Below are 57,671 nucleotides of genomic sequence, written 5' to 3'. Positions count from 1 at the left end.
CCGCAGTGCCGCCGTGATATTCCCACGACCTCCTCGATCCGGTCGTCCTCGAGGAGGCGTGGAATGACAACCGCGCCGAAGTCGCTCGTTGCCCCAGTCACCGCGATTCTCATCGCGACACCCCCATTTCGGTTATGCGATCGCAGGTGATCCTGTGCCGGCCAGTTCTACGGCGAAGATGGCGAAAGCCTCTATGACGGACTTGATCTGGTCGTCGGTGTGCGTCGCGATGAAGGAAGTACGCAACCGCGGCGACGCGGCCGGGGGGAGTATCGGGTTGGTGTAGACGCCCAACTCCAACAGTCTGTTGTAAGCCGAGAACACGGTGATCTGGTTCGCGAGTTCGGAGTCCTCTGGGCGACCGAGCAGCACTGGGACGACCGGTGTCTCACTCATCCCTACGTCGAAGCCGAGCGCGCTCAGTTCGATACGTACTCGGCGCGCGATGTCGATAGCCCGGGCGCAACGCCAGGGCTCCTCCCGCAGCACCCGAAGCGCGGCCAGGGCGGCCGCCGTGGCCGCGGGAGTGCTCGCGGCGGAGAACATGATCGGCCGCGAGTGATGCCGCAGATAGTTGATGACTCGTTCCGGGCCGAGCACCGCACCGCCGATGGAGGCGAGTGCTTTGCTGAAGGTCAGTGTGCGCAGCGGTACGTTGGCGCTGCCCCCGAAATGCGCTACGGTGCCTCGCCCGTCGGCCAGCACGCCTGCGCCGTGCGCGTCGTCGAGCAGCAAGGTCGCACCGTATTCGTCGCATACCGCGGCGATCTTCGGCAGCTCGGCGAGATCGCCCTCCATCGAATAGACGCCGTCGATCACTACCAGACACGGTGTGCTCGAATCGATTTCGCCGAGTTGTCCGGCGAGATCGTCCGCGTCATTGTGGGTGAACAGATGGACGGTGCCGCGCGACATCCGTGCCGCGTCGATCAATGACGCATGGACGGCAGCGTCGAGGAACACGTGATCCCCCTCGCGTACCAGCCCGTAGATCGCGCCGAGATTCGCTTGATATCCGGTCGGAAACACCAGCGCGGCTTCGGCTTCGAAGAAGTCTGCCAATTCGCGCTCCAGCGTTTCATGGAGCCGAAGGTTGCCATTGAGCACCCGTGATCCTGTGCAACTCGTGCCGTGGGTGCGAATCGCGGCCGCAGCGGCATCACGAACTCGGGGATCGTTGGCGAGTCCCAGGTAGTTGTTGCTGCCCGCCATCACGAGCCGGCGACCGTGAACGATCGCAACCCCGTCGTCGTTGCCGTCCATCGGCAGGTAATACGGGTACAGCCCAACAGCTTTCGCTTCGTCGACCCGGGTGTACCGACGGCATCGTTCCAGCAGATCCATTCGCCCACCACTCCTTTGTCGCTCGCCGCTGTCACCGTATTTCGCAAGTGTGGGCACGGAACCAACCCGTCCCAGGAGTGGGAAACGAGAAGGGGGCTCGGCCGCGATGCAGAGCCCGTTCGTCAGTTATGGGAACAGTCGGTGAGCGCGGTCGGTAGCGGGCGAACAATCGGCATTCACCGAGATTTCCGACGGGGGAAGAACGATCGGTCCGGTAGCAGGCCTGGAACCCAGACCGATTCGATCCCTAGGAGGTTGGTGGCGATGGGAACCAAGGTCGCGGCGCTCTTCGCGGCCCATGGTGCGCATCTCGAGTCGGTTATCGCCGAGCTCGCCGATAACGGACACCTGCGTGCGGTATTCAGCGAGATCGACGAAGCCGTAACGGATTTGGGCTTGCGGGGCACTGCGGCCCTGTTCGACCCATCGGCCGCGCCGGCGGAGATTCTGGCTGACGATCCGGACACCAGGCAGCTTGCGCTGTTCGGAGCAGCCGTTGCGACGTATCGCATTCTGGGTGACTACGGATTCGACCCCTCGGTGCTGGTTGGGCACAGTCTCGGTGAGGTTGCCGCGCTGGTGACGGCCGGTGCGTTGAGTGTCGCCGACGGAGCGGCGGTCGTGGCCCGCCGCAGTGGCGCGCTGCATGCCGCCGGTCCCACGGTGCCTGGCGGGATGCTTGTTCTCGGTGCTGGATTGCCTCGTGTCTCGGCGCTGGTGGATTTGGCGGACGTGCCCGGCCTTGCGGTCGCCGTCATCAACAGTGCCCGGCAGGTGGTTGTCTCCGGTCCGATTGAAGCCATCGACCGTGCCGCTGAGCTCGCGCGAACGGCAGGAATTGCCCGCTACCGGATCCCGTCGAGGTTTCCCCTGCACAGCCCGTTGCTGGCGGATGCCGCCGAACTGCTGGCCTACAGCCTTCGACAAGTCCGGCAGCGCCCGCTGCGGCGACGTGTGTATTCGCCCATTCTCGGGCGCTACTACACCGATGCCGACAATCTCGCCGCGGTGTTGGCGAGTCATCTCACCCGGCCGGTCGACTTCGCGACCGCGCTGCGGTATCTGCACAGCATCGGCATCGACCGGTTCATCGAATGCGGTACACGCCAGGCTTTGAGCGGAATGGTCGGTAACACCATCCCCAACGTGCAGGCCGTATCGGCAATGCCGGGCAGCATCTGGCCGACCGATTCGCTCGCGGCCATGGAAAGTCGGCTCGCTACCGCACGAACCCCGACGGTTCCGAACGGCAGGCCGACGTACGACACTGCGGTCACTGGTGTTGTGAAAACCAACGGCCAGTCGATGCGGAAAGCGAAGGCATCGGTGCGGGTCGCTGTACATGAACCGGCATCAACCGCGATGTCGGATTCGGCTGCCGCCGACCGCGAGTCGGCCCTGGCAGAATTGGGGCCGATCTTTGCCGCGGCAGTGGACTACCCGGTCGAATTCATCGGGTCCGATGTGGATCTGGACGCCGAACTCGGCATCGACTCGATCACGCGGATCGAATTGATGGAGCGTGTCGCGATGCAATACGAGCTGCCGCCGTTCGCAGAGAGCTTTCCCTTCGACGACTACCGGACGATCGGCCGGATCGCGGACCTGATCGTCGCCCGGGGCGCGAAACCCGGACGGGCATCGCGCAATCGGTGACCGATCAGCCGATCGCCCGCTGCATCAACTCGCTGATGTTTGCCTCGTCGTGGTCGGTCACGGTCGTCAGTGCGAAGCCGGTCGGCCAGAAGGTGCCGTCGTCGAGGTTCGCACAGTCGTTGAAGCCTAATGTCGCGTACCGCATCTTGAATCTCTCAGCGGATTGGAAGAAGCAGACAACTGTGTCGTCCTTCGCGTAGGCGGGCATGCCGTACCAGAGTTTCGGCGACAGCGTCGCTGCGACGACGGCGTGAATCCGTTCGGCTATGGCACGATCCGATTCCGCCATCGCGGCGATCTTCTCGAGCACGTCGGCTTCCCCCGGTGCCTGTGCCTGGGGGAAGCCGCGACGCGCGGCCATCTTCAACCCTTCGACGTGCTCCGCGATCGCGGTTCGTTCGGCCGCCGTGAATTCCGCGCATGCCCGCTTCACCAGCGCGCCGATCCTCTCCTCATCGGCAGCCGTCAGCTCCGTCAGGGCGAAGGTGACCGGCCACATGGCGCCGTCGTCGAGGTTCGCCGCATCGGTGAAACCGAATGTCGCGTACCTGGTCTCGGATTCCGCTTCCTGAAAGAAGCAGACGACCTTGCCGTTGATCGCGTACCCAGGTATCCCGTACCAAAGTCTCGGAGCCAGGGCTGGCACGCTGGCCTTGACAATGGCATGGATGCGGGCGGCGATCGCACGATCCGGGCCGGCCATCCTGGCGATCGTAGCGAGTACCGCGGCCTCCTTGTCACTGGTCTCATTGTCCACGCCGCTGGTAGCGGTGGCGCCTCTGGCGGACTTGTCCGTCTCCGTCATCGCGTGCGGAGTTTCCTTCCTTGGGATCGTCGCATTCAGATACAGCGCTCGCCGACCAGCGCGGTCGTTGTATCAGCACCGACCTACTGCGGGCGCGGGATGCGGCGGAGGCCGGTGACTACCGCGTTCACGAAGGGGGCCAAGCCTTCTGGGCCGGAGGACGAATCCTTCATGTGCACGGTCGTGGCGGTGCTCGTTTCGAACACTTCGCGCACGATGGCCAATCGGATGTCGAGAGCCAGCCCCGCCCCCATGATGACGTGGTCGATCTTTTCTTGTGCCAGAGCGGATCGCAGATCATCTATCCCGGTGCCGCTGAGTACCCGCACACCCGGCAAATCCAGCCGGGTGCGGGTGTCGTCGATGACGGTGGCTGTGCGGCCCAGAACCATGATCGTGGTGTTGGTTCGCGGCGGTTGTTGTCCAGTCGACGGGGGTCGCAAAGGACCGGGCAGACTGGTCAGGAGGCCGGTGAGCGCGGCAAGGCCGATGTTGAACAGCAATGGATACCTCACATCATTCAGCATGCGGCCGGCACCGGTCGATGCGCATCGGGAACCGCATCGGTATCGACGATGGCGATACCTAGGTGCCGGTGCCGCTCGATCCCCGACGAGGTTCGACGGCCGGCTTCGACGATGTTCGGGTGGCGTCGTCCTCGAGCAGATGGTCCTTGATGTGCGCACGGGAGCTGATGGACAGTTTCTGCAGGATCGCGGCCAGCTGTGCATCCACGGTCTTGCGGGACGTGCCGCGCCGCACTGCGATGTCGATGTTGGTCAATCCGCCGGCCGCCAGCGTGGCCACATCGCGTTCGGCCTGGGTCAGGAGGTGCCACAGTGCGGATTCGCCACGGAACTGAGCTTGGCGGCGGGGCGCCAGTGACAGCATGCCAGCGGCGAACAGTTCCACCTCGTGGTGCTCCGGGCGCAGTTGGGCGCCTTGGGATTCGGCCTCTGTATAGCGGTTGTCGCCCAGAATCTCACGGGCGAGTGTGATTGCCCGCTCGGTTTCGTCGTAGAACGGACCCATGGTCGTCGCCGTGTAGACCAGGTGCAGTGTCGCACGCCATTTCGCGGTCGCGCCGAGAAGTTGTGCGTTCTCGACCGCCAATGCCGTGATTCGGTTCCGATCGGGATGCTCGGCGCCCTGCAGGACGGTGATCAGCTCCGCGAGCGACCAGGTCATGGAATGCGTCGCGAATATCGCGGCCGCCACATCCGGTAGTTTCAGCAGTGTGACCAGGGCCGTGCGCTGCACCTCGAGCGCGGCTTCGGGCTCGCCCCCCTTGCTCAAGGCCACCGCTCCTTTCAATTGCCCCCACACGGTGACCCACGACGACTGGTGTGGCGCTGTCCTCGTCCACTGCGCGGCTCGCTCGCGCGAGGGGTGTTGTGGCCACAGGAGCGCGGCCCACAGGCCCGCGCTGAGATCCCAGTACTGTGCGCCGAGCTGGTCGCCGAGCAGCGCGCATTTTGCCGCACCTCGTTCGAGGACGGTCACCGCCCTGGGGTCCCGTTGGATGACAAGCTCATGCCCCCAGGCGATCTCCACGACCGCGGGTAGACCGATATCGGAATCTGTTGTGTCCCGCCAGTTCTGCGGCCGAGCCGATTCGGGGAGTCCCGCGAGGTAATGGTCGACACATTGCTCGAGCAGCCGGGTCAGCCCTTCGCGGTCCCCTTGAATCTGGGCAACGATAGCGAGTACGGCCATGGTCGTGATCCGGAGCTCGGTAAGCGCCGGTGTCGATGTGACAGCGGCGTGCAGCGCTCGCTCGGTCAGCCGGCGCGCTTCTCGGAACGAGCCGAGGGTGAAGGGCAGTCTCAGGGCGAGGATGGCGGCGCATATCTGCAGGCCAGCGGTCGCCTCGTCGGGGGTCGAGATGCCGAGTTCCGTGGCGGCGCGCAGGTTGTCCCACGAGTCGACGGCCCAGTAGGGGATGTCGGCTGATCTGTCGCGATTCCAGGTCTCTGCCATTTCGGTGATCTTGTCGCGGTAATAGTAGAGGTACTTGCGGGCCACCCGCGCCGGTTCGTCAACCGCAGCGGTCGAACGTTCCTGTAGGCGTCTTTCCGCGAAGACCCGGACGGACTCCACCAACGAATAGCGAACCGTCGGGCGGTCGAAATGTACGACAACCATCGACTGATCGACGAGGTCGTCGAGGGCGCCCCGAATCCGATCCGGTGTGAGGTGTACGGCGGCGGTAGTTTCATCATCCGAACAGACAGCTTCGATCGCTTCGACGTCGACTCCGATATCGGCACCGAACCGATCGCCTCCGCTGTCTGAATCGACTGTGTATCCGGCCGCAAAGATAGAAAGCCGCTCTAGGAGCAGTCGCTCCTCGGGTGTGCAGAGGTCGTAGGACCACGCGACGACATCGGCCAGGGCGCGATGGCGGGGCTCAACCCCGTACCGCGGACCGTCGGTCCAATCCAACCGCTGGTCGACGCCGCCCGCCGCGCCGAGTTCGGACAGGATCATCGCCGGTGTGCTGCGAGTCAGTCGAGCCGCTGCCAGCCGGACGAACAGTGGATGGTCGTCCATACGTCGGCAGATCGCACTGATAATCGCGTCGTCGTCGCGAGCAAGGCGACGGCCTGTCAGCTCGGCGCGCTGCTCGAACAACGCGATGGCGTCCGCGTGTGTGAGCGGCGGGACCGAGATCCGTTGTTCGTCAACCCAGCCGATGGCCTTGCGGCTGGTCGCCACGACGGTCAGGTCGGCCACGGCGTCCAGCAGGTGGTCGACGAGAGAGCCGACGCCGTACTGGACGTGCTCGCAGTTGTCGAGTACAAGCACTCCTGAATTCGTGGACAGGGTCTGCACCACCGCGTCCCACGCCGAGCGGTTCGAGAAGTCGTTCCCGACTACCTGCTGTGCAACCTCGTCCACCACGGCGGTAGCGCCTGCCCCTGCTGTCATTCGCGCCAGTCGCACCCAGTGCACGGGACGTTTCGTGGCGTTGCGGTATCCGCGCGCGGCTTCCGCGGCCAATCGTGTCTTGCCGATTCCACCGGGCCCTACCAGGGTCAATAGTCGCGCGGGCCGCTGCAGGAGTTCGCCGATTCGCCTGAGCTCCCGCTCTCGACCCACGAATCGGTCGGGATCGGGCGCGCCGCTGTGCTTCTGGTGACTCAAGACCTACCTCGTTGCCAGCCGTGTGCTGGCAATCATGGCACAAAGAAGCCAAGGCCGCATTGTAACACAGCGATTCCATCCGGAAGCGTTTTCTCGCGAGCGAAGGTATTCCCAGCTGTGGGAGGTCTGCGGTTGCGGCTACTGGGCGTGGCTACGTTGAGCACGATCCGGCCGTACACGGCTGCAGTTTGGAGGCGCCATGCCCAAGTCCGTCATCGTTATCGGAGGAGGCCCCGCAGGGTCCACGTGTGCGGCGCTGCTGGCACGAGCAGGCTTGTCGGTCACAGTGCTGGAACGCGAACGGTTTCCGCGCTATCACATCGGAGAATCGCTGCTGCTCGCACTGGTTCCGATCATCGACGCCGCGGGCGCGGGAGATGCGATCCGCCACGCGGGGTTTCAGGTGAAGACCGGCGCTGTCTTCCAGTGGGGCTCGGACGAGTGGATCATCGACTGGCCCGCGATGGTCCGTCCGGATGCGCACTCGTGGCAGGTCGAGCGCAGTGTCTTCGACACCCTCATGCTCGACAACGCAGCGACACAGGGCGCCGACGTGCACCAGGAAGCCAAAGTGCTCCGGGTGATCTTCGACGACGACCGAGCATGCGCCGTCGAATGGCTCGAGAACGGTGAAATCCACACCAGGGGAGCCGATTTCATCGTGGATGCCTCCGGACGTACCGGAGTGCTCGCGCACACGCTCCGGCTGCGGCAGCAGCACGAGATATTTCGCAACGTAGCGACCTGGTCGTACTGGCGTGGCGCGCGGCTGCTTCCGCAGGCGCCCGAAGGCGCCGTCCATTCGATCTCGACGCCGGACGGCTGGATCTGGGCCATTCCGCTGGCAGGCGACAAGCTGAGTGTCGGGTTCGTGACCCACAAGCAGTCCTACGGCCGGTTGCGATCGACCTTTGCGAGCACCAAGGAGTTCTACCTCGACCGCGTCCTCAGTTCGAAGTCGCTGCTGTGGATGCTGGAGGGGGCCGAATGCGTCGAGGAAGTGCGCACGGACCAGGACTATTCGTATGTGGCAAGCCGATTCTGCGGACCGGGCCATCTCATCATCGGCGATGCCGCCTGCTTTCTCGATCCGCTCCTGTCCACCGGGGTGCATCTCGGTATGTACAGCTCGCTCGTCGCCGCGGCAGCCATCGCCTCCATCGCCAACGAAGGCATGCCGGAACAGACCGCGCTCGACTTCTTCGAATACAGCTATCGGCGCGCGTACAGTCGGCTGATCGTGCTGGTCTCGCACCTGTATCAGCGGTACGAGGACAAGGATTCGTACTTCTGGCAAGCGCAGCAGCTGCGGATGGGGCAAGCCGACGACGTGGCCTCGCCGCTGCATTCGTTCATGGATATCACCGCTGGTACCACCGACATTCGCGAAGCAGGTGCCGCCGCCAGCCGCGTCAGCACCGATGCGCTGATCAAACAAGCGCACGACGCACGCGAGATCGCGAACAAGTCCATCGACACCACAGTCCCCAATGTGGCCCGCGGCATCCCCGATCTCGATATGAGTGCGTTGCGAGATCTGTGGGACGGGCACGACGCCGGCGACTACGACGGCGCGCACCGTATGGTCGTCGAGACCTCGCCCCGGCTTCGGCTCCGCGATGCTCGAACCTGACGGCTTCACGGGGCGTTCACTATTGGCGATCGGACTCATCGTCCTGGTGGCTGCCGGGGCTGGCGCGCTGGCGCGGAAACTTGGTCAGCCCAGGGTAGTTGGCCAGCTCGCTGCCGGATTCGCCCTCGGACCAACGCTATTGGAGCGCATGGTCACACCTGCATGGCACTGGTTGTTCGACGTGGATGTGGTGGCGTTCGTCGATGAGTTCGCACAACTGGCCGTGGCACTGTTCGCCTTCGGGGTCGGACTCGCCCTATCTGTCGAACACACGAGGGCCGCGCGTGGCGGCGTCGTCGCGCTGGGCTGTGCCGCGTTTCTCGTTCCCGGCGCGCTCGGTGTGGGCGTAGCCCTGATCTGGAGCGATGCCCGGCCGCCGGGCACCGCGGTGGGTGCGTACGCGGGTTTCGTCGGAGTCGCATTGGGAGTAACGGCGTTTCCCGTCCTCGCCCATATCCTCCGTGAACACGGAGTGGCGACGGACCAGCTCGGTGTTCTCGGCCTGGCGACCGCCGGGGTGGTCGATGTGCTGGCGTGGCTCGCGCTCGGAGGCGTCGTCGCGGCCGCACGGGATGGCGGTCTCGGCCCGTTCGGTCTGCGGGTCGGGCTCGCCACCGCCTTCGGCCTCCTCATGGGCTTCGGCGTGCGTCCCATCGTGCACCGGGTGTTTGCCAAGGGTATGCCGGTCGCGCCGATGCTGGCTATTGCGCTGGTATGTGGCGCCGCGACCGATCTGCTAGGGCTACATGCGATATTCGGTGCCTTGGCGGCCGGGTTGATCATGCCTCGCGGCGTCGGACTGCAAAGCGTCGACGGGTTCACCACTCATGTCGGACTGCCCGCATTCTTCGCCGCGCTCGGGCTGCACACGGACCTGCGCCCGCTGCTCGGTGCTAGTGGTGTAGCGCTCACTCTGGCGGTGATCGGCTGCGCCGTGACCGGCAAGTTCGCCGGCACCACTGTCACCGCGCTCGCTTTGGGCTTCGGCCGCTTCGATGCCGTCGCGCTCGGCACGATGATGAATTGCCGCGGGCTGACCGAACTCGTTGTGCTCTCGGTGGGTCATTCCCTGGGGTTGATCGGCGCCGACATGTTCGGCGCCCTGGTGGTGATGGCTCTGGTCACCACGGCTGTGACTGGTCCGTTGCTGAGTCGGCTCGGCGTGGTCGGCGTTGACAACAAGCCTGATCGTGGGCATGGGGTGAAGGAAAGCGTGTCATGAAAACAGTAGTGCGATTGATGGGGAGTGTGCTGGTGCTGGCGGCCGCGGTCCTGCCCGCAGGGCAACCGGCAGCCGTCGCGGCGCCGGGCGGTGCTGAATCCACGTACCACCCGCTGATATTGGTGATCGACGCGTCAGGATCGATGTCCGAACCCGATGCCGGTGATGGACAGACTCGGATGGCCGCGGCGCAGCAAGCCGCGACGAACTTTGTCGACATGTTGCCGACCGAGGCGGAGGTCGGGCTGGCGACATACGGCACCGGCACCGGGCCCTCGTCCGCCGACAGAGCCGCCGGGTGCCGGGACTACCATCAGCTCACCCCAGTCGGGACTCCCGATCGGGCGGCGATGAAAGCCGCCATCGAGGGGTTGAGGCCGCGAGGCTACACACCGATCGGTGTGGCATTGCGCAACGCCGCTGCTGCGTTACCACGCGAAGGCGGACGGTCGATCGTGCTCGTATCCGACGGCGAGGACACCTGTGCGCCTCCGCCGCCGTGTGAAATCGCCGCAGAGTTGGCTCGGGACGGTGTCGACTTGCGGATTCACACCGTCGGGTTCAAGACGGGGGGTGATGCGCGCGACCAGCTCGCCTGCATCGCGCGGTCCACCGGTGGAACCTACAGCGATGCGGACGACGGCGCGGCATTGAAGAGTGTTCTACCGCGGGTTGCTTCGAAAGCGCTGCGCAGTTATCGGCCGAGCGGCGTGCCGGTGGCGGGTGCCGCGAACCCTGCCGCCGCGCCGCAACTCGGCGCGGGTAGTTACCTCGACAGCCTCGGCGAGGAGGCGAAATACTATGCGGTCGACGTGCCCGCCAGTGGCCGAATCTATGTGTCCGGGACGGTGATCTATCCGCGGGGACACAAGTCGTCGGTCGAAGTTGTCCATGTGCAATCCTTCGGTCCCGACAACACGGAATGTTTGGCCGCGCGCACCAGCGAGGTCGTGACCGGTGCCAACGAGGGTGCGATCGGCACGGTGCTGGCGGTGCTTCCGGTGGGCGGTTGCACAAAGGCGGGGAGGCATGTGGTCGCGGTGTCCCGGCCGCCGGCTCAGAGCCAGACCCATGCCGACATCGTCACGCTGCCGGTGGAACTGCAGGTCTTCGTCGAACCGCCTTTGGTCGGCGACAAGGGGCCCGCGGACGCGACCAGCACTGTGCCATTCACTGCCCAGACCGGTGATGCGGTGGCGGTGATCGGTGGTGGCTCGTTCGCCGATGCGACCGAACTGCCCGGCACCGGCCGGTACACCGATACCCTGCAGGCGCGCGAACGAGTCTTCTTCAAGGTGAAATTGGAGTTCGGACAAGGACTGTCGTATCGCCTGACCGGCGGTCCCAGTTCCGGCGTGAGCAGCCTCGAAGCCGCCGTCTACAGTGCCACCCGATTGCGCTGGAGCCGTGAGCATGCTGTCGTCACCGACGGCGAAACGAAATCAACCGACCCGATAGGCACACCACCGATTCGGTACAACAACCGCAACGGATATGGCCAACAACACCAAGTGATGTCGGTGCCCGGCTGGTACTACGTTTCGGCGGCCCTATCTCCCGGATACGGTCACAAATCCGGAACTCAGACTCCAGTGACACTGGAAGTAAACGTCGTCGGCAACCCCATAGACGAACCTTCCTATTCTGGGGAAGTCGGTGCTGCGCATGCCGTCCCATCCGGCCAGTCGGTTATCCGGACGGAGTCCGGCAGCGACAGATCGACCTGGATCATCGGCGGTGTGGTCGCAGTTCTCGCATTCACCGTCACTACCATCACCGTTCTCGTATTGCTCCTTGTGCGGCACCGCCGACGGTAAATCACATGTATCGCCCACGATTGGAACCGCCCTATGGACCACGGTAGCTCTCACACGAAACTCGATCCATTCGACCCGGACTTCTATGCGGACATGCACACGCGCCTGCGGCAACTGCGCGCGTCCGATCCGGTGCATTTCATCGAGCCGCTGCGAATATGGTGCACGACTACGTATTCCGATAGCGCGACGGTCTTTCGTGACCCTCGCTTCGTGAAGCGCGGCTGGGTCGAGATGGTGGACAAGTCCTTTGGCGGCAACACGATACTCGGTGACTTCCTGTTCTTCAAAGATCCGCCCGAACACACCCGGTTACGTCGGCTGGTACAGAAGAACATGCGACATTCGACCGCTGCGGCGTTGATCGAGCGATCCGACGCTGTCGTAACCGCTCTCGTGGGCGAACTGCGCCGCGCCGGCGGGTGGCGATCTCGTACGGGACTTCGCATGGCGAATCCCAATACCGGTGATCGGTGCACTCTTCGACGTGCCCGACACCGATGCCGACATGATCGCCGGATGGGGCCGCGACCTGTTCCTGGCGACCGATATGACCCGGCCCGATTGTCTGCCCGCAGGGCGACGCGCCCTGAACGAGATGTACGCCTACTTCGCTCTGCACATTCAGAAATCGCGGACCAGCGGCGACGGGTTCATCTGGTGATCGGCGGCTATGACACGACCGCGCACCAGATCGCCAGTGGCGCCTACTTGCTGCTGACGAATCCGGCGGCACTGGCACAGCTGCGCGCGGACTGGTCGCTACTCGACAACACCGTGGAAGAGATCCTGCGTTGCGAACCGTCCGCGCCATTGCTCGGCCGCGAGGCTGCGGTTGATCTGACGATCCACGGAAAGGAGATCAAGGCAGGAGATTTCATCGGCCCGCTCGTCGCAGCGGCCAACCGGGATCCGGAGCGCTTCGACGACCCCGACAGCTTCCAGATCGCGCCGTCGAGGCCTGCGCATCTGAGCTTCGGTATCGGTAGTCGACGTTGCCTCGGCGAGCACTTGGCGCGCGTCAACATCAAAACTGCTATGCGCCAACTCTTTTCGGATGACGTCGGGCTGACGTTGGACGACCACACGCCGACCTGGCGGTCCAGTCTGCTGTTTCGCGGTTTGGCGGGCTTGCCGGTGACCGTCGGCTGATTCATCGCTTGAAGCGGAGTGTGACGTGCGCCGCGGGCGCACCGTGTTGCACAACCCGACAGGTCACCTCACCCCCCGTGCGGCTGGAATCGGTGGTTACCGCAACACATTCGGCGGGTATGTCGAGCTCCACGAAGCGTTCGAAACTGCTCGACACCGAGCGCAAACACAGATCCGGGACGCCGAGCCCGACCAGCGCGGTCTGTCGGCAGGCCTCGATCAGCAGTGTCCCCGGCACGTGATCGAGTTGGTAGTCGAACAGTGTCGGATGGGTGGTGTCGACGACCAATGCGGCCCGTGCTGTCTCGGCGTCGACAACCGGCGGCCCGATCACCACGTTGCGCGGATCCTTGCGACGGACCAACGCCGCGTGCGCGCGCGGTCCGGGAGCTGGCGAGCCGTCGAATTCACCGAGCCCCAATTGCTTTCGGACATCGGTCCGCAGTGCCGACCACTTGTCGGGGGGCAGCCAGCTGAACGTCCCGTCGATCGCCATCAATGGCTCACCATCACGCTCGGCAGTGAGCGTCATATCGAGCCCGTGGACGACGTTGTCGCGCTGACGCACCCGCGATACCCGGACGGTCAGCAGCAAATCAGCCGGAGTGCCACCGATATACCAACCGGTCGAGTCGGTGGCCTGCCCGCTGAACGTGCGCAGAATATATGCGACCCGATATGGTACATCGAAGTACTGCTGGGAGATTGCGATCGCCGCTTGACGCGCTGCCTCCATCACCGCCAGTGGGTCATATTGATATTCGGACACACCGGAGTGATCGCCGAAAAATGCGTGCGTCCGCGGTAATTGGACGCCTGCGGCGAATTCCGAGCTGGACAATTGCTCTAGCGAAGTAACGAACACCTCGGCAACTGCGCGGCGGTGCACCAGCCTACGTGATACGGTCCAAAGATGCCGCTCTTGGCCAATTATTTCGACGGTCACGGCCCAACCTCTCTCTTGATAACTGCCTGCTATGCATCGGAGAATTCGTCCTAGCTGCAGGATGCGCGCGATACCGGTCTTCTGCATCGGGAAAAGTGTCGATACCCGGTTTCGGAACACCTAGGTATGGTCTTCGGGTCGTCTCTAAGCCGCGACTGTTGGATGGTTGGCGAGACTTTGCCGCAGGCTTGGCTCGGGATTGCAGGGAAGGCTTATGGCGACGTCGAGCAACCATGTGGTTCGATGCTGCTTTCCATGATTGAACAGTTAACATGCAACTACATCACGTCGACAGCTATCGCTCCGCAGTCACCACAGGTGGGAATACTGCGGGTGATTGTTCGACTGCTCCCGGACAATTGCGGGAATCGCAGCGTATGCCTTTCGTTACGAAGACTCTTCGCTGCCACACGTCTACCCGAGAGGTGCGTCATGAACACTGCCCTGTGGATCGTGTCCGGTGTGCTCGCCGCCGCCTACCTGGCGTCCGGCGTGATGAAACTGGCAACGCCTTACGATCGTTTGCTCAAGAACCCGAAAATGGCATGGGCCGAAGGATTCTCACCGCGCATCGTGCAGGCGATCGGCGCCGCCGAGGGCCTAGGCGCCGCGGGCTTGTTGCTTCCGCGGGTGATCGGTGTCGCTGAGATACTGGCGCCGCTGGCGGCAGCGGGCCTGGTTCTGCTGCAAGTGGGCGCGATAACGACCCATGTTCAGCGCAGGGAGTTCCAGCCATTGCCGATCAACATCACGCTTACGCTCCTCGCCGGTTTCGTGGCCATCGGCTTGGCCACCAGGGGATAGCAGCCCTCGGATGTGCTCTACAGCCGTCGTTGTCAGGACAGCGCTGCCGATCGAGGCTGATCAGGTCGCGGTTCCGCTTGCGGAGAGCCACTTCGACGACCCCGGCATGGTGGCTTTCTTCCCCCGGCCGGATGTTCGTCCTCGTGCGCTCCGCCTGGTGTTCGGCCTGACTGTGCGCGATGCGATCCACTACGGCCACGTGTACGTCGCTGTGATGGACGGCCGCGTTATCGGGAGTGCGGTATGGCTACCGCCGGGAACGTTCCCGCCGACAGGCCCGCGGAAACTCGCTGCTTTGCCAGGTCTTGCACGTCTATTCGCGACCGCGCCCAGCCGGTTCGGTACGTTCACGCGGTTCGGCATGGCTGCGGCGGCGCGGGCCGACAAATCTGCGTGGTTCCTTGCCGGTCTAGGGGTCGCTCCTGCTCATCAGGGAGGGGGCGTCGGGACCCGATTGCTACGGCGAATGTTGGACGAGGCCGACTTTCGCCGAGAGCCATGTCTGCTGAACACCCAGAACCATGCCAATATCCGCTACTACGGCCGCCACGGGTTCGACATCGTCGACGGACCATGGCGAGCGGATTCTGGACCTGCAACCTGGACTCTGCGTCGTGTGCCGTCACCGCAGCACCGTCCGACCTAGCGCCCGCGTGGATTTCTCGATCGCATCAGACGGGCCCTGCCTCGAACTGATGTCCAGACCCCGCGCGGGATCGACCACGCCGACGGGACCAGGCGAGCGGCGCCTGCAATACACGGTGCGTGCGACCGAGCGGGCGGCGATGACCGGGGGTCGGGTTTGCGTAATGCAGGCGACGCTCGTCCGGCAATGAGGGAAATACCCTTATCTGAGGCAACGGAAACCGTGAAGTTGCGCAATCGGCGCGTACCGATCGGTCCCGATCGTTGGGCCGCAGGTGTTTTGGTTAGCTCGTCGTTGACTGCTTGGCTGAAATCGGTGGAGTGCGGTGTAGCGGTTGGCTAGGCTGGGTAGCCCTGATGCGGAGGCACACAGGGCCGAGGAGACCGGATGGAGCAGCTGAGGCGGCGTCTGCACACCGCGGCAGCGATGGCGGAACGACCGTTGGACATCGAGTCCGCGACCCGGCTGCGCGACAGCGTGCTAGCCCTGTCCCGCGAACTCGACACCGGTCACTACTTCGGGGACGAACGCACCGAGTTGAGCAAGCTGCGAGATCGGGCCCTGCGCAAAGTTGAGCTGGCCGCCGCGCGAGCTGGCGGCACACCACGTGCAGGAGCCGGGGAAGTGCTCTACGACCGCTGACGCGCGAGACGGTCAGACTGTGATCTGGGTCCGGCAGGTCGCAGCCCTCACGGTGTCGCCCGGAGCCCGGCTTCATCGCGCAGGCCTGGTTGTTCAGCGTTTGCTCGGCGGCGCGGCGTGGGAACTGCTGGACCGATCGCGTCGGAGCTGTCCGTTTCCCACCTCGGTAGCGGCGCGGGCTTGTGGTGTGCGCTGGACAGGCGCGGCGCGCGCGTGTTCGGCGATACCGAGGCGTCGGGTCATCGGCGTCGGCGGTGGCGCGGGTCGCCAGGGTCCGAGCCGCTCCCATCCTGCCGCGATCAACGCGACATCGGCGCGGCGCAGCAGCGACTTGCCGGTCCGGCCGCTCGTGTCGATGGCCAGAGTGTCCAATGAACACACCCCGGACCGTCCGAGCACGATCACGCACTGCTGCACCACGTGCACGACAGCGACCAGCTCGCCGGTTCCGGCAGGTATCGGGTGTCGGTCTGCCGACTCCGGAACGGGCACGCTCGGATTGCCGCTGTTTTTCATCGTCAACATACGATTATCAAACCGCTCCGCCGACACCTCAACCCTCCTGACCGCGCTCGACTGCTCCTCCGGCGTCCGAGGCGCTATCGAATGCCGTGAAGCCGCAGCGGGATTCGGCGGAAACCGGTACCAACGAGGATAACCCGCAGGCATCGAGAATCGGCGTCGATTCAGTGTCTGACCTGCGTCGACGACGACATCCCACAGGGCACGGCGCCCACCGGCGGCCCTGCCGATCATCGCTCCAGAACTGTTCCGGATACACAGTTGCTTGTTCTCGTATGTCCTTGTTGACGAACAGGTTTCGCATACCCGGACCGGCGCCGAAATGAGGTGACCGTGATGCTCCTGCACGACGACATCACTGGATGCTGAGCCGGCTCGGTTCGCATCTGGATATGGCCTTCCAACTCGTCGACGATCTGCTCGACATCTGGGGTGATCCTGAAATCACGGGCAGGTCGGCCGGTTCGGATCTGCGGCGGCGCCAGAAGTCCCTGCCCGTGGTGGCTGTGCTCATGTCGGGCGTCGGCGCCCGGTTTGCCCAATTGATGGAATTGATCAGTGACAGAATTCCCTCATGCAGTCGAAGCAGAAAGGTCGATGCGATGGCCCACTACGTAATCCCTCCCCTGTATCACCCGACTCTGCCGCGGTGTCACCCCGACGTCGACCTCATCAATCTCAGAACCATGGAATGGATGCGTGGGATGGGGTTTTGCCCAACGACGGCCGACGAGAATGCCGTTTCCAACATCATGGCGGGTGATTTGGCAGCGCATTGGTTCCCGGAGCAGCCGACCGATCGTGTGCAATGGATCAGTGACATCTGGTGCTTCGTAGCACATCTCGACGACCTGCGGCTGGAAGTCGGGGAGACGTCTCCCATCTCGCTGGGCCGGCTGATCGCGCAAATGGCCTTGATCGTCGCCAATCACCGCACGTACAGCGCAGAAAGTATGGACACTCCGATCCTCGCAGCCCTCTACGACATCACCGACCGTGCACACCAACTCGGAGGGGAGGTACGGGCCGCTCGCTACACCGGTGGATTCGGATTCTGGCTGCTGAGTGTTCTCGCCGACACGACCGATCGGGATGTACTCTCGCCTGCGGATTTCCTCCGGATGCGATTTATCTCCGTGGGAGCGCCATTCATGCTCGATATCGCGAATATCGTCTGTCCGCAAGCAGTTTCAGCTGAAACATGGCACGATCCGAAATTCGTCGCCGCAGGCTACGCCGCAATGATGACCGCTACACTCGACAACGACATGATCTCATACGGCAAGGAACGCCACTGCGCCGACACCACGGGGAAGTGGCCGTCGGCGAGCACGGTCCGCTTCTGGGAAGTCGGTAACTATGACACCGGCGCCGCGTTTGCCAAGACGGCCGACTACCGCAACCGATTCATGTGCCTGTGGCAACACCTCCGCGCCGAACTGCGGCCTGAGGTGTCATCGGAATCCAACACGTATCTGGATGCCCTCGACTTGATCATCGCAGGGAGCTTGCAGCACCATCTAACGGGCAGCCGATATCACAATCCTGATGGGCGCCACCCCCACGCCGTCACGTTCGACATCAACTACACCAGCGCATGTCCGGTCACGGACCACAGCCCGCCGGCCTCATCCGTCGCATGGTGGTGGGATCAGTTGAGTCGAAGGCTGCATCGCGCACTCTGAGCACGACTCCATTCTGGATATAGGCAACGCTTGTCACAGGCGGCTGTCGTCGAAATCGTTTGGGGCGGATTCACATCCGCTTGGTGAGTGTCGCGGCAACCGGTCTGCGTGATGTGAGGGTCAACTGTGCCGTCGGTGTGAGGTCGGGGTTCGGGATGTTCAGGTCGAAACGGCATACCAGGCTGGCGAGGGCCAGTTGCATCTCGGTCATGGCGAATGCGTTGCCGATGCATCGATGTCCGCCGACGCTGAAGGGGAGATAGGCATATCGGTCGCGGGCGGCGACGGCGGCCGGGGAGAAGCGGTCAGGGTCGAATACTTCGGGGCGGTCCCAGAAATCGGGGTGGCGGTGGGCGTGGTAAATGCTCTGCAGCAGTTGGGTTCCGGCGGGGATTCGGTATCCACCGAATTCGTCGTCCGTGGCGGCGCGGCGACCGAGATTCCAGCCGGGCGGGTACAGGCGTAGCGTCTCCTCGATGACCTGTCGGGTGTAGCCCAGTCGGGGAAGGTCGGCCATCTCGGCGTGGCCGCGGAGGACGGCTGCTTCGTCGCGCACCTTGGCGAGTATGTCAGGGTGGTGGTCTAGCAGGAGCCATGCCCAGGTCAAGGTGGCGGCGCTGGTCTCGTGGCCGGCGAACAGCATCGTGACCACCTCGTCGCGCAGCTCTTTGTCGGAAAGCCTCTCCCCGGTGTCGGCGTCGACGGCGTTCATGAACATCGCCAAAAGGCCGGTGTCCGACCGCTTCCCGCGGAACTGGGTGATGATGTCGTAGACGACGCTGTCCATGTCGGCGATGGCGCACCAGAACCTACGGTGGCCGGGCGTCGGCATCCGCAGCGGGGGAAAGGGCAGCCGCGAAAAGGCTGTCAATTCCACATTGGCGCATTCGGTCGCGGCAGCGAACCGGACCAATGCCGGATCGTCAGGGTCCAGCCCGAATAGTGCCTGAGCTACGATCCGCAAGGTCAAGGTGCTCATCTGGGCAGCGAGATCGATGACATTGCCGTCGTTCGCCTTCCGTGCCCACTCGTCACCGAATACTTCGATGGTGTTGACCATGAGCTCGCCGAACTCGGCGATCCTCCTGTGGTGGAAGGCTGGTTGGGCCAGCCGGCGGTTGCGCCGCCACCGGGTATGGTCGGCAATGGTGGCCATACCGGAACCCATGAATGGCCGCACTGCCTTGTGGGCGTCGGTCTCCCGGGTGAAGTTACCAAGGTGGTCCTGCATAATATGTTTCATATATAGCGGATTGGTGACGACAACCTGGGTGCCGCTCAGCAGTCGGACACCGACAACGTCGCCGTGGCGGAGTGCCAGTTCGGAGATGAAAGGCAAAGGGGCGCGGACCAAACGCCTGGTATTGTCAAATCGCCTGGTTACCAATGGTATTGATGATCCTCGAATGGTGGCTGCCGCTGCCATGGCCCCTCCTGCTGAGACGCGAGTTCATTCGCATTGCAACGTACCCACGCTCGGGTGACTGATCGGGATTCGCTCCCATCGCCGGGAAGTGCTGAGATCGAAGCTCGGGTTTCAAACCGCGGGATTCGTTCTGCGAGTTACCAACCCGTCTTCTCAGGGATGAAATCCTGGATCTGTGCGCGGGAGGAGATCGAGAGTTTGTGCAGGATCGCGACTATCTGTGCGTCGACGGTTTTGCGGGCCGTACCGCGGTGCGCGGCGATCGCGGCGTTCGTCAAGCCGTTCGCTGCGAGGACCGCCACATCCTGCTCTGCCTTGGTGAGCTGTTTCCACCACGACGCTTTGGCATCGCCAGCGTCCCGGCGTGGCGTCCCTGTGCTCGACGCGAACAGAAGCAAGTCGCGCAGTTCGGGCCGAGTCTGAGCGCCGATGGACTCGTGCTCCCGATATCGGTCGGCGCCGAGTATGTTCCTGATAATCGTTGTCGCACGTTCGCTTTCGTCGAACAGAGGACCGAGTTTGAAGAAGTCCATACCGATCGATATGCGGAATGCGCGTGCAGCGCCGAGAGCCTGCGCGGTTTCCTCGGCTAGGGCGGTGATTCGAGCTCGGTCAGGTCGGGCAGCCGCGGTGAGATCGGCGAGTAGTTGTGCCAGTGCCCACGTCCGCGAGTACAGGGCCCATGCGGCCGATGGGAAGTCGCGAGCGGTGAGCAAACTGTTGATCGCGGTCGTTTGCAGCTCGAGCGCGGCCTCCGGATCCCCGGCCTTGGTCAGTACCATTGCCTGCACCAGTTCCCCCCACGCGGTGGCTCGGTCGGGATTTCGGGTATCGGTCCGTCCGAAGACGCGGTCAGCGAGGACCCTGGCGTCACGTGGCGGGGACACCAGCGCCGCGAACAAGGCGCTGCCGACATCGGTGAAGTGGGTGCCGCCCAGATCGCCAACTCGGGCGTATTTTTGTCCGGCGCGCTGGAGTACTGTCACCGAGCGTGGGTCCCGGTTCACGAAAAGTTCGTGCGCCCAGGCCACTTCGACCACGGCCGGCAACCCGATATCGGTCTCGGCCGTGCCGCGCCAGTCCTGCTGGAGGGCCTGCCGGTTGGCAGCCAGATGCACGGCGACGCAGTCGTCGAGGAACCGTGCGGCGCGGACGAGATCTCCCTGGCACACCGCGATCCTCGCGATCGAGGCCAGCACACTGATCTGCAACTCGGCGGGAGGATCATCCAATGCTCGGGCCACATGTAGCGCGCGTTCGGCCAGCCAGCGCTCTTCGCGGAACGAGCCCATCACGAACGGGAGCCGCATGTCGAACACGCCAGCACATATTTCGAGCCCAGTGATCGCCTCACCGGGCGTATGGGTACTGAGTTCGAGCACGGTGCGGATGTTGTCCCACGCGGCGATTGTCCAGTCGAGCAGATGCTGCCCTGCGGGTGTGGACCAGTGCGCGGCGGCGTAGGCGACCTTGTCGCGGTAGTAGTGAATGTAGCGGCGGATCAGTCGCGCTGGTTCCTCGGCGGAGCGGCGTTGCAAGCGTTGCGCGGCAAATATTCTCAGACTTTCCACCAGGGAATATCGGAGTGTCGCCCGATCGAACTGCGCAGAGACAAGCGAATGGTCGACGAGCTTGTCGAGCAGGGCGGGGATCTGGTCCGAGGCCAGTCCAAGCGTGGCGGTGGCGTCGTCGGCGCACACAGCTTGAACCGTCTCCAGAACGACTCCGACCTCGGAGCTACTGTGTTCGGGGTCCTCGTGCGAGTCGATGACGTAGCCCGCCGCGAACACCGACATTCGGTCGAACAACAAGCGTTCCTCGGGCGAGCACAGGCCATAGGACCATTCGATGACGTCGGACACGGCGCGGTGGCGCGAATCGGCACCGAAACGAGGGCCGTCCGCCCACCGCAGTCGCTGGTCGCTGTTCGGTTTGCCGCTGAGCTCCACCAAAATCTGTGTCGTGGAGCGGCGGCTCAAGCGTGCGGCGGCGAGCCGGATGAACAGCGGATGATTGTCAAGGTGCAGGCAAATCGCGGCAACAGTGGCGGCGTCGTCACGAGTCAGGGGTTCACCGGTCAGTTCGGCGCGCTGACGGAATAGCGCGACGGCGTCGGCATCCGTCAGCGGAGGGACGGTGATCCGCTGTTCATCGATCCAGCCGATGGCTCGACGGCTGGTAGCCACGATAGTGATATCGGCGACGTTGTCGAGCAGGTTTGTGATCAACTGTCCGACACCGGGTACCACATGCTCGCAGTTGTCCAGCACGAGAACGGCTGGGGTTGCGTTCAAGGTATCGATCACGGCCTCCGCTGCCGAGCGGTTCGAGAAATCGTTCCCCACAACGGCTTGTGCGACCTCATGCTCGACTGTCGCAGGCGGCGAGCCGGTTTCGAGTCGCGCGAGCCGTACCCAGTGCATCGGCTGTCCGACCGTGCCGCAGTGCGTGCGCACGGCCTCGGCAGCGAGTCGTGTCTTGCCTATCCCGCCAGGTCCGACCAGTGTGAGCAACCTGGTTGGGTGGCGCAGGATCTCGACGATACGGGTCAGTTCCTGGCCGCGGCCGACAAATCTGTCGGCGGCAGAGCGATCCTGGTAGCCACGGCGGTCCATGAAATCCTTGCGGTGGGCTTGCCCGGCGCTGGGGTCCGGGGTAATCGTACAATCAGGAATTCGAGATCGCGCCCAATACGATTACGCGCTTGACGGTGGTTTCCGACTTACAGGTGTATTTGGTCACGCCGCCGCGGAGATTGGACTTGTCGAAAGTCCGCACTGCTGGCCTGATAATCCGTGGTGGTTTGTAACGGCGCAGATCCGCGATAGCATTGCCGGAGTTGTCGTAGGCTACTCCGGCCCAGATCATCGACCTAGGCGGCTGGCCGATCGCTTGCAGTTTGGCCCTCAGTTCCGTGCATTCATCGAGGAGTGGGCAGGTCCTGCATAGGCCCAGCGCGCGAATCCAACCACCCAACTTCCCGACATCGAGATCCCAGGCATCGGGGCAATCGGCACACGCTGGCTGCTGATTCCGGTTCGACATGTGGCACACGCTCCCGTGCAATTGACTTCGCCTTGCCGACCCAGCATGTTCGCGCGATCATGTGTTCGCATCGGGAGGCGTGTCGATACGTCATCGGTAATGGCCTAGCGAGTACCTAGATAGCCGATGCCCATGGCCGCGGTCATGGGCATCGGCCGAGTCGTTGGCTATAGACCCCGGCGTCGTTCAGCGACTGTTCGACGGGCAAGATGTCCGGGGCGAAAACTTCGTGCACGAGAACTTGCTGACCGGTGGAGAAGGTGATTTCGTACACGCGCCCGGCTGAGAACGCCGGGAGCGCACCGAACACGTCATGGGTGACACCGATTCGGAAGATGCGCCGACGATCGAACATGCCCAGGCGCCGAGTGTGCAGGCCGAACGGCGTGTTGTCGGCAGGAATCAAGGTATCGCGATCGGTGTCGCGGAAGGTGATGACGTTCTCACTCAGCATCGTGCCGCGACTGTCTCGCAGGCGAGACCGACGCACGGCGATGCGGTCCTCTCGGCCGAAAACAGCACGGATGTCGGTGGTCCGGTGGTGCAGGTCCGATGACCGGGGAACTGGCACCGTTTCAGCCCATACGTCGGTGCCGGCAAGTGCTCGCAGTAGCAGTGTCGTGGAACCGTCAGACGTCAGCGCAAGGCGGGTCAGCAAAGGAAGGTCCGTGCGCGACAACAGAATTGGGTAGCCCTCATTGCCGACGAACTCTGTCTGTCGTGCCACGTCCGTCACCACCTCGACCGCCTTTGCGTCCATCACCCTGGCCGAATGATTCGGTCCGCCGCAGCGCAATACTGGCTCGTTGGCGACCGATCTTCGCCGAACATTCCCACCGCTGGTTCGATGCGCATTCGGGATCTCGGTCTTCTCATTCGTGAGAAGGGCTCGAAGGTGGGGCAAATGGGGATGGAACGATCCGGAAAATGTTCACGGATGGGAAGGCGCCGCGCTGCGAAGGAGGCAGCCGCATGCCCCGCGGAGCGGGAAATGGGCGTCCAGCAGAGGAGCCCGGGGCGCCGCGAGAGAGCGGCGCGATCGACGGTTGGATCCCGTCGCCGAGGGTCGCGCCACACCACGCTGACTCGCGAGTGGGAGGGGACGCGTTCAACACGCCTCCACGCCCACGATGGAGCCAACCGGCCGCGACCTGGGCGGTCGAGTTGCGCGCGCACCTTTCGTTGGCCGCCCACGATATGGACATCCTGTGCGAGGTAGACCCTGGTACGTGGGCGGCGATCGAGCAGGGCGACTGCGAGCTGACGGTCGAGCTGGTGCTGCCGTTGATGCGGTGCGTTCCTGACGTTCACGCACGCTATTTCGCGATCGGCGATACTCTCGTGCCCGGCCTGATGCGCGACGGCGTCCCTTTGTATAAGGAGGGCGCCAGTCACATCGGCGAGTATCTGGCGCACCGGCGCAAGTTGGCCGGACTGATGCAGTCGGCGCTGGCGGAGCGGGTGTTCGTGAGCCGGTCCTGCATCTCGATGATCGAGAACGGTGCGCGCACGGTAGCACCGCAACTGCTGGAAGGCGTGTGTCGGGTTCTCGGTATCTCGGGGGACGAGTTGGAAGCCGTACGTACATATTTCAATCCTCCCGGCGTCGGGGTTGCGTTGGATCCGCGCGCTTTCGATCCCCAGGAAGGTGGTAAGTGGGTCCGGGCGCGCCGTATGGATGCCGACCTCACGCAGGCAGAACTAGCCCGCGGCGCGGACTATTCGAGGGTGCACCTCGCACTGGTGGAAACCGGAGCTCGTTCCCCGTCGCACAGCTTGATCCGTAGTGTCGGTGCCGTACTCCAAATTTCGGAAGAAGAGCTATCTGCCGCCTGCGAGCATTTTGGTCTGGTTCTCTCGCGCTCTTGACTTGTGTGCGTCAAATTCTCGAGGCATACAGGTAAGCCTGGGCCACGAGTTTCACCATGCTCTTGGGTTCCATTGACAGTCCAGACCCAGAATGGATGCGATCCGGAGCAGGCAACTCCTGTGAGAAGCTCATCGCCGCGAGCCTGCCATGGGGGTGGTCATGCGGGTTGGGATCGTCAAAGCCCTGGGCCGGAGTCTCGTTGAGGAGTGGTTGGGTTATCGGTCAGTTCGAAAGCGCTGTCGTCGGTGGTTTTTGACGGTCGCCGCAAGGGAAGTTCATTGGCTTGTTGTTCGTGGGTGAGCCGGGTGCGTCGTTGTTGTTCGGCGCGTAGTTCGTCGATCCGCTGCTGGTCCTCGCTGATCTGTTCGCGGTTGTCGGTGCGCGATGCGGATGCGTGGTAAGGCGGTTGATCGGTGCGTTCGCTGAGTGACGTGGCAAGGATGAGATCCCACCGCTGTGGCTGGCCGGCGTGGCGAATTGCTTCGCGTTGGGCCTGGCGGGCGGTGATGCGCGCCGATTCGCGCGTGCGTAGGGCGTGCTGCTGCTGAGCCGCGAGAATGCTGATGCGGGTATGGAGTTCGCGTCGTCTGCTGCGGCGGTGAACCTGGACAGCGTCGAGTTCTGTGCGGGCCCTTTCGAGTTCGCTGATGAGGTAGGTGACTGTGCGGGTAGCGGAGGCGAAGTCGTCATCGGCGCTGCGTGCGTGGCGAATGGCCTGCTGGGCAGTGTGATGGCGGCTGACGGCGTCGTCTGTTGCACTGGTGTCGGGTTTGGGTGTGGGGTCGTAGAGGACAGTGTCGTTGTGTGCCAGGGCGATTCGCAGTTCGAGGTCGTTGATGTGTTGTTGGAGTTCGGCGTCGGTGTGCACGATGAGCGGGTTGTGTGCGATCGGGTCGGTCGGTGGGTCGGATGGTGGGATGGCGGTGTCGGGAATCGGGTGGTCCTCGATCCAGGAGCTGATGGCGAGTCGTTCGGCGAGGGTGCGTGCGGCGCGCCAGTCACGGCGCAGTAGGGCGCGGATGGTGTCGGCTGGGTGGGTGGCGGCGATGTGGTTGCAGCGTGCGCGAATGTGGTGGGCGGGGTCGTGATCGGGGATGGGTACTGCGTTGTTGTCGCGGCATTCCCCGCACAGGCCGTCCTCGCTGCGGCGGGGATGGATCGGGCGGGAGTCGTTTTCGGCGCGGCCTATTCCGCAGGCCACGCACGGTAGAGCTCGGGTATTACGGACCGCGATCCGGTCGTAGTCTGGGTCGCCTTCGGGGTATCGGGGCTGGTGGGGGAGTAGATCTCGATGTTCCTCGGCCACGTAGTAGTGGTGGGTTACTCCGCGGGGTATCGGCCAGTGCTGTTGGTTTTCGCCATGTCCGGGGTCGTCGTCGACGTCGCCGCGGGTGTCGAGATAGTCCTGTGTGAGGCGTTCGGCGGCGGTTTCGGCGTCGGTGGCGAGCGGCCGAGTTCGGGTGGGATCGATCTGGTCGGGGTGGTCTTGGGCCGCGACGGCGCGATGGTCACGTTCGGGCTGGTGTTTGGGGTGGATCGGTGTCGGGGAGTAGGTGTGCGGATCGTTGTCGGGGGTGCATGCCTGGATGAGGTCGCGATGCTGCGGGTATCGGTCGGCGGCCCAGCGCAACCGCGCGAGGGCGTTGATGAATGGATACCGGTACAGCGTGGTGGCGACACGTTCGAGGACGAAGCGCTGCTCGTCGGTGAGAGTGTCGGTGAGTTCGTGAAAGGTGCGCCGGGCCGCTGCGGTGTCGCCGGATCTGAGCAGTGCCGCGATGGTTTCGACGTTGTCGGGGAGCATGTTTCGGCCGTCGATCTCGGCGTCGGATCCGTGGCGCGGTGTTCGTTGTGCTGGCTGTTCGGTGGTGTCGTGCCGGGGCGTATCGCCGGGTGGGGGATCGGGTGCCATGTCGTGTGAGTCCATCGTGATATCGGGGTCGGGTGCGGTGGGGGCCGGTTGGGGTTGGGTGGGTTCGCACACGAGCGCGTCGATCCGCCACGAGAGGGCGTCGGCGAGTTGGTCGGGGCGCAGGTTGGTGGCGTCGTCGGGGTGGGCGCTGAGGATGAGTTCGTGCGCGGTGGTGAGGAGTTCGACCGGTGTCCATGCGGTGGCGGCGGTGCGGTCGATCGCGGCGACCAGCCGCGGCCAGCCGGGGCCGGTGACGACGAGTTCGGCGGTGTGCTCGCCGAGGACGGTGTGCAGGTCGGTGGTCCAGTCCGGGCGCAGGGTGTGGCTGTGCGGGGTGTCGAGGGCGGAGGCTTCGAGTTCGAGGCGGGACCACAGTGCGGCGGCGGGCATCTCATCGGGCAGTGGCCGCGATCGTGCGGCGTCGGTGAGGCGGGTGGCGATGTCGATTCCTGCGCGGGCGGCGAGGTCGATCTTGTCGGCGAGGACCGGCCACCACGGGTCGGTCGTGATATGGGCGGCGATGGTCTGCACTAGTGGTGCCCAGGTGTTGGCGGGGCGGTGCGGGTCGCCGAGAGTGTTGGTGACGCGAAGGTCCAGTTGTTGCTGGTGGTCTCGTTCGAGTGCGGGGTGGCGTCGAGGTCCGGTCGGGCGCAGGTCGCGGTCATCGACATGGAGCGAGGCGCGCCACACTGCGAGATCTGCCACCAGGCGCGGGTCGGCGCCGATGAGTGGGCGTGCCCAGCGTGGCGCGGACGCCGGTGTCCACTGTCGGGCGTCGGCGCGGATCTGGTCGGCGAGCTCGGCGACGATGCGTGCACGCGCGCGCAGTTGGGTGGGGTCGCGTTCGGTGTCGAGTCCGTCGGGGATCCCGGCCGCCCATGCAACTGGTCCGCGACCGGTGGAGTGCGCGCCGCCGGGATCGAGGCGCCAGTCCAGCACGGCGGCGGCATCGTCTGCGGTGTCGAGTTCACGCGCGTTCTTCGCGTTCCGTAGCGCGGTGATCGGGTCGTAACCGGACAGCGCGATCATCGTCAGATGCTGGCGCAGAACGGGGTAGGCAGGGCAGTCGGTGATGTATGGAATCAGTGCCTCAGCGTCGGCGTCGAGGCGCTCGAGACCCACCGGACCGAAGGCGTTTTCGGCGGCGACTCCGATCGAGTCGAGGTAGATATCGAGCGCGCGGCCGAGGCGCCGGTGTGGATCCAGTGCGTCTCGCAGCATCGTATGCGCTGACTTTTGAGTACCATCGCGACCGAATACGCGCAACAGAATCTCCACGGCGGTGCGTGGATAGACCGCGGGTTCGGACCAGAACGAGCCTTCTGAGCCGTCCAACGCGGTCGGAACGTAGACGTGGTTGGCATAGATTCCGCGGGTGAGCGCGACGTAGAGCTGTTGCAGCGATTCCTGTCCGGTCAGGGCGATATGGCAGGTGTGTGCGGTGATTCCTTGCGCGGAATCGATCGTCGTCGCGTATCCCAGCCGTACATGTTCGGCCACGTAATCGGCCGGTAGCCACACACTATGGCCGCGCCGTCCGCCGGGGCGTTGATGCGTGGCGGTGAGGCTGCCGTCATCGTGGACCGCGGTGACGGTCCAGGCGTAGCCGTTGCGCACCCAGTCATAGGCGCCCAATCGCAGCCGAGGATTGTTGCGGCGGGTGCGGATCGTGTCACCGACCGAAGCCTCGAGACCGTCGACGAGAACGCATGCTGCGCCCACAGGTTCGCCGCTGCGGGCGAGCCGGTCGGCGCGCGCACGAGCGTTGAGTTCGGTGACGACGGTGTGGTTGGCGGCGAGCATCACGGTGTCGCGGCCGGCGAGGTAGTCGGCGGTCCAGGCAGTGAACGCGTCGTCGTGGGTGGCACCTGCGTGGCCGGCGTGGATGCGACCGTTGTCCAGATACCAGCCCAGCGCGGCCGGATCGCCTTCGCGCAGTTGCAGACTCGCGCTGGCCTCACCGGCGGAGTCGAAACGAACGATGTGGGTCAAGGTGAGCGTGGGTTCGGGTGTCGCGGCCTGCATGTCAGCGTCGGCGCCGCCGGCGTCGATCGAGGCGAGCTGGCGGGGATCGCCGGTACAGCGGATCGTCGCGCCGCGATCGGTGAGAAACCGCAGCAGGCGAAGGCGTTTGAGGTTGCCGAGTTTGACGTGTTCGTCGACGATGACCAGCGTGTCGGGGTCGATATCGAGAACCCATTGCGGCAGCGACGGTGGATACGCGCGGTCGAAGATCGGGTTATGCGGTTCGGGAGTATGCCGTCGCAGGACATCGAGGACCTTGTCGACGGTCTCCACCCGCGTGCCGATCGATTCACCCAGGACCGCCGCTGCGGCCGCGGTCGGGGCGAGCCCGAGGACCTGGCCGCCGCTGGCCCGCCAGGCATCGGCCAGCACCGCCATCGCGGTGGTTTTGCCTGACCCAGCGGGCGCGTTGGTTGTGCGGACCCGCAAACCCGATCCGGCGAAACCCTCGATCACACTGACCTGCCCGGCATTCAACGGCCGATCCGGGCTCCTGGCGTTGTAGGTGCGTATCGCGGCAGCGACGATATCGGGCGGCAATTGGCGGGCCCCGGTCTGCACCGAAAGGTCGATCAGCTGCCGCTCGACCGAATGTGTGCGCGCGGAGGTGTAGAGCTGCTGGTTCGCCGAGGTGTAGACGCTGGTGCCGTCGCTACGCCGGAAAGGGACCGGGACACAGCGCAGTTCGGGCTCGTCGGCCAGATCAGGATCGTCTTGGGCGAGAGCTTTTGCGGGGGAGAGGGTCTCGGCCAGCACGGCCTCAGCGACGTGTTCCCAGTCCGCGCCGGTCACTTGTCCGCGTAGTTGGCGTTCGATTTCGGCGCGCAGGTTGGTGGCCCGCCAGGTGGCACGGTGCTCGGCGACGACCTCGATGACGTGCTCGGCGGTGCGGGTGATCCACTGCCCGGTGATCTGCGGACGCGGCACGTGCAGGGGGTTCAACGTCGTATGCACCATGTGCGACAACGCTTCTCGCCCCCCGAGCAGCCCCACGGCCTCGGCACGCCACGTGTTGCGTTGCTCGGCCAAGGACCGCAGCAGGTGTTTGGTGGGGCGGGTGTCGAGGGTGGCGCGCTCGGCGAGATGGAACATTTCCCCGGGTGTCGGTTCGCGCCCGAGGCGGGCTTGGAACTGTGCGGCAAGCTCTCCGAGGCGGGTCGTGATCGCGGTATCGCGTCGTGACCACGAGGTGATCAACGATGCTGGGACACCGACGATTTCCCGAATCGGGCGTTTGGACGGGTCCTGGCCGACGCGTTCGGCGAACTCGACCCCGACAAGGCGTTCGAGATGGTGCTCGAGGCGGGTGTTGTAGATCTCCGAGACCGTCACCACCGAGCGATAGATCGTGGCCCCGTCGAGGGTGCGCCACTTGCCATCCAGCGTGCGGACCCGGTTCGCGATCAACACGTGGGTGTGCAGATCCGGGTCGCCTGCGCGACTGTCCCGATGCGTGAAAACCGCCGCGACTATGCCGTCGACGTCGACCTGCCGAATGCCGTTGCGGCCCAATCTGGTGAAGACGCCGTGTCGTTCCAGCCACCCCAAAGCGTCCTCGATCCCGGCCTGGTGGGCGGCCTCGATCTGCTCCGAGACCCCACGGGGCGCCACCGCCCACAGCGTCGACACTGACTTGACTGGCGAGAAAGTGATGTCGAAACCCGCGACCGCGGTGGTGTTCGGGCGCGAATTCTTGGCCACCCAACCCGACAATTCCCGCGCATCAACCGGCGCGCGATCGTACTGTTCGCTGAACATATCGAACGCGACCCGAGTGCGAATCCGTGCTCGATCCTCATCAGAAATAATGTCGTCAGGGTCTGATCCGTTCACGATATTGTGTTGATCGAACGCCTTCGCGCACCGTTTCCGGAACTCGGAAACCTCCGAATAGATGCGGAAAGGATGGCCTAAACGGCTCGCCTGATCCGCCGCGCGAGCAGCGTCTTTGTGCTTGGCGCCGAGCCGTATCTGCTCGTCGTAGACACCGGCCTCGATCACCTCGGCGTCCGGATGACGACCCAGCCCGAACAGCGATTTCATCTGCTCCTCGGTGACCTCGTCACCAGAACCAATGCCCAACGCGGCCAACCCGGTACCGTGCCAGCGACCAGGTGCCTCTCCCCGGGCGGAGTAGTAGTCGGCAAGGCTGGAACGGCCACGGGACGAGACATCGTTGGCGGCGACATTACGCAAATAATATTGATACCCATTACCTGCCACGACTTTATGAATTGTTGCGGTCACCCTTCCAGTGGGCATCGCAACTGTCGTGAAGTCCAGCGGTTGGATTTAACAAAATTGTGTCAAATTCGACAAACCGCCTGGTTGTTATCGGATTGTTAACCTGAATGAAAGAGGTTTGCTGGTGAAAATGGAGAGGAGATGGGGAAGGTGGGGTGAGAGGGCTGATTGGTTGGTGGATGGATGAGAGCAGGAGTGTGGGATGCGAGGTTTGGTTGTGGAGTTGAGTGAGATGGTGGGGAGCGGATGAGTAGTAGTGGTGGGCCCCTCGTGCTGACGGGTGAATCTGGCCAGCACGAGGGGAGCGCGGTTAGTCGGGACTCCGGAAGCGGCAGGTTGCCGAGCGCGAACAGCAGCGCGCGTGGAGTCGAATGAGAGCGGCATCGTTAGCGGAGCTGATGCAGAGGAGAATGATCAGCGCGAACCAGATCCAGTCGAGTGTCATGGAAGTCCCTGTCTGAGAGTGATGGTGGCCGGTCCGCCGTGGGCGCGAGGCATGCCACGGCGGACCGGGGAACAAAGGGAGTGCGGGCAGGGGTCAGGCGGCGCTGGTGATGCGCCCACGTGGGCCGACGAGACCGAGTGCGATGCGGCAGTCGGTGCAGAAGTTGTCGGCATGGACGACGCCGGGGCGTGCGCAGCTGTCGCAGCGGCCGATGCGTTGCCCGGCACCGAGCGCGCCGGGCCGCCGTCGACCGGTAGTGGTGCGCCGGGTGGGCCGGTCGGTGGCGGGCTTGTCGAGGTTGGCCGCCATCCAGCGGGTGATGGTGCGCCAGGTCGGGCCGGTGTTGGTGGCGGCGGCGCGGATCCGGTCGAGGATCGCGCGGGCCTGCGCGGGATGAGCGGTCGCGATGTAGGCGCAGCGCGAGGCGATGTAGTCGCCCATGCCCCACGGCACGGGAAGCGGTGGGATGCCGGGGTGGCCGTCGGCGCGGCAGATATCGCAGAGACCGTCGTCGCTGACGCGGCGGCGGTCGCGGGTGTGGACCGGACGCCGGTCGCGGTCGGGGCGATCGATCCAGCAGCCGACGCACGGCCAGCCGAGGTAAGACACCATGGCCGCGAGGTCGTAGTCCAACCCTGAGCCCTGCCACGTGGGCTCGGGGACATCGAGTTCGGTGTAGGGCCGCAACTCGTCGTAGTCGGTCGGGATCGGCAACCCGGTCCGTGTGGCCGCGAACCGGGCTTGGTCAGCGGGGGTGATCTTCTTCGGTGCGGCGTTCGGGTTCTGACGAGCAGCCCGTCGGGTATCGGGACCCGTCGGGTTGGTGGTGTCGTGCGCGCGCAGGAAGTCTTGGGTGGCTGCGTCGCGGGTGTCAGGGGTGGTGAGCTGTTGGCGGTTGCGTTCGGTGTAGTTCTCGGCGACGTGCAGAAAATAGGTGCGGTCCCACAGCCCGGCTTGGACGTGCCCCCACAGCAGGTGCGCTGGTTTGCGTGGGTCTGGCACGGGCGGGGTGCGATCGAGAGCGGTCTCGGCGTCGATGGTGTCGATAGTGAAGAGGCGATCAGCGACGTAGGCGGTGACCTCGGCGTCGTGACGGGCCCGCCATGCACGGATGTGCTGATCATGGTCACGGACACGAGAGCGTGCCGCGTGGGGGATCGGCTGGCGGGCCCGGCGGTAGGCGATGGCGTCGGGAGCCAGGCGGGCGGCGTCGGTGGCCGGTGCGGGTGTCGCGGTGACCCGTTCGCGGCGGTGTTGGTCGCGGATGGAGCGGCGGACCCACTCGGCGGCATCGAGGCCGACCTCGGTGGGGTCGGGCATCGCGGGGCGATGCAGGCCGGGGTTCGAGTCGGCGGTGTAGTCGATGATCATCGACCGCAGTTCCGGTCGGCTCTTGGCCATCCAGCCGAGCTGACGGGCTGCGACCGAGTAGGGCGAGCGGGTGAGGATGTCGGCGGCCTGGTCGAGAAACCCGCGCTCGGTAGGTGTCGCGAGCGCGAGGACAGCGGGGAACTCTTCGCGCGCGCGATCGGGGTCGACCTCGAGGAGGAATTCGATGTGGCCGAGGGCGGTGGCGAACGGGGTCACAGAGGCAGGGTCAGCAAGATCGGCAACGCTTGTCGGAGCAGTCATCACAGTTCCTGTCGTCTCGGAGAAAAGGGTCCAGCTCCGTACCGGGCACGTACACGCCAACGGCACGACCCCGGAACGGGGCTGGGCGGCTGGTCGACTGACCCGCCTGGGTGCGGCCGACCAGACCGAGACCCCGACGCGGTGGGAGGGAACGCGCCGAGGCGGGCGGCAGCGAATTTCTGCGCTCAAGGGGTGTGACCGAGGGAATCGGCTGGGGCGTCGCGCCGAGAAATTCGGTGACGTCCGGGCGCGGGCCCGGAGCCGTGGCGGGGTCTTGGTCTGGTAGCACTGTTCAGGCGGGGCAGTCGGCCAGACGACCAGCCCTCACCACCCGCACAACCCCCGGGTTCAGAATCCCGGTTCGGCGCCAGCGGACGCCTCACCCCAACCATTGGCCTTGCCCCACGGGTCCTGGCCGCCCCGACCTGCCGCTGCGGCGCCGACCAGCTGATCCGAACGATCCGACGCCACCGAGGTGCCGGTCGTGTATGCGGTGGACCTGGTGCGCGTGACCTTGGCTGTCGCGAACTTCAACGCGGCACCAACCTCATCGGCCTCGAGTTCAACGACCGTGCGCTTGTCGCCCTCGCGGGTTTCGTAGGAGCGTTGCTTCAGACGCCCGTGCACGATGACCCTCGAACCGCGAGTCAGCGTCTCGGCCACGTTCTCCGCGGCCTCGCGCCACACCGAGCAGCGCATGAACAACGCCTCGGCGTCCTTCCACTCGTTGGTGCCACGGTCGAAATAGCGGGGCGTCGAGGCCACGGTGAAGTTCGCGACCGGCACACCCGAGGGGGTGTAGCGCAGTTCCGGATCCGCAGTCAGGTTGCCTATGAGGGTTGCCACCGTTTCTCCGGACATAGTGTCCTTCCTTCGTATTTCGTCGATTGCCGAGATCACCTCCCGGGGATTCGGGAAGCGTGGACATGAGAGGTCGAGTCCACGAGCCGGGGGCACAGGCGAGATTGCCTGGAAGCCTGGCGTGTCTCTCTCAATCCGGCGGTGCCGCTGCGGGCTCGGCGACGTTCAGGTGCCGACCTCGGAGGTGGGCCGCCGGGCTCTGCCTCGTGTGGAATATGTTGGCTCACTGTTGATCTGTGTTGTGAGGCTGGTTGCGATCGGGCGGGTCGAGGTCGATGCCGAGCGCGCGTGCGGTGTCGGCGCCGTGGCGAGCCAGCGCGCGCAGTCGATCGGGCCGCAACCCTATGGACAGCGCGGTCTCCAGCAGGGTCGCCATCGGATGCGCCGGGTCAGCGGCCAGCGCCGCCGCCGAGGCGATCCCCGCGAACACGCCGTCACCGCGCGCGTAGGCGCTGTAGCCGAGCAGCGCGGCGGCCTCGGCACGATCGCTACCGGAACCCGCGCGCGCCAGCGCCAGCCACAGGCCTTCCGCCGCGAGCGCGTGCTCGCTCAGCGCGAGCGCAAACATCGCATCGCGCACCGGCCGATCGCGCAGCGCGGCAATCAGTTCCGCGATCTCGGGCGCGTCGAGCTGCTCCCCGGATTCGGTATTCGCGATCTGCCACAGCACCTGCTCGATCGCGGTCCGGCTGTACCCGGCCGGATCGCCACGGCGCACAGCGCTGGCGTATCGATCCCTGGCCACGGCGAGCGCGGAGTCCAACTGTGCGGCCACCTCCGCGGCCAGTACGGGATCCGGGGCCACCAGCGCGGCGAGTTCGGCGCGCGAGGTGTGGGTGGGCCTGCCGTCGAGCACGTGTGCCGTCGCCACCATTGACGCAGCCGGGTCTGACACCTGTCCATGGTGGTCGGGGCCGGACACACTCCACCAGGGCAGGCCCGCCGCGAACCCCGGCACTGCCCAGGCACCACCGAACTCCAGCGCGCGGCCCTCGACCCCACGGGCTAGTGCCGAAGCGAGCCCGTCGAACCGCCGCGGTCTGGTATGCAATCGCCCGCGGTGTGTGTCGGGTTCGCGAAGCCGGTCGTCGACGATGACCACGAGGACGCGAACGGCGGCGAGTCCGGCACAGAGTTGAGCGATCGAAGCCATCACTGTTGCGGCGGTGATCGGGCCGGTGTTGTCGTCCAGATCGAATCGGGCAACCGCCTCGATGACCGACTTGTCCACCGGATCGGGCACCGGCCGCAGCATGAGCACGACCAGCGACCGCTCCGGCGTGAAACCGAGCATCGCGGGTATGGCGGCGATCAATTCTCCAGGATCATTCACGAACAGAGGTGATGGTGACACAGTGACTCCTCAGGAAGCGGAGATTGTTGGGGAGAGCTGCACGGCCACAGCTGCACAACGACGACATCGAGGGCTCAGCCGTCGGGCCGATGGAGGTGGCCAGTCACGCGGGCTGAAGACTGTGGAGGGTGTGGGGAAGCAGAGATAGCCGACGGTGCCTTGCAGGACGCGACACCATGGCCGGACGATCGTCGATGACTCGGTAGAGATCACCGGAAATGCGCGGCCCGAGGGCGCGATGGCTGACCCCGTCGTGGCGGAATGTTGTTGCCCGGCAATCGGATCGAACGCGATCTCCGTTGCTGGTGACCGTGACATGCTACCCGCGACGCGGTGGCGGATCGGGCCGAGGTCAGGCGGTGAGGTCGATGTCGCGGTAGTCGATGTCTCCGGCCGCGGCCAGCTCGACATCGGTCAGAGCGAAGTCGAGACTGGCGGTGACTTCGGCGAGGAAATGCAGATAGCGTTCGGTCGCGGCGGTGTGTTCGCGCCACAGGTTCTTGCCGAGGACGGCTTCGTGGCCGGTCATCACCATGACCGTGACGATCAACCACGCCCGCGCCGGCGACGCGGCGCGAATCGCCTTGACCAAGGCATCTCTGGAACCACCGACCCCGAGCAGATGCAACGTCCGTTGCAGATCAGCGAGATCGAGTCGATTCGCCAGCGATTCGGCCACGAACACCGCGGCCTGGTCTGGTGCGGTGCGGCGTTTGGCGAACTTGATCAAGGTGGCGTCCCGGCGTTGCTCAGCGGCCGCGCCGCGGATGTTGAGTTCGATAGTGCGGGCGCGGTTTTGGCGGGCCTGCTCACGTTCGGCCGCCGCTCGCGCCGACGCCGCGGCGTTGGCCTGCGCGGCGCTCTCACCGTCACCGTCGGTGACGGTGACGATCGGGGCGGGTTGCAGTATGTATCCAGTGTCGGACAGCTGTGCGGCGGGCAGGTAGTAGAACGGAATCCATCGGTCGCGCTGCTCGACCTGATCGGCGTGCAGCAACCCCGCGGCCGGAACCGCGTCGGGGTCGGTGCGGGTGGCCCGGTCGACGGCATCGGAGTCGATCAGTGCGCCGGTGTCCTTTTCGACGAGTTGCCCGTTCTCCTCGACGTGTAGATACACCACCCACCGGGAAGGTTCGGCGTTGATGTGCTCGACCGTGACCGGTTTATCCTCGGCAGTCACCAGGAGGTCGGCGGGGAGGTAGTCGGCCTCGGCGCTGCTGGTGTCGGGCTCGGCGGTCAGGATCCCGAAACCGGAGGCGCCGTAGGGCAGTGAGGCTTCCAGTCGTGCTCGCTGGGCGGCGCGTTCGGCGAGGATGCGATTGACCTCGACGGTGAATCCGGAGCGGGTGCAGCGATTGAGCCGCTGCACGGCCTCGGTGTCGCCGAGCTGTTCGTAGTGGCCAAGGACCGCGAGCTGATCGAGGTCGAATTGCCCGGTCTCGAGCAGCGCGGTCGCGGCGGGGGAGGCACCGATCTTGGCGTGCTGTTTGACCTGTTCGCGTGTGGTCTGTAACCCGTGCGCGACTCGGGTCACGTTCGCGCCGAGGTCGAGCATCAACGCCACCCCGCCCACGTAATCGGCCTTGCTTAGCGGGATACGCCGGGTGTTGAAGGTGATCTGATCAAGAGTGCGCGCGATACGCCGCTCGGCCTCTGACAGCCCGGTCGGGGCGTCGGTGATGAACACCGGCACCCACGGCGTGCCGACCTGACGGGCGATGAGGATGCGGACTTGGCCGTCGTCGGCGGCGATGGTGCCGTCGGGTTCTCGGGTGGCGTTGATCGGATCCTTGACACCGAACTCGGTGATCGAGGCAACCTGCTCGGGATAGTCTGCGAGATCGAAACTGCGGCGCACGTTCTCCGCGATCATGATGTCGGTCGGGCGCATCCACACCGCCTCGATCGCGGGCAGATCAGTGGACGGACTTTCCGTGCTGTCGGTTCCGTTGCCGAGTGGGGCGAGATCTGCTGTGGATTCGGTGTCGGTTGTGGCGGTGATGGTTTCGGTGTCGGGCATTGGTGCTCCTGGGGAAATAGGTTAGTGGGCAGCCCGTTCGGTGAGGAAAGGGCTGCTCGATCCGGCGCGGCGGGGACATTGCGTTGTCGGAGGTCGAGGCCGGGGATTACGCGGCAGCTACGGTGGCGTGGCGGGCGGCGACGTTGATCGGCCGCAGCCGCAGCACGCCACGGTCGTCGGTAGTGAATGACCAGTACTTGCCGCGCCAGTCAGCGCATTCGGACCGCCACCGGTCCAGCACGGCCGGGTCCTCGATCGCCGACATCGGGCCGGCGGAACCGGTGTACTGCAACTGTTCATAGGCGCGGCGGCTGATCGTTTCGACGGCAAGAGCGACAGACATAATGAGCTCCTTCGTGAGCGGAGACGGTGAATGCGGAACAACCGAAAAGCCCACCGGCACCACCTGCTACAGGGAGGGGCGGCCGATCGGTCGGACAGCTGGTGGGTGTTCGGCGGTTGGGGCGAGGGCGTCGAGGATGTGGCTGGCCGCGGTCACCAACTCGGCCTGCCCGGCGCGGATCATGGCGTGACAACCCGCCGACGCCGCCGAAAAGACCGACCCCGGCACGGCGAAGACGGGCCGGTTGAGCTGGTTGGCCCACCGCGCGGTATGCCGGGTGCCGCCCCGTAGACCGGACTCGGTGACCACGAGCCCGCGCGTGAGTGCCGCGACGAGCCGGTTGCGGCCCAGAAACAGTGAGTGCATCGCCGAGGTCCGTGGCGGGTATTCACTGACGAGCAGTCCGGTGGCAGCGATGTCACGAAACAACTGTGTGTGGGCGTGTGGGTAGGACCGGTCGACTCCGGTAGCGAGCACGGCGATCGTGGCCGCGGAGCTGTCCAGGGCCGCACTGTGCGCGGCGGCGTCGACACCGAAGGCGCCACCGCTGACCACGGTCCAACCGCGGGTCGCGAAGTCGGTGGCGATCTCGGTGGTCACAGTGCGGCCGTACTCGGTGCACGCCCGCGCACCGACGATGCCGATCGCGTTCAGGGACAACATGTCCAGGCGGGCGGGTCCGCGCGCCCACAACGCCACCGGCGCAACAGACCGGGCCGACTCGGCATCCAGATCGGCAAGCCGAGCGGGCCATTCGCTGCCGTCGGGGGTAATGAGGCGGGCATCGATCGCAGCGGCCCGGTCCAGGTCAGCGCGCGCGGCATCGCCGATGTCGCCGGGCACCTGGATCGTGGTGGCGCCGGTGGTGAGCATGTCCGCGGCCTCATCGGGACCGACCTGGGCGATCAAGGACGGGATGTCCTCGGGTGCGGTCAAGGCCGCCCTGGCAAGGATGGCCCACATCAGCTGCCGGGCATCCGACATCACCACACCGCCTGAAGGTCGGCGGCGATGGTCGGATCGAGCTGAGGCACAACGAAATACATCGCAAGCTCCTAATAGCGGGATCATGGATTCGGTTGCGTGTGGTGTGCAGTGGCGATGTGCGGCCGGGCACGGACCGTGCCGGGGACATCAGTTGAGGTCGAGGCCGAGGTCGGCGGCGATGGCGTAACCACCGCGCAGGCCCGCGCGGATCAGCTCGGGTGAGAGTGAGCACGCGAACGCCTCGGCCAGTGCGAGTGCGGTCGGCTCGTTCGGGTCGTCGGTCAACGCGATCCGGATCGCCGTGTTGCCAATGCGGTATCACCACCGGTGTAGGCGGTGACCGCGAGCAACATCGCGGTCTGGGCGCGCTGCGGGGCCGGGATCGCCGTAACGAGTCGAGTCCAGAATCGTTGGCATATGCGAGCGCGTGGTCCGGTCGAAAGCGTGTAGAAGCAATAGCGAATGCTGTTGTCGCGCAGCACGACCACCACCTGCGCCAGGATCGGGGCAGGGAGCTCGGCGCCAGTGTCGGCGGCGTGGATCTGGGTCAAAACGAACCTCAACCGCTCGCGTCGAGCCGCCTTCGTATCGGCGTCATCGCCAGTGGCGGCTACTTCGCGGTCCTGCTCAGCGTGCTCGGCGAGACATTGGGTGAAGTGCCGGGAGAGACCAGGGTCGAGTGGCAGATCGACGGACGGTTCCGCCAGTGGGGTGGGCTCGACCGACGCGACGGAGGTTGTGCTCATGCGGTCGGGCAGGACGCCGGTGCCGCCAGACAAACGGTTGCCAGTCCGAGATCCGCACCGGTCAAATACAAATCCTCGATCAGGGCGCGCTCACCGCGCACGTAGGTATCGGGCCAGCACTGCGACACACGCAGCCCCACGGCCAGCACGCACTGCCACAGCGGCTGCGGCGTCGAGGTGATGACGGTGGTGAGGAAGCGGCCGGGATCCTGCATCGAGAGCATGAAACCTCCTGAAAACACACGGGGCAGGGTGATGAATCCGAGCGAGGCGAACGAGATGAGTCGCCGACGGGCGGCAACGGCGGCCACGTCCCCGCTCGGACACAATCCAGATGCGAAGCGGCGCGGTGAATTACGGTGCCGCAGTCATCTGCTACCGGTCCGGTGCGTGGGTGAGGTCCATGTAGTCGGGCAGCATGCGCAGGATTTCGTCGAGGCCGTAATGGGTGTATTCGTCGTCGTCCCCGGTATTGAGATGGCCGATCCGGACTGGTGCCGGAACCTGGATCCGATGCGCGGCGTCCCAGTCGATGTCGCCGGATTCGCTACGCGGCACGGTGAGCCCGAGCGCGCGCTCGGCGCGGCCGAGGATCTGCTGCCAGCCGTGCGCGCTGTGGTAACGACGCTGCGTCACCTCGGCACCGAGGGTTCGGTCGAAGTCGGGCCAGCCGTGCACGAAATTGAGCACCGCTTCGGGAGTCGGGCCGTCGATCCACTGCACCTGCGCATCGGCCCGCCACCGCGGCAGCGCGGTGAACGCTGCTGCGGGCCAGCGTGTTCGCAGGCTGGCACGCAGCAGGTGATAGAGGTCAGCAATATTGTTCTGGCGGGCGGGCAGGACGAGATACGACAGCAGAAGGCGACAATCGTTGTCTTCGACGGTGATTCGGTTCCAGATGCGCGTCACCTGCGCGCCCGGGCTGTGCTTGGCCTCCATCGCCAAATCACGCAGCTGGGTCAAGGCTTGCTCGGCGGTGAGGTCGGCAGCGATCGCATGCTCGGATGTGTAGTCGCGGGGGAAGTGAAGGTCGTCGTAAAGGTTGTACCGGTCACCGAAATCGCAGTCGGGCATGATGCTCCTTCCATAATTCGGGCAGCGCGCGGGGTGGGCAGGTTAGTGGCGGATAGCGCGTGACCGATCGGCTGCCGAGGTACGGGCGGCAGCCCAAGTAAGGCCGTCGGTGATGGTGCGCTCGGCCTCGTCCGCGGTGAACTCGTCGATTCCGCAATGGACTCGCGCGGCATCCAGCAGCACGGCAAAGGCGTGATCATGGTCGAGCAGCCCGGCGCCGACCAGACGTCCGAGGCTGTTAGCAGCCAGCAGGACCGCGTGGTGGCGGGTCCCGGTGCGCGCGGCCCGAACCCGGACGCTCTGGTTAGTCAGCGCGGCCTCGACATAAGCGTCAGGATGCGTGATCGCTGCCAGCGCCTGGTGGGCCGCAGGCACCGGCGGCGCGGCCAGGAGTTGGATCAGCCACTCGGGCAAGGGAATCGGCGTGCCGTCATCGAGCAGGCGATAACCCCCTGTCGGCAGTGTCGATCCGGCGGCGACGACGTAGCCGCCACGGCCGCGGGTATCAATGCGCCACCCCAAACGGGCGATCGTGTTGCGCAGCGGCGGTTTCCGCGGCGCACGGTAATACAGGTGAAGCCCGCCGGCTGATGGGGTGGACACCGTGTAGGTGGGAACCGGGATCGGCTGATCGGCCTCGGCGGCCAGCAGGGCCAGCGCGTCGCGGCCGTCGCGAGCGTGCGCCCACCGCGAGGGCGGGCTTGCGCCCCGGCCGGTGTCGAGGTCGAGAACATGCAAACCCGAAGGGCCACACGCAATCGCGATATTGTCGCCAGGCCGCGCCAGCCACCAGGACCGCACCCGCGTCGGCTCGCGGGTGGCTGCGGCCTCCCAGCCTTTGATGGCGGGGATCTTGCTCATCGGCTTTAGCGGGAAGACGTGGAACCCGCGAGCGGCGTGGTCGAGCGCCTGGTCGAGCATGCTGTGCGCAGTCACGCCGGATCGCTTGCGTTGCCGAACAGTTCGCGCGCGGCGACCAGGGCAGCGAGCAAGTCCATCGGTTGATCACCGTCATCGGACGGGGCGGCGGCGCGGATCTTGCGTACCTTCAACAACGTCGCGTTGCGGATATCGACGCCGAGTGTACGGATGTCGTTGTCGGCGGAAATGACTGGGATGACAACGTAGTCGGAAAGGTCCAACCACGCCTCGTACCAGGCTTCGGCTGGGCTGCCTTCTCGCTCAGGGGCATTGGTGACGGATGGGGTGGTCGGCCACAGGGAACAGGTACAGGCCGGATCCTCGCAGCGGGTGAGGCGTTGCCGGGCCGGTATCGGGTTGTAGCGGTTGCTGCGCCCGTCGAGCATCGGGCAGGCGCGGCGAGCATAGAGCCCGCATTCGGGGTGGACGCCGGGCTCGACGGCGATCCCGCGCAGGTGGTCACTGGGGCGCAGATACAGCACCACCCGGTCGCCGAACGGCTCACCATTGACCGCGAGGGATTCCCCGCAGATCTGGCACAGCCGGTGGGTAAAGATATCCAGGTGCCGGACCGGATCCAGGGCACCCCAAACCGTATGAGTGCGATCCCGGTGGGCCAGGGTGATGAACGGTACAACCATCCCGTTCGAGACCGGGGCGTGCGCTAACCGTGTCGGCACCGGAGGATGACGGGGTTCACGGTCCTGGGATGCAGCCAGAGCGTTCATACTTACCTCGAATCTGTTGGAGGACAACGTCGGTACCGGGCGGGATCCGCTGTGGACCCGTGGTTGCGGGGCGGCTTAGCCCAGTGAGGCGACCGTGCGGGACATCGTGGACTGCCGATGCGCATGTCCTTGAGTGGTGGATGTGGCCGGGTTCAGGCGGATTCGAGGTCGAGCAGGTCGGCGTAGCGTTGTTCACCGTCCAGTTCCGGGCATACGCATTTGGGGAACCTGCGGGAGCAGTCGGCGCAGAATCCGCACACCCAGCAGTGGGGGCCTTCGGAGTTGTCGTTGAACTCGCCGCAGTCGTCGCAGAACATCCAGGTGTAGCCTGCGGTGGCCCACGTCTCGGACAGGTAGCTGCGGTTGGAGTACCAGCTGCCCTGATCCCAATGCCCGTGGCGTTCGTTGAAGAGGTAGGCGGGATGCTTGTAGGCGGGGTCGACGGTCAGCAGCACCATTTTGTCGGTGCCCAGCCAGCGCTCTAGCTGTTCACGCCCCGCCCAGGAATCCAGCGAGCCGAACGGGCCGCTCGGCAGGAACTCCTCGGCGGCGATGCGGGTGTCCGACCGCAGATCCCCCGCAGCGGGGTGCACGTTCTCGGGAAGAATCCCGTTGTGTGCGAGCACTGTTCGTGCGTCGCCGCCGAGGCGAAATGGGTGACAGTTGTCCACCGAACGTGGACCGTGGGTCGCGAGGCGGGAATGGAACAACGCCGGCCCGTCGGGATATCGCTCTCGCAGAGAAGCGAATTCAGTGATCACCGCGTCGGCGTCCAACCCGCGCCCGACCATCACGGTGTGCCCGGTGTGAATGGCGTAGCCGTGCCCGTGCGGATTGGCCACGGCGCCACCGCGCAACGCGTCGAGGTCGGGGCTGATGCCGGGTTTGACGAAGGTCAGGATGCACATGCCAGGGCCTCCAGTTCGGTGAGAAGCACGGTGTAGTCCAGGTGGGCGCGCAGCCAGGTGGTGAAGGCGTTCCATTCCCAGCCGCGGCGGCGCGCGATGTCGACGGCGCTGAGGTGGCGGGTGTATTCGACTGACGCCGCCGCGAACGCCAGCGCGGCTTGAACCTGTTGCGGGTGAAGGGAGCTGGCGAAGATCCGCAGCTCGAAGGTTTCCTCGGGGAGTACGTTGATCGCCTGATACCGCTTGGCGCCGGCCCGCTCGCCCTTGGCGAAGTCCTGGCTGAGGGAACGGGCCTTCGGGGTGAACTCCGCCCAACTGGACGAGCGGCGCGCGAGCGTGGTGACCGCGGCCTGGTTGCGGTACACGAACTTCATCCACCGGAAGGCGTGGGCGGGGGAGCCGAAACCCGCACGCGAGAGGTGGACGTGGATGCCGACCTCGGCGTCGGTGTAGCAGCCCAACTGCCGCAGCCGGTTCAGCAGCGGCCACGGGAACCGGGTCCGCGCGTACTGGTAGCTCATCGGATGGGTGACCAGTTCGAACCCGCACGGACGGATCGAGGAATCCTCTTTCAGATACCCCAGTCGGCCGAGGTGGTCCAGGCTGGTGTCGACGGCAGTGGTGAAACGTTGTCTGGGGGTTTTGATTTCGAGTTCGAGCCCGAGGAACAGCGGACCGTCACCGTAGAAGCGAGCCGTGGGCTTGTAGTCGTAGTGGTGGACGCCGTCGTGGTCGGGGTGATCGCAGTCGGAGCAGGAGTTGTCGTCGAGGGGGATCAAGGTGAAGCAGTTATCGCATTCGTGATAGTTCTCCTCGAGGCAGCTGATACAGACTCTGTCGCCGCGCTCGATGCGATAGGTGTCGACGGCCAACAGCAGGCAGTCGTCACATGTTTGGTGGCAGCGGACACAGTCCTCGCAGATACGGCGCCCGCCGGCTGCGTCAACGGTGTTGTTGCTGTAGGCGTCGCAGTTGTCGCATTGGATCCACCCCGTCACGCACGGGGCGCACAGTAGCCGGTCTCGGGCGCCGCGGTATGGGGCGCGAGTGTGGCCGGAGCATTCGGCGCAGACGAAAAGATCGCCAACGCAGTTCGGGCATAGGCTCTCGCCGTCGGCGGTGGCAATGAGGTTCGAGGCTGGGACGGAGTGTGAACAGTCCGAGCAGTGTGTGGTGGTACGTGTGGAAACCGGCATAGCAGAGGCCCTTTCGGTGGAAATCGAAAGAACCCCGGGCGTCGCCGTTGACGGCTACGCCCGGGGTTCTGAAAGACAGGTCAGCGAGGGAGCAGGGGTGACAGGTCCTCACCCGAGGTGGACCCGAAGGAGGTCGATGCTGCGACGTGGTCGACGCAGTCGCAGTGAGGAAACGCGGTGGCGCATTCGAAGCACCAGCCGCAGCGCGCGCAATAGCGGCCCGTGCGGTCCAGATCCAGGGCCTGGCATCCGCCGCACAGATACTGGCGATGCCGTGCCAGCCCGCGGGAAGACGGCGATAGGTAGCTGGTGTTGGAGTACCAGATCCCCTCACTCCACTGACCGGCCTGCTCCCCGAACAGGTAAGCGCTGTAGCGGTAAGCTGGATCGACGGTGAGGATGACCAACTTGCTACTGCCCAGCCAGCTGGACAGGCCACGCGCGCCACGGTAGGTGTCGATCGACCCGAACGGCCCGTTCGGTAGATAGTCCTCGGCGGCGATACGGGTATCGCTGCGCGGATCGTAGGGGCGCGGGTGCACCCGCTTGGGCAGGATACCGTTGTGCGCCAACACTGTTCGCGTATCCGCGCCAAGCGGAAACGGATGACAGTTGGTCACATCGCGGGCGCCGTGGGTGGCGAACCGCGAATGGAACAATGCCGACCACTGCGGATATTGATGACGCACCGCGACGAAGCGGTCAATCACCGCCGCCGCGTCCATGCCATGGCCGGTGATGATCCGATCACCGACAATGACGCCGAACCCGTGCCCATGCGGGTTCACGCCCGCACCGACCGCCAACGCGGCCCGATCTGGTGCGACGCCAGGCGGAAAGTAGGTCAGCAAGCACACGCGAGGTCCTCCATCTCCGCAGCCAGCGGCTGGTAGTCGGGGTGGTGAGCGACCCAGGCGGCGAAGCGCGACCACTCCCACCCACCCGCGCGCACATCGGCCACCCGCAGACCGCGGGTGTATTCGATGGAGGCAACGGTCAACGCCAACGCCGCCTGCACACATCGGCTATCGAGGGAACTGGCGAACACCCGCAACTCGAAAGTGCTGCGCGGGTAGGGATTGATGGCCTGATGCCGATCAAGCCCGACCCCGGGCCGGTGGCCCTTGGCGGTGTCCTTGACGCGGGCACGGGCAGCGCGGTCGAACGGCGCATAACGGGAGCGGCGCCGTGCGAGCGTGGTGACCGCGGACTCGTTGCGGTACAGCAGTTTCATCCACCGATATACATGCGCCGGGGAATCGAACCCGTCACGGCTGGCGTGCACATGAAGCCCCACACTGGAATCGGTGCGGCACCCCAGCCCCCGCAACGCCGCCAGCATCGGCCACGGGAAGTGATCGATCGCGTGCCGGTAGGACATCGGATGGGTGACCAATTCGAAACCGCTGGGCCGGATCGAGGAATCGTGCTTCAAATAGCCCAGACCACCGAGATGATCACTGGCGACGGCGACGCACTCGCTATACCGGGAGTCCGGGACGATGATCTCCAGTTCCATCCCCAGATACAGCGGACCCGTCCCATGGAACCGCGGATCCGGCTTGTAGCCGTAACTCCATACACGCGAGGGATGCGCGCAGCAATCACACAAGCGGTCCTCGCGCACCAACGTTCCGCAGTCCAGACAGGGCTCGAACATTTCCGCGCAGCGTGGGCAGGCCCGATGCCCGCCGGAGACGTAGCGACTGCTCGCGGTGTAGCAAGAGCATCGGAAACAGAAGTCGAAAAACGCTCGCGCGCACCGCGAACACACCGTTTCATCACGGTCGGTCAGGATCCGGGGGGGGCGGCCAATCCGTGACACGACACACATTCGCGCCACCTGGCTGTGCAGTCCGAACACAGCTGTCCCTCCTCAGCCGTCGGGGTCACGGTGAGCGCGAACCCGCTACAGCCTGCGCATCGCGGCAAATTCGGCAAACACCTCCCGCAGATCGGCTGGCCCTGAACCGGATACCGGTCACCGCGATCGCGGCTCGCGCACATCGTGCAGGCCACCTCAACCGGCATTTCGGGCATGACAGCGCTCCTTCCGGAAAAGAAAGAACGCCAGCCCGTTCGCTCCGGACTGGCGTTCAACGATTCACATGGGGGACTTCGGGGAACAACGCATACTGAGGTGCGGGGGAGCGGCAATCGGTCGAGGACCACTGTCGTCCGGCCCGGCCGAGCGCATCGAGTTTGGCGCCCATGGCTGCCAGGGCCGTTCGTGGCAGACAATAAATCTGGCGCGCATCGCGATTCGCGCTGAACCCGATCAGTCGCGCCTCATCCGCCTGCGATGTCGTCGGGCTCTGCCTTGCCTGTGCGGCCGTCGACGTGGGCGATGAGCCCGCAGAACGAGTACCGATGCCATCGACGTCGCGACCATCAGTGGGTTCCTGGCGCATCCTGGCGCGCCTGCACGAGTTGCAGTGACCTGCAGCGGGGGCAAGCCTAGCGTTGTGTATGTCGGCCAGCTGGCTTGAGCATCGCCGATGGATGGAATGCCTTGCAAAGCAAGAACATCAATCATGTGGAAGCGACAGGTGTCTGTCTACGTCGACAATTCGGTCCGCGCACCGGTGTGTAGCTGAATCAGGGGCCAAGCATCGGAAACTGGGCAAGCCATTCGGTGAGCGTTGCCTGAACCAACAGCTCCTTGGCCGCGTCGGGGTGTGTGGCAGTGGTAACCACGTCGATGGCGCGATACGGGGGATCCGGCCCGCATCCGATGCGGCAGTAGGTGCCGATCATGCGGCGCTTAGGGTTTCGGCGAACGTGTGCATTGCTTGTTCCGTGGCGAGCAACCGCGCACCCGCGTGCCCGTGCCAGCGGGTTTCGAATCCGGGACGTTTCTTGTCGACGACTGAATCCGGAGCAGCAGTAACGAACTCCTCGACTCGCGGGTACGTGGTGCACGGATGCGTAAGCCAGATCCGGACGTGTTCGCCATCGGAGCTCGGGCAGATCCGCAAATGAGCGGCGAGCTCGTCGAGGAACGCAGTGGCCTCGGCACGGCTGCCGCGAAAGATCGTCTCCACCGCTCGCCACGCGTTGGCAGGCCCGCTGTAGCAGCGTCGAACGCGATAGACCGCCCACCCACAGCGATCCAGTGCCGCAGCAGCGAGGGCGAGGACCTGCTCGGCGCCGTCACGACGCAGACGGTCGGTCAACGATTTGCCGGGGCCGAACAATCCGGACTTCCGGTTGAGCGCGATGGCCACGTACTCATCGACGAGATGCTCGAACGCCTCGGCTGGTGCGGCCTGGAATCGGTCGAGCTGTTCAGGCCAGCCGCGCTGCGATATGAAAGGGCATTGACGACAACAGGACTTGGGCCACCACACCCCGAACAGGCCAAACAGATAGCCCTGGCATCGCTCGCGCGACCATCCCGCTGCATGCAAAGGATAGATCGGGTGGCGCTGTCCTCCCATCGTCACCGAGGAATCCTTCTCGATACGACGCAATTCCTCAGCGTTGAACCCGACCGCATGCAGGTAGGGTTGCTGGACCAAATGTGTTGCACGCCACCGATCCAAAGGCATACCCTTGGCTTTCGCGGAACAAGATCTCGTGCCACCAAGCGTCGGCAAAACTCCGTTGGAGCGATGCTCGGCGCTGAGCGCATAGAAACCGTCGACCAGTGGATCGGGATGCAGCACAGTCGGTGACCTCGAATCCTGCAGCACGACAATCCCATCCGCCGCCGAAGGGCCCGCACGAGCGACCTCGATAAATCGGACCTTCCGATCAGACAGCAACGGCAGGACATGAGTGGCGACCAGATCGCACGTGCTGGTCCACTCGTCACCGGTCTGAGCAACCATGACAATCAAATTCGACAAGTCGCCACGTAGCTGGGGCGGCCGAAACGATGGTTCGATCAGCATCCGTACCAGCCCGGCAGTGCTTTCGACCCCCATACCGTAAGACCAGCAGACGGGAATGGCTCCATCAGCGAATAGTGAGGGCAGAGCGAACAGTCCGTCCAGCGGATCGGACATCAGACGGCTCCCTTCACTACTCAGTGGGTAACGCCTCGCGCTCCGGGAAATCAGCGGCTCCATGACGGTGCTCGTCCGAAAGTCGAGTGGTGTCATCAGAGTTCGAGGTCAGGAAGGGTATCGATCAATCGTCGTGGCCAGGGTTGGAGCTCACCGGTGAGGGGGTTGGGCAGACCGTGTTGCGCGGCCATGGACGTGACGTAGTCGATCAGGCGACGGGGCGATCCGGCGAACATGTTGCGGATCAGATCGCGGATGGCCCGCAGATCGTGGCCGCGGCGGAACTCACCGGTTGTGAGCTTCCTGCAGCCGCACCCGCAGAGGCGCGGCTCGTGTGTGACTGCGTTCGGTTTCACGCTGGCACTGGACATCAGCGCCAACCGCCGAGGCGGCCGAAGCGACGGACAACCGGGGTCTGAAGACGCCCGCGACGACGGAAGCCCGCGATGTCGGCAGCATCGCTAGGGTCGCTGGACTTGTCGGCGGGCAGCAGCCCAGCCTGGCGCAGAGCCGCGAGGATCGCGTTCTGGGCGGCTAGTGGCGAGGCAGTGCCGTCTTCCTCGAGGCGGAAGAGCATCAGGATGTCGCCGGGGCGAGGTTCGGCGCGCTGGCCACTCGGCGACTCGACAGGTGTGGGGGTGTCGGCCATGTGATCTCCAATCGGTTCAAACGGATTGGCGGGTCGCGGAATCCGTGGGTTGTGGCCCCTCACTCGGGGGTCTCGGGCGAGGAACCGTCAGCGCCACGCGTCTGGGTCGCAGTTGGCGAAGATTTGGCGGATGCCGCCGCGGGGATCGGGGACGTCTCCGTGCCAGCGGGGGATGATGTGTTGGTGGAGGTGGTGCACGCTACGGCCGGCGGCTTGGCCGTCGTTGATGCCGAGGGTGTATCCGTCGGGGCGGTACATGCGCTCGAGAAGGTCTTTCATCGCGCACGCGAGCTGGTGCATGTCGTGTACCTCGCGGGTTGTGAGGTCGAAGTAGGACTCGACATGACGGAGCGGGACGATTTCCAGGTGACCTTTGCTGGCGGGGTAGTTGTCCCAGCGGGCATAGACGGTGCCGTGTTGTCCGGCAATGCTGTTCAGTCTCGCGTCGTCAGGGTGGCAGAAGAGGCACGAGGGCGCGCTCAATGCGAGGCCAGCTGTCGGGTGCGGCGGTCGGCCGGGCGCGTGTCCGAAATCGGCTGGCCAAGTTCGCGGACGTGGATGCGCTGTCGATCCGGCGTCCTGCAGTCGATTCGACGACCCGTAGTGGCGCAGGGCAGATCGGTCATGGGATTGCCTCCAGATGGTTGTGTGATGGGAGTTGGATGCCGCTTTGGACCTGTGGTGCAGGGGCTGATGTTGCGCGAGTCAGGTCAGTGCGCGTCCGGTGAGTTGTCATCTCTGGGACGATTCTTCGGAGGTGATGTGCGCCCTGGGATCGAACAGCATGTACGCCTGGTGATTACCGATACTGCCTTTGCCGCTGTTGCGGCTAAGAACCTGCGTTCTGGGGAATGCGCCGGAGTTGTTTGGTGGCTGTCGGTTTCGTGTCGCTGTGGCAGCTTATGGCGAAGTGGCTTGTGCGAACTCGATCAACGCTTGATGCCGAGCCCGTGTGTGGCGTGCGTCGTCGGGCCCGTTATGCAGCCGACCGCATGGCGCCGGGAGGCAGGGATCACCAAGGCGTTGCTGTTCTTGGCGGATATCGTTGGTCCGCATCGGCAACCAATCCGGGAAGTCGACCATCGTGCCGAACAGTTGCGGCAAGGGCGATGTGGTCGTAGGCGGCGTACCAACCCCACAACTCTGGTGCCTCAGGCTGATCCGTGCCGACGGCATGACGCAGGAACTGCTCCACCTGCATGCGGATGACGTGCTGCGGGACACGTCCGTCACCGAGATGTGGCATGACATTGCGAGAAAGCCACTGATGCTGAGCGATGCGATCCCATGTCGCGTCGGCGTTGACCGCGTAATATTCACGTCCATCCTCGGCGACTATTCCGATCGAGATGAGCTCGATCGTGGCCCCGTTCTCGAGGAACTCGGTGTGGTACCAGTACCTCATGTCACTCCATTCGTCATATGTAAATGATTGCGCCAGAAGAATTTACGAGCGAGGCGGCTCGGCATCTTCAACGCGACGCGGACGCCGAAGCTCGTATGAGCCAGACGGTCCACCGCGACGCCGGAGGCTAGCTCGCGGGGCGGAAACAGCTCGCGCGGGCTGATCCTGTCCTGTTCGTCGGTCGCTGCAGGTAGGTGGTCAAGGGGAGCAGGGGGCAGCGGTCAGGCGGTACCGTGGGGGCAGGGGTTGGGCGTCACGGGCAGAAACGTGGAGCTGCCATGCGGAGCACCAATAGACGTCGTAACTTTCCAACGAAGATTGAACGCTCGCCAGAAGTCATTGCTCGGCTCGACCGCGCACGAGACCGAGCACGGTCTCATAGGGTGAAGGCCCGCGAGAGGGAGCGGATCGTCGGCGGCGCGGTTCGGGACTATATCGGCGCCTGGCAGGCGATCATGCGGGTCGAGGCACAGCGGGACAAGGACGTAGCGGCGCTGCATCAGCAGATCGAGGATGTCCGATCAGCGGCTGCCGAAGAGATTGACGGCTATCAACGCAGCCAGGCAGGCGCCGCCGCGGCCATGCACGCTCAAGGCCGGAATGTGGATGAGATCGCCGAGCTACTCGAGGCGACACCGAGGGATGTTCGCCAACTCCTGGCCAAAACCCGAGGCAGTGATACGGCCGAACAGGCCACCAGGCCAAATGAATCCGCGGCCCAACGTGCCGTATCTTTAGCTCGGCACGAAGCTGTGGAAACGAGCCTGCGGGCGGTGAGCCTGTCTCGGTCCGAGCCGAACAATCCCGGTTAGGTCCTGCGTTCGGAGATTTGATCAGCGCCGCCCGCCCAGGTGCGGTCTGTGGAATCGGCCAGCGTTCCACACTAGCCAGCGGAAATCATGGGGTGTGAAGGCCCGCCGTGGCTGAATCCATGGCGTGGGAGCTGCTGGCCAGAATGTGACGCCGCAGCGATGGCAGTAGTAGCCCGCACTCCATACCGTGTGCGCGTCGCGTCGGCCGGAGGCGATCTCACTGGAACGGCGGCTGCGTTTGACCGCGATGGTGAATGCGATCGCTGTTGGTGACGCGGCGATGGCCAGCAGCATCAGTGCGAACATCACCGCGACGATGCGGGTGAGGATCGGTCCGGGTTCCTGGACGATGAAGATGAACGGCGGTACCGCCGCGAGAATCAGGATCGTGCCGAGCAATCCGATCATGACGGGTCTGGTCGGAGGTGGAACGTATGGTTCACGCGCGAGGGTGCGCGCGAGCTGTGATGCATGCAGGCGTTCGGTAGTCGTTGTGCCGAACACGGGTACGAAGCCGGAGGAGGCAATGCCGACTCCGGAGTAGTGATGGGTGCTGTAGCTGGTCGAGACGCCGTCGGCGTGTAAGGCCGGGATGCTTTGCACGAGGTCGACTCGCTGGCACTGTGGGCACGAGATATCCATAGCTGCTCCTCCCGATGCATTCGTGCTGCGAGTCGGATGGTGAAGGCTGACAGCGGTTTCGATGACGGGTGTTGCGCGGACTATCAGGGTATCGGACACGTTGCGCGAGAGCATGCTCGTATCGCCGACGATAGGAATGTCGGCGGCTTCCCGTCGAGGGTCTCGTAGGGGCGTTGCAGGATGATCCAGGATGTCGGGCCGCTGCGTTTCATCGACCACGGGTGTCGTTGGACGGATCTGATGGGAGAAGTCCTGGAGCGTGACAAACCCGTTGATTCCCAATAACTGTCATGTGAGGCTCGGACTGTGCACTGGTAGATCGAATACCGAGATGGACGAGGCGAGGCTCCGCGACCACTCCCTCAGTCGTTTGATGCCTGATAGCCGTTGTGCCACCATCGCCGGAGCAATGTGATTTGTCTTTCGGAGAGTGGTCCTGCGAGGTGCTCGAGGGTTTCGTCGATGTGCCGCAGCTCCTCCTTTGTCCAGTCGCGGCGCCGACGATCGTCTGCGGTTGTCGGTCGGCGGAGTTTGGAGCGCTTGCCTTGACGGGTGACCGGATGATGGGCTGGCCTGTGCGGGGATGACGGGTTCGCGACTTGAGGAGATTCCCGCTTGCCGTGGGGCTTCCGGGTCATGAGTTGATCGGGCTCGGCTGGGCCGCTGGACCTTGGTCAGCGACAGGTTGACTGGTGAGCGAGTTGTGCATCGGTGGTCCTCGAATGACTTCGCCTGCCGCGCGCCACCCCTTACACCCATTTAAGCCGAATCCCGTTGGCTCTGCCAGAAGTCAGGGAGGCCGACCCGTATGGAGTGAAAACTAGTACTGACACCACCTGGATGCTGCTAGCAACTTCCGGAAGGATGGCGGTATGGCTGGGGTTGTCGATGTGCAGGCGGTGCGGAAGGCGCGGCGCGCTGAGTTGGGTGCATTCCTGAAGTCGCGGCGTGCGCGGATCACTCCGGAGGATGTCGGTTTGCCGCCGGGGCCGCGGCGGCGCACCCCTGGACTGCGGCGGGAAGAGGTCGCGCAGCTGTCCGGGATCGGGATTACGTGGTATACGTGGCTTGAACAGGGGCGCAGCATAAATGTGAGCGTTCAAGTGCTCAATGCCGTCGCGCGGACGCTGGGCCTCGATCAGGCCGAGCGTGCGCATATCTATCGGCTGGCCGACGTGCCGACGGTGCCGAGCGTGTATTCCAACGATCCGCTGCCCGAGGAGATCCAGACGATCCTCGATCATCTGGATCCGTTGCCCGGTGTGGTGTTGAGTGCGCGTTACGACGTGCTGGCCTTCAACAGCTCCTATGAGGCGTTGTGCCCGGGTTTCCTGGTGGAGGAGCGCAATATCGTGCGCCGGGTGTTCCTGACTCCGCAGTGCTGCAACGTCTATCAGCACAGTTGGGACGATCTGCGCCGGATGGTCGCCTATCTGCGCGGCGCCTACGCGAAGAACCTGGACGATCCGGGCTGGCAGGAGTTCATCGAGGAGATGCGTGTGGAGAGTACCGAATTCGCTTCGTTGTGGGAGCGCAACGATGTCGCGGTCCCACGGAGCAGGACCAAGTACATCCGCAATCTTGCGGTCGGTGATCTGGAGATGTTCGTGACCAGCATGACCTTGCGCGCCGTCGCCGGCGCCTGGGTCCAGATCTACACCCCGACCGACGAGGCGCAATGGGCAAAGTTGCATCAGCTGCTCGCGATGAGCAGTGATGAGCGGCAAAGGCCCTGGATTGAACATCGCGAGATGGCTCACGTTGCCGGATAGCTGGATGAGGGGATGCCGGGGTGCAGCCGGCATGCGTCCGAGAGGTTGCCGGCGAAAGATCTACGACAGAAATATTTACAGCGTAGCGTCGTGATTGCCTGAAAAATATCAACACTAGCCAGCTGCTATCGACGTACCTTTCCGAACTTCTCCTGGCTCGAACAGGGCAGGGCGATCAATGTCAGTGTGCAGGTGCTCGATGCGATCGCGCGTACGCTCGGCCTCGATCAGGCCGAACGCGCGCATATCTATCGGCTGGCCGACGTGCCGACGGTGCCGAGCGTGTACACCAACGATCCACTGCCCGAGGAGATCCAGACCATCCTCGATCATCTGGATCCGCTGCCCGGCGCGGTGCTGAGCGCGCGCTACGACGTGCTCGCCTTCAACAGCTCATACGAGGCGTTGTGCCCGGGCTTCCTGGTCGCGGAGCGCAATATCGTGCGCCGGGTGTTCCTGACTCCGCAGTGCTGCAACGTCTATCAGCACAGTTGGGACGATCTGCGCCGGATGGTCGCCTACCTGCGCGGCGCCTACGCGAAGAACCTGGACGACCCGAGCTGGCAGCAGTTCATCGAGGAGATGCGCTCGGAGAGTACCGAATTCGCGGCGCTGTGGGAGCGCAACGATGTCGCGGTTCCGGTGAGCCGGACCAAGCACATCCGCAACCTGGCCGTCGGTGATCTCGACATGTTCGTCACCAGCATGACCCTGCCCGCCGTCACCGGCGCCTGGGTCCAGGTCTACACCCCGAACGGCGAGGTCGAGTGGGCCAAGCTGCACCGGCTGCTCGCGATGTCCACCGAGGACCGTCAGCGCCCGTGGGTCGAGCACCGCGCCATGGCCCACGCGGCCGCTGCTGTCTGACGGCCTATCCGGCGGCCGGGGTCTCCCTGATCTCTACGATCGGCAGCACGAGTGCGGCCGGGGAGCTCGCGGGCACCACGGGCTTATTGGGGGCCACCGGTGAAATGCGCTGGTAGCCAGCGTCTTGCGACGGCCTGGTGTCCAGCTCGCCCTTGTTCGGCCAGTAGGCCGCGGCGCGCTCGGCCTGCGCGGTGATGGTGAGCGAGGGGTTCACGCCGAGGTTCGCCGACACCGCCGCGCCGTCCACCACGCTCAGCGTCGGGTAGCCGAATACCCGGTGATAGCCGTCGATCACCCCCTGCCGCGGATCCGCGCCGATCACCGCGCCGCCGAGGAAGTGTGCGGTGAGCGGGATGTTGAAGATCTCGCCCCAGCTGCCGCCCGCGATGCCGCCGATCTTCTCGGCCACCCGCCGGGTGACGTTGTTGCCCATCGGAATCCACGTCGGATTCGGTTCGCCGTGGCCCTGTTTGCTTGTCAGCTTGCGGCCGAACAGCCCGCGCTTGGTGTAGGTGGTGATCGAATTGTCCAGGTGCTGCATCACCAGCGAGATGATGGTGCGCTCGCTCCAGTCCTTGGTGCTCAGGAAGCTGACCATTTCGACGGGATGGCGCAGCACCAGGCCGAGGAACCGCAGCCAGCGCGGAATCCGGCCGCCGCCGTCGACCATCAGCGTCTGCAACAGCCCCATCGCATTCGAGCCCTTGCCGTAGCGGACCGGTTCGATGTGGGTGTCCGCGCTGGGATGGATCGATGACGTGATCGCGACGCCCTTGGTGAAATCGACTCCCGGCGTGACCTTCTTGGTGGCCGCGCCGACGATCGATTCGGAATTGGTGCGGGTGAGCACGCCGAGCCGATCCGACAGCTCGGGGAGTACGCCCTTGTCCTTCATGGCGAACAGCAACTGCTGGGTGCCCCTGGTGCCCGCCGCGAGCACCACCTGCGCGGCGGTGTAGGTGGCGGGACGCTTGCGCACCCAGGCGCCGGTGCGTGCGGTCGACACGTCCCAGGTGCCGTCCGGGTGCGGGCGCAGGCCGGTGACTGTCGTCATCGGAATCACCTGCGCCCCGGCCTGTTCCGCAAGGTAGAGGTAGTTCTTCACCAGGGTGTTCTTCGCGCCGAACTTGCAGCCGACCATGCAGTCGCCGCATTCGACGCAGCCGGTGCGCTCGGGGCCGACACCGCCGAAGTACGGGTCGGCCACCGTCTTGCCCGGTTCGCCGAAGAACACCCCGACCGGTGTCTGCACGAAGGTGTCGCCGACGCCCATATCCTCGGCCACCTGCTTGAACACCTCGTCGGCCGGTGTCATGTGCGGGTTGCGGACCACGCCGAGCATGCGTTGGGCCCGTTCGTAATACGGGGTGAGCTCGGCGCGCCAGTCGGTGATGTCGCGCCACTGCGCGTCCTGGAAGAACGGCTCCGGCGGCACGTACAGCGTGTTCGCGTAGTTGAGCGAGCCGCCGCCGACACCGGCGCCGCCGAGGATCAGCACATCGCGCAGCAGATGGATGCGCTGGATGCCGAAGCAGCCCAGTTTGGGCGCCCACAGGAAGTTGCGCAGGTCCCAGCTGGTTTTCGGCAGCTCGTCGTCGGCGAAGCGCCGCCCCGCCTCGAGTATGCCGACCCGGTACCCCTTCTCCACCAGCCGCAGCGCGCTGACGCTGCCGCCGAACCCGGAGCCGACGATGAGGACGTCGAAATCCGTCGTCCGCTGGTCCATGTGGAACTCCTCGATCGTGTCGCCAGTGACCCCGGTAACACTACTCCCGAGTAGTAAGACCCGGGAATCGGCCTCAGAGCTGGGTTTTCCACCAGGCGACGGTGGCGGCGACGGCCTCGTCGAGCGGCGTCGGCCGCAGGCCGAGGCGATGCTCGGTCGCGGTGGAGTCGAGCACGAAGGGGCGATCGACCTGGTAGCCGATCTCGGCGAGTTCGCGCATCAGCTCGTTGGTCAGGCCCATCAGGCGCATCATCAGCACCGGTGCGGCGAGCACCTTGGGCGCGGGGCGTCCGGCCGCCGCGGCGATCGCGTCGATGACCTGGCGCTGGGTCGGCGCGGGCGCGGTCGGCGCGTGGATCACCGAGTTCCAGACGGACTGATCGGCGGCCGCGCGGATCATCGCGGTGGCGAGGTCGGGCAGGTAGGTGAACGAATGCGGCAGATCGAGTTTGCCGAAGACCTTGACGGTCTGTCCGGTGAGGATCGGGACGAACAGCTGCTCGCCGGCGAGCGAACTGCGCACGTGCGGCCCGAAGAAGTCGGAGGCGGCGACGCTGACCGTTGGGGTGGCGTGCAACTCACGGGCCCGGAGCAGTTGGGCGCGCACGCCTGCCTTGCCCGAGCCGCCGGGGCGGGGGAGGTCTTCGGTGATCGGGCCGTCGACGCGGCCGTAGGAGTACAGGCCTTCCGCGAACACCACGACGGTGCCCGACTTCCCCGCCTCGTCCATGACCGCCTTGTCCACGGCGGGGAGCTCGGCCGCCCAGACCTTGGTCGCGTACCGCGAACCGCCTGCGCACTGGTACACCGCGACCGCGCCGTCGAACTGGGCCGAAAGTTGCTGCGGCTGCGAGACATCCACCCGGCGACGGTCGACGAGCGGATGCTCGGGCCCGCTGCCGGAGCGGGTGAGTATGCGGACCCGATGGCCCGCGGCGGCCAGTTGCTCGGCGACGGTGGTGCCGGTGGGGCCTGCGCCGACGACGATGTGCAGGTCGGACATGGGTAGATCCTTTCGGGAGGGCTTGCGCCCACTTTTGAGAGCGCTGCTCTCCATTGCGAAGAGCATGCCCCGCCCGGCTGTGCGTGTCAAGAGCGATGCTCTCATTTGTTGACATCGCTCTCCAGCTGATGCACGGTGTCCCTATGCCGACGACACCGACAACACCGCGCGCCCGCGCCCGTGCCCAGACGATGGCCGATATCGTGCGGATCGGTCGCGACCATCTCGCCACCGATGGCGCGGCCGCGCTGTCCCTGCGCGCGGTGGCGCGCGATCTCGGCGTGGTGTCGTCCGCGGTGTATCGCTACGTCAGCAGTCGCGACGAACTGCTGACGCTGCTGGTGGTCGACGGCTACAACGCGCTCGGTGATGCCGTTGACGCCGCGGTCGCGGCGGCGCCCGCTGACCCGGCCGAGCGAATTCGCGTGCTGGGCCGCACCGTTCGCGCTTGGGGGCTGGCCGAGCCTGCCCGCTACGGTTTGTTGTTCGGCACGCCCGTGCCCGGCTACGACGCGCCCGCCGACCAGACCACCGGCCCCGGCATCCGTGTGATCGCCGCGCTGCTCGTGCTGATCAAGAACGCCTACGAAGCGGGCGTGCTCAGTGAGCCGTCCCGCACGGTGCGCGCATCCGCGCCACTGACAACCGATTTCGCCGCCATCAACGAGGGTTTCGGTATGGCGCTGCCGGATTGGCTCGTCGCGCGCGGACTCGCGGCCTGGGCCGGTCTTTTCGGCGCCGTCAGCTTCGACATCTTCGACATGTACGGGAAAGACACCTTCACCGACCGCGCCGCCGTCTTCGAACTCCAACTGGACGCCCAACTCGAACTACTCGGCTTCCGCGACTGACCCACCCGCGCCGCCGCGCATCCCGCCGCGCGCAGTCGAATGGCCCACGACACGCCAAGGGAGTAGGGCCATTCGGCTGCGCTCGACGAAGAGTGCCCACCCGAGGTGGGCAAGGGAGTGCTGCGGTGCCGGGATTCGCCGAGTGCAGTCGAATGGCCGACGACACGCGGGGGCAT

Annotated in this window: 51 protein-coding genes (1 of these 51 only partly in view); 14 read left to right on the top strand and 37 right to left on the bottom strand. The window is 65.0% G+C overall.

Going from position 1 to position 57,671, the window contains the following annotated elements; translation table 11 throughout:
- On the bottom strand, positions 1-101 hold the 5' end (the start) of the coding sequence (locus tag ACIG5A_RS07185; protein WP_397238673.1) for an NAD-dependent epimerase/dehydratase family protein. 1,501 nt of this gene lie to the left of the window's left edge; 101 of the gene's 1,602 nt are visible here — the first part of the coding sequence; the start codon lies at positions 99-101; the stop codon falls past the left edge of the window.
- Between the two features lie 31 nt (positions 102-132).
- Positions 133-1,263 (bottom strand): aminotransferase class I/II-fold pyridoxal phosphate-dependent enzyme, encoded by a 1,131-nt coding sequence (locus tag ACIG5A_RS07180; RefSeq protein WP_397238671.1) that lies wholly within the window; start codon positions 1,261-1,263, stop codon positions 133-135.
- Here ACIG5A_RS07180 and ACIG5A_RS07175 point away from each other — a divergent pair.
- A complete protein-coding gene (locus ACIG5A_RS07175; protein WP_397238669.1) occupies positions 1,228-3,000 on the top strand; it encodes an acyltransferase domain-containing protein in 1,773 nt (590 codons plus the stop codon). The genes ACIG5A_RS07180 and ACIG5A_RS07175 overlap by 36 nt on opposite strands.
- A gap of 4 nt (positions 3,001-3,004) precedes the next feature.
- Here the strand turns inward: ACIG5A_RS07175 and ACIG5A_RS07170 are convergent, their stop codons facing one another.
- The 3 genes from ACIG5A_RS07170 to ACIG5A_RS07160 form a co-directional block, all read right to left on the bottom strand.
- A complete protein-coding gene (locus ACIG5A_RS07170; protein WP_397238667.1) occupies positions 3,005-3,805 on the bottom strand; it encodes an iron chaperone in 801 nt (266 codons plus the stop codon).
- 83 nt (positions 3,806-3,888) lie between these two features.
- Positions 3,889-4,308: a hypothetical protein gene (locus ACIG5A_RS07165; protein WP_397238665.1), complete on the bottom strand. Its 420-nt coding sequence runs from the start codon at positions 4,306-4,308 to the stop codon at positions 3,889-3,891.
- A gap of 82 nt (positions 4,309-4,390) precedes the next feature.
- Positions 4,391-6,952 carry an ATP-binding protein gene (locus ACIG5A_RS07160; RefSeq protein ID WP_397238663.1) on the bottom strand — a complete coding sequence of 854 codons (2,562 nt, stop codon included), beginning with the start codon at positions 6,950-6,952 and terminating at the stop codon, positions 4,391-4,393.
- A 199-nt stretch (positions 6,953-7,151) separates the two neighbouring features.
- On the opposite strand from ACIG5A_RS07160, the gene ACIG5A_RS07155 reads away from it, so the two are divergent.
- Genes ACIG5A_RS07155 through ACIG5A_RS07140 form a run of 4 tightly spaced genes read left to right on the top strand, consistent with a single transcriptional unit; the run spans position 7,152 to position 12,776 of the window.
- Positions 7,152-8,585, top strand: a complete 1,434-nt coding sequence (locus tag ACIG5A_RS07155; protein WP_397238661.1) for an NAD(P)/FAD-dependent oxidoreductase — start codon at positions 7,152-7,154, stop codon at positions 8,583-8,585.
- Positions 8,572-9,807 carry a cation:proton antiporter gene (locus ACIG5A_RS07150; protein ID WP_397238659.1) on the top strand — a complete coding sequence of 412 codons (1,236 nt, stop codon included), beginning with the start codon at positions 8,572-8,574 and terminating at the stop codon, positions 9,805-9,807. The genes ACIG5A_RS07155 and ACIG5A_RS07150 overlap by 14 nt, the downstream gene beginning before the upstream one ends.
- Positions 9,804-11,624, top strand: a complete 1,821-nt coding sequence (locus ACIG5A_RS07145; RefSeq protein ID WP_397238657.1) for a VWA domain-containing protein — start codon at positions 9,804-9,806, stop codon at positions 11,622-11,624. The genes ACIG5A_RS07150 and ACIG5A_RS07145 overlap by 4 nt, the downstream gene beginning before the upstream one ends.
- 33 nt (positions 11,625-11,657) lie before the next feature.
- Positions 11,658-12,776, top strand: coding sequence for a cytochrome P450 (locus ACIG5A_RS07140; RefSeq protein ID WP_397238655.1), 1,119 nt, complete (start codon positions 11,658-11,660; stop codon positions 12,774-12,776).
- Position 12,777: 1 nt separating this feature from the next.
- Here ACIG5A_RS07140 and ACIG5A_RS07135 read toward each other — a convergent pair whose 3' ends face one another.
- A complete protein-coding gene (locus ACIG5A_RS07135) occupies positions 12,778-13,809 on the bottom strand; it encodes a ScbA/BarX family gamma-butyrolactone biosynthesis protein (protein ID WP_397238653.1) in 1,032 nt (343 codons plus the stop codon).
- Between the two features lie 345 nt (positions 13,810-14,154).
- On the opposite strand from ACIG5A_RS07135, the gene ACIG5A_RS07130 reads away from it, so the two are divergent.
- From ACIG5A_RS07130 to ACIG5A_RS07120, 3 genes are all read left to right on the top strand, one after another.
- Positions 14,155-14,526, top strand: a complete 372-nt coding sequence (locus ACIG5A_RS07130; RefSeq protein WP_397238651.1) for a DoxX family protein — start codon at positions 14,155-14,157, stop codon at positions 14,524-14,526.
- Entirely contained in the window at positions 14,432-15,172 is a 741-nt protein-coding gene (locus tag ACIG5A_RS07125) for a GNAT family N-acetyltransferase (RefSeq protein WP_397238649.1), read from the top strand. Before ACIG5A_RS07130 ends, ACIG5A_RS07125 begins: the two co-directional genes overlap by 95 nt.
- A gap of 387 nt (positions 15,173-15,559) precedes the next feature.
- Entirely contained in the window at positions 15,560-15,814 is a 255-nt protein-coding gene (locus ACIG5A_RS07120; protein WP_397238647.1) for a hypothetical protein, read from the top strand.
- A 93-nt stretch (positions 15,815-15,907) separates the two neighbouring features.
- On the opposite strand, the gene ACIG5A_RS07115 is transcribed toward ACIG5A_RS07120, so the two are convergent.
- Positions 15,908-16,339 carry a hypothetical protein gene (locus ACIG5A_RS07115; protein WP_397238645.1) on the bottom strand — a complete coding sequence of 144 codons (432 nt, stop codon included), beginning with the start codon at positions 16,337-16,339 and terminating at the stop codon, positions 15,908-15,910.
- Positions 16,340-16,698: 359 nt separating this feature from the next.
- Here ACIG5A_RS07115 and ACIG5A_RS07110 point away from each other — a divergent pair, with 359 nt between their 5' ends.
- A complete protein-coding gene (locus ACIG5A_RS07110) occupies positions 16,699-18,021 on the top strand; it encodes a polyprenyl synthetase family protein (RefSeq protein ID WP_397238643.1) in 1,323 nt (440 codons plus the stop codon).
- Between the two features lie 70 nt (positions 18,022-18,091).
- On the opposite strand, the gene ACIG5A_RS07105 is transcribed toward ACIG5A_RS07110, so the two are convergent.
- The 4 genes from ACIG5A_RS07105 to ACIG5A_RS07090 form a co-directional block, all read right to left on the bottom strand.
- The gene (locus ACIG5A_RS07105) at positions 18,092-19,447 is read right to left on the bottom strand and encodes a cytochrome P450 (protein WP_397238641.1); all 1,356 of its coding nucleotides are present in this window, start codon (positions 19,445-19,447) and stop codon (positions 18,092-18,094) included.
- Positions 19,448-19,584: 137 nt separating this feature from the next.
- Positions 19,585-22,062 carry an ATP-binding protein gene (locus ACIG5A_RS07100; RefSeq protein ID WP_397238639.1) on the bottom strand — a complete coding sequence of 826 codons (2,478 nt, stop codon included), beginning with the start codon at positions 22,060-22,062 and terminating at the stop codon, positions 19,585-19,587.
- Between the two features lie 52 nt (positions 22,063-22,114).
- Complete coding sequence (locus ACIG5A_RS07095) at positions 22,115-22,492, bottom strand: hypothetical protein (RefSeq protein ID WP_397238637.1); 378 nt, start codon at positions 22,490-22,492, stop codon at positions 22,115-22,117.
- Positions 22,493-22,634: 142 nt separating this feature from the next.
- Positions 22,635-23,252 (bottom strand): hypothetical protein, encoded by a 618-nt coding sequence (locus tag ACIG5A_RS07090; protein WP_397238635.1) that lies wholly within the window; start codon positions 23,250-23,252, stop codon positions 22,635-22,637.
- A 422-nt stretch (positions 23,253-23,674) separates the two neighbouring features.
- On the opposite strand from ACIG5A_RS07090, the gene ACIG5A_RS07085 reads away from it, so the two are divergent.
- Entirely contained in the window at positions 23,675-24,361 is a 687-nt protein-coding gene (locus ACIG5A_RS07085; RefSeq protein WP_397238633.1) for a helix-turn-helix domain-containing protein, read from the top strand.
- A 176-nt stretch (positions 24,362-24,537) separates the two neighbouring features.
- Here ACIG5A_RS07085 and mobF read toward each other — a convergent pair whose 3' ends face one another.
- The 23 genes from mobF to ACIG5A_RS06970 form a co-directional block, all read right to left on the bottom strand.
- Positions 24,538-30,561 carry a MobF family relaxase gene (mobF, locus tag ACIG5A_RS07080; RefSeq protein WP_397238631.1) on the bottom strand — a complete coding sequence of 2,008 codons (6,024 nt, stop codon included), beginning with the start codon at positions 30,559-30,561 and terminating at the stop codon, positions 24,538-24,540.
- 520 nt (positions 30,562-31,081) lie between these two features.
- Positions 31,082-32,575, bottom strand: a complete 1,494-nt coding sequence (locus ACIG5A_RS07075; RefSeq protein WP_397238629.1) for a hypothetical protein — start codon at positions 32,573-32,575, stop codon at positions 31,082-31,084.
- 393 nt (positions 32,576-32,968) lie between these two features.
- Positions 32,969-33,481 carry a single-stranded DNA-binding protein gene (locus tag ACIG5A_RS07070; RefSeq protein ID WP_397238627.1) on the bottom strand — a complete coding sequence of 171 codons (513 nt, stop codon included), beginning with the start codon at positions 33,479-33,481 and terminating at the stop codon, positions 32,969-32,971.
- 223 nt (positions 33,482-33,704) lie between these two features.
- Positions 33,705-34,814: a DUF4192 domain-containing protein gene (locus ACIG5A_RS07065; protein ID WP_397238625.1), complete on the bottom strand. Its 1,110-nt coding sequence runs from the start codon at positions 34,812-34,814 to the stop codon at positions 33,705-33,707.
- Positions 34,815-35,187: 373 nt separating this feature from the next.
- Positions 35,188-36,855 carry a hypothetical protein gene (locus tag ACIG5A_RS07060; RefSeq protein WP_397238623.1) on the bottom strand — a complete coding sequence of 556 codons (1,668 nt, stop codon included), beginning with the start codon at positions 36,853-36,855 and terminating at the stop codon, positions 35,188-35,190.
- Between the two features lie 106 nt (positions 36,856-36,961).
- Entirely contained in the window at positions 36,962-37,198 is a 237-nt protein-coding gene (locus ACIG5A_RS07055) for a hypothetical protein (RefSeq protein WP_397238621.1), read from the bottom strand.
- A 66-nt stretch (positions 37,199-37,264) separates the two neighbouring features.
- Positions 37,265-38,182, bottom strand: coding sequence for a DNA-processing protein DprA (gene dprA / locus ACIG5A_RS07050; protein ID WP_397238619.1), 918 nt, complete (start codon positions 38,180-38,182; stop codon positions 37,265-37,267).
- Between the two features lie 150 nt (positions 38,183-38,332).
- Complete coding sequence (locus ACIG5A_RS07045) at positions 38,333-38,470, bottom strand: hypothetical protein (RefSeq protein ID WP_397238617.1); 138 nt, start codon at positions 38,468-38,470, stop codon at positions 38,333-38,335.
- Positions 38,467-38,931: a DUF4192 family protein gene (locus ACIG5A_RS07040; RefSeq protein WP_397238615.1), complete on the bottom strand. Its 465-nt coding sequence runs from the start codon at positions 38,929-38,931 to the stop codon at positions 38,467-38,469. Before ACIG5A_RS07040 ends, ACIG5A_RS07045 begins: the two co-directional genes overlap by 4 nt.
- Positions 38,928-39,242: a hypothetical protein gene (locus tag ACIG5A_RS07035; protein ID WP_397238613.1), complete on the bottom strand. Its 315-nt coding sequence runs from the start codon at positions 39,240-39,242 to the stop codon at positions 38,928-38,930. Before ACIG5A_RS07035 ends, ACIG5A_RS07040 begins: the two co-directional genes overlap by 4 nt.
- Before the next feature lie 64 nt (positions 39,243-39,306).
- Entirely contained in the window at positions 39,307-40,005 is a 699-nt protein-coding gene (locus tag ACIG5A_RS07030; RefSeq protein ID WP_397238611.1) for a hypothetical protein, read from the bottom strand.
- Positions 40,006-40,047: 42 nt separating this feature from the next.
- Positions 40,048-40,941, bottom strand: coding sequence for a bifunctional DNA primase/polymerase (locus ACIG5A_RS07025; RefSeq protein WP_397238609.1), 894 nt, complete (start codon positions 40,939-40,941; stop codon positions 40,048-40,050).
- Positions 40,938-41,654: a hypothetical protein gene (locus ACIG5A_RS07020; RefSeq protein WP_397238607.1), complete on the bottom strand. Its 717-nt coding sequence runs from the start codon at positions 41,652-41,654 to the stop codon at positions 40,938-40,940. The genes ACIG5A_RS07025 and ACIG5A_RS07020 overlap by 4 nt, the downstream gene beginning before the upstream one ends.
- A 152-nt stretch (positions 41,655-41,806) precedes the next feature.
- Positions 41,807-42,562, bottom strand: coding sequence for a hypothetical protein (locus tag ACIG5A_RS07015; RefSeq protein WP_397238605.1), 756 nt, complete (start codon positions 42,560-42,562; stop codon positions 41,807-41,809).
- Positions 42,550-43,560: a hypothetical protein gene (locus ACIG5A_RS07010; protein ID WP_397238603.1), complete on the bottom strand. Its 1,011-nt coding sequence runs from the start codon at positions 43,558-43,560 to the stop codon at positions 42,550-42,552. The genes ACIG5A_RS07015 and ACIG5A_RS07010 overlap by 13 nt, the downstream gene beginning before the upstream one ends.
- A 278-nt stretch (positions 43,561-43,838) precedes the next feature.
- Positions 43,839-44,564 (bottom strand): hypothetical protein, encoded by a 726-nt coding sequence (locus tag ACIG5A_RS07005; protein ID WP_397238601.1) that lies wholly within the window; start codon positions 44,562-44,564, stop codon positions 43,839-43,841.
- A gap of 38 nt (positions 44,565-44,602) precedes the next feature.
- Positions 44,603-45,385: a hypothetical protein gene (locus tag ACIG5A_RS07000; protein WP_397238847.1), complete on the bottom strand. Its 783-nt coding sequence runs from the start codon at positions 45,383-45,385 to the stop codon at positions 44,603-44,605.
- Positions 45,386-46,356: 971 nt separating this feature from the next.
- The gene (locus ACIG5A_RS06995) at positions 46,357-46,515 is read right to left on the bottom strand and encodes a hypothetical protein (protein WP_397238599.1); all 159 of its coding nucleotides are present in this window, start codon (positions 46,513-46,515) and stop codon (positions 46,357-46,359) included.
- Positions 46,512-47,768 carry a hypothetical protein gene (locus tag ACIG5A_RS06990; protein WP_397238596.1) on the bottom strand — a complete coding sequence of 419 codons (1,257 nt, stop codon included), beginning with the start codon at positions 47,766-47,768 and terminating at the stop codon, positions 46,512-46,514. The genes ACIG5A_RS06995 and ACIG5A_RS06990 overlap by 4 nt, the downstream gene beginning before the upstream one ends.
- Before the next feature lie 95 nt (positions 47,769-47,863).
- The gene (locus ACIG5A_RS06985; RefSeq protein WP_397238594.1) at positions 47,864-48,148 is read right to left on the bottom strand and encodes a hypothetical protein; all 285 of its coding nucleotides are present in this window, start codon (positions 48,146-48,148) and stop codon (positions 47,864-47,866) included.
- A complete protein-coding gene (locus ACIG5A_RS06980) occupies positions 48,139-48,417 on the bottom strand; it encodes a hypothetical protein (RefSeq protein WP_397238592.1) in 279 nt (92 codons plus the stop codon). The genes ACIG5A_RS06985 and ACIG5A_RS06980 overlap by 10 nt, the downstream gene beginning before the upstream one ends.
- Before the next feature lie 87 nt (positions 48,418-48,504).
- Positions 48,505-48,900 (bottom strand): HIT domain-containing protein, encoded by a 396-nt coding sequence (locus ACIG5A_RS06975; RefSeq protein WP_397238590.1) that lies wholly within the window; start codon positions 48,898-48,900, stop codon positions 48,505-48,507.
- 529 nt (positions 48,901-49,429) lie between these two features.
- Complete coding sequence (locus ACIG5A_RS06970; protein ID WP_397238588.1) at positions 49,430-49,822, bottom strand: 3'-5' exoribonuclease domain-containing protein; 393 nt, start codon at positions 49,820-49,822, stop codon at positions 49,430-49,432.
- 383 nt (positions 49,823-50,205) lie between these two features.
- Here ACIG5A_RS06970 and ACIG5A_RS06965 point away from each other — a divergent pair, with 383 nt between their 5' ends.
- Complete coding sequence (locus ACIG5A_RS06965; RefSeq protein ID WP_397238586.1) at positions 50,206-50,634, top strand: hypothetical protein; 429 nt, start codon at positions 50,206-50,208, stop codon at positions 50,632-50,634.
- A 21-nt stretch (positions 50,635-50,655) separates the two neighbouring features.
- Here ACIG5A_RS06965 and ACIG5A_RS06960 read toward each other — a convergent pair whose 3' ends face one another.
- Entirely contained in the window at positions 50,656-51,558 is a 903-nt protein-coding gene (locus ACIG5A_RS06960; RefSeq protein WP_397238584.1) for a hypothetical protein, read from the bottom strand.
- A gap of 590 nt (positions 51,559-52,148) precedes the next feature.
- Here ACIG5A_RS06960 and ACIG5A_RS06955 point away from each other — a divergent pair.
- Together ACIG5A_RS06955 and ACIG5A_RS06950 are read left to right on the top strand one after the other, a co-directional pair.
- On the top strand, positions 52,149-53,048 hold the full coding sequence (locus ACIG5A_RS06955) for a helix-turn-helix transcriptional regulator (protein WP_397238582.1): 900 nt from the start codon (positions 52,149-52,151) through the stop codon (positions 53,046-53,048).
- A 186-nt stretch (positions 53,049-53,234) separates the two neighbouring features.
- Positions 53,235-53,915, top strand: coding sequence for a transcriptional regulator (locus ACIG5A_RS06950; protein WP_397238580.1), 681 nt, complete (start codon positions 53,235-53,237; stop codon positions 53,913-53,915).
- 4 nt (positions 53,916-53,919) lie between these two features.
- Here the strand turns inward: ACIG5A_RS06950 and ACIG5A_RS06945 are convergent, their stop codons facing one another.
- Both ACIG5A_RS06945 and ACIG5A_RS06940 read right to left on the bottom strand, forming a co-directional pair.
- Entirely contained in the window at positions 53,920-55,641 is a 1,722-nt protein-coding gene (locus ACIG5A_RS06945; RefSeq protein ID WP_397238578.1) for a GMC oxidoreductase, read from the bottom strand.
- Positions 55,642-55,714: 73 nt separating this feature from the next.
- Complete coding sequence (locus ACIG5A_RS06940; RefSeq protein ID WP_397238576.1) at positions 55,715-56,644, bottom strand: NAD-dependent epimerase/dehydratase family protein; 930 nt, start codon at positions 56,642-56,644, stop codon at positions 55,715-55,717.
- A 143-nt stretch (positions 56,645-56,787) separates the two neighbouring features.
- On the opposite strand from ACIG5A_RS06940, the gene ACIG5A_RS06935 reads away from it, so the two are divergent.
- Entirely contained in the window at positions 56,788-57,495 is a 708-nt protein-coding gene (locus ACIG5A_RS06935; protein ID WP_397238573.1) for a TetR/AcrR family transcriptional regulator, read from the top strand.
- Positions 57,496-57,671: the final 176 nt, after the last annotated feature.

The organism is Nocardia sp. NPDC052566, assembly GCF_044547285.1.
In the GTDB taxonomy this organism is placed as follows: Bacteria; Actinomycetota; Actinomycetes; order Mycobacteriales; family Mycobacteriaceae; genus Nocardia.
Note: the sequence above shows the minus strand (reverse complement) of the source record. Positions and strands in the feature narration are given on the sequence as shown.

Excerpts from the sequence above, each read along its gene's own strand:
- ACIG5A_RS06990 (WP_397238596.1), bottom strand. The coding sequence starts at position 47,768 with ATGTCCGATCCGCTGGACGGACTGTTCGCTCTGCCCTCACTATTCGCT.
- ACIG5A_RS07130 (WP_397238651.1), top strand. The coding sequence starts at position 14,155 with ATGAACACTGCCCTGTGGATCGTGTCCGGTGTGCTCGCCGCCGCCTAC.
- ACIG5A_RS07150 (WP_397238659.1), top strand. The coding sequence starts at position 8,572 with ATGCTCGAACCTGACGGCTTCACGGGGCGTTCACTATTGGCGATCGGA.
- ACIG5A_RS07060 (WP_397238623.1), bottom strand. The coding sequence starts at position 36,855 with ATGCCCGACACCGAAACCATCACCGCCACAACCGACACCGAATCCACA.
- ACIG5A_RS07110 (WP_397238643.1), top strand. The coding sequence starts at position 16,699 with ATGCTGAGCCGGCTCGGTTCGCATCTGGATATGGCCTTCCAACTCGTC.
- dprA (WP_397238619.1), bottom strand. The coding sequence starts at position 38,182 with ATGTCGGATGCCCGGCAGCTGATGTGGGCCATCCTTGCCAGGGCGGCC.
- ACIG5A_RS07090 (WP_397238635.1), bottom strand. The coding sequence starts at position 23,252 with ATGGACGCAAAGGCGGTCGAGGTGGTGACGGACGTGGCACGACAGACA.
- ACIG5A_RS07135 (WP_397238653.1), bottom strand. The coding sequence starts at position 13,809 with ATGCAGAAGACCGGTATCGCGCGCATCCTGCAGCTAGGACGAATTCTC.
- ACIG5A_RS07095 (WP_397238637.1), bottom strand. The coding sequence starts at position 22,492 with ATGTCGAACCGGAATCAGCAGCCAGCGTGTGCCGATTGCCCCGATGCC.
- ACIG5A_RS07170 (WP_397238667.1), bottom strand. The coding sequence starts at position 3,805 with ATGACGGAGACGGACAAGTCCGCCAGAGGCGCCACCGCTACCAGCGGC.
- ACIG5A_RS06945 (WP_397238578.1), bottom strand. The coding sequence starts at position 55,641 with ATGGACCAGCGGACGACGGATTTCGACGTCCTCATCGTCGGCTCCGGG.
- ACIG5A_RS07115 (WP_397238645.1), bottom strand. The coding sequence starts at position 16,339 with ATGTTGACGATGAAAAACAGCGGCAATCCGAGCGTGCCCGTTCCGGAG.
- ACIG5A_RS06980 (WP_397238592.1), bottom strand. The coding sequence starts at position 48,417 with ATGGCCGACACCCCCACACCTGTCGAGTCGCCGAGTGGCCAGCGCGCC.
- ACIG5A_RS07125 (WP_397238649.1), top strand. The coding sequence starts at position 14,432 with ATGTTCAGCGCAGGGAGTTCCAGCCATTGCCGATCAACATCACGCTTA.
- mobF (WP_397238631.1), bottom strand. The coding sequence starts at position 30,561 with ATGCCCACTGGAAGGGTGACCGCAACAATTCATAAAGTCGTGGCAGGT.
- ACIG5A_RS06970 (WP_397238588.1), bottom strand. The coding sequence starts at position 49,822 with ATGAGGTACTGGTACCACACCGAGTTCCTCGAGAACGGGGCCACGATC.
- ACIG5A_RS07105 (WP_397238641.1), bottom strand. The coding sequence starts at position 19,447 with ATGGCAGCGGCAGCCACCATTCGAGGATCATCAATACCATTGGTAACC.
- ACIG5A_RS07040 (WP_397238615.1), bottom strand. The coding sequence starts at position 38,931 with ATGAGCACAACCTCCGTCGCGTCGGTCGAGCCCACCCCACTGGCGGAA.
- ACIG5A_RS07155 (WP_397238661.1), top strand. The coding sequence starts at position 7,152 with ATGCCCAAGTCCGTCATCGTTATCGGAGGAGGCCCCGCAGGGTCCACG.
- ACIG5A_RS07140 (WP_397238655.1), top strand. The coding sequence starts at position 11,658 with ATGGACCACGGTAGCTCTCACACGAAACTCGATCCATTCGACCCGGAC.
- ACIG5A_RS07145 (WP_397238657.1), top strand. The coding sequence starts at position 9,804 with ATGAAAACAGTAGTGCGATTGATGGGGAGTGTGCTGGTGCTGGCGGCC.
- ACIG5A_RS06935 (WP_397238573.1), top strand. The coding sequence starts at position 56,788 with ATGCCGACGACACCGACAACACCGCGCGCCCGCGCCCGTGCCCAGACG.
- ACIG5A_RS07100 (WP_397238639.1), bottom strand. The coding sequence starts at position 22,062 with ATGGACCGCCGTGGCTACCAGGATCGCTCTGCCGCCGACAGATTTGTC.
- ACIG5A_RS07030 (WP_397238611.1), bottom strand. The coding sequence starts at position 40,005 with ATGCCCGACTGCGATTTCGGTGACCGGTACAACCTTTACGACGACCTT.
- ACIG5A_RS06940 (WP_397238576.1), bottom strand. The coding sequence starts at position 56,644 with ATGTCCGACCTGCACATCGTCGTCGGCGCAGGCCCCACCGGCACCACC.
- ACIG5A_RS07120 (WP_397238647.1), top strand. The coding sequence starts at position 15,560 with ATGGAGCAGCTGAGGCGGCGTCTGCACACCGCGGCAGCGATGGCGGAA.
- ACIG5A_RS07015 (WP_397238605.1), bottom strand. The coding sequence starts at position 42,562 with ATGTGCATCCTGACCTTCGTCAAACCCGGCATCAGCCCCGACCTCGAC.
- ACIG5A_RS07020 (WP_397238607.1), bottom strand. The coding sequence starts at position 41,654 with ATGAACGCTCTGGCTGCATCCCAGGACCGTGAACCCCGTCATCCTCCG.
- ACIG5A_RS07180 (WP_397238671.1), bottom strand. The coding sequence starts at position 1,263 with ATGGACGGCAACGACGACGGGGTTGCGATCGTTCACGGTCGCCGGCTC.
- ACIG5A_RS06995 (WP_397238599.1), bottom strand. The coding sequence starts at position 46,515 with ATGATCGGCACCTACTGCCGCATCGGATGCGGGCCGGATCCCCCGTAT.
- ACIG5A_RS07055 (WP_397238621.1), bottom strand. The coding sequence starts at position 37,198 with ATGTCTGTCGCTCTTGCCGTCGAAACGATCAGCCGCCGCGCCTATGAA.
- ACIG5A_RS06955 (WP_397238582.1), top strand. The coding sequence starts at position 52,149 with ATGGCTGGGGTTGTCGATGTGCAGGCGGTGCGGAAGGCGCGGCGCGCT.
- ACIG5A_RS07070 (WP_397238627.1), bottom strand. The coding sequence starts at position 33,481 with ATGTCCGGAGAAACGGTGGCAACCCTCATAGGCAACCTGACTGCGGAT.